The organism is Vreelandella azerica (genome assembly GCF_013112225.1).
Classification (GTDB): Bacteria; Pseudomonadota; Gammaproteobacteria; order Pseudomonadales; family Halomonadaceae; genus Vreelandella; species Vreelandella azerica.
In genome coordinates this window covers 576,716-634,386 of the sequence record NZ_JABFHI010000001.1, presented here as the reverse complement: position 1 = coordinate 634,386, position 57,671 = coordinate 576,716, and the positions used below count along the sequence as shown (strand labels likewise).

Here is a 57,671-nt window from a genome sequence, read left to right as displayed (position 1 = left end):
TTGGTGGTAGCGGCCTGGGGTTGAATATTTGCCGCCAGCTGATTCAGCGCATGGGCGGCGATATCGAGGTGGAAAGCGCCCAGGGGCAAGGCGCCACTTTCTCGTTCACGCTGTCCATGCTGGCAAACAATGCCGAACCCCGCCCCCATGAACTCACTCTGGCAAGCCCTGCCATATACCTGCATGAAAGCCATACACCGACGCGCTTCATGCTGGAACACCTGATTCAGCGCTGGGGCGGTCAGGTCATGCCGATTACCGCTCTGGATCAATGCCGGCTACTGGTGGTGGGCGTCACCCTTGAAGACTGCCGCTCGCCCTATCACGCTAAGCTGCAGACCATTATTCAATCAGCCCCTTGCCCCACATTAATACTGGCCAACAGCCAGGATATTGATGCCAGTACCTTTCATATGCCCCAGGGCGGCCAGCTGTTATGCAAACCGGTTGGCCGCGATGCACTGGCAGATGCCATTCAACAACAGCTGTTCAACCAGGCCCCGATGACACCGCCGCCCGTTATCGAAAATAACGCTGCCCCTCAACAGCGCAGCGTGCTGGTCGTCGACGACAACACCTCCAATCGGGAATTGCTCCAGGCCATGCTTCAGCATGAAGCGATACAAGTGAGCACTGCTGATAGCGGGTCACATGCTCTGACGCTGGCCAGAGAGGCCGAACCAGCTTTTGATCTGATTCTGATGGATATTCGTATGCCGCATATGAACGGCGTTCAGACCCTGCAGGCCATTCGCCGTCTGGGCGGGCCCTGGATTTCCTGTCCGATCGTTGCGGTCACCGCTCATGCGCTGCATCAGGAGCGCCAACAGTGGCTGGATGCAGGTATGGAGGACGTATTAATCAAGCCAGTAAATGAGCGCCAGCTCGGCCAGCTGATTCAGCGTTTTCTGGGTATTAACCTTTACCCTGCTGCCGCTGCATTGCCAGAGACCTTACCTCGCCAGCGCAACACCCTGCCGATTGTAGATCTGGAACTGGGCGCTCAATTGATCAAAGGTAACGAAGAAGCGGCACGCCAACAGCTGCTGGCACTGATTGATACTCTGAACGATGCCCAGAGCAGCATTACTCAGGCATTGAAGGAGCAGGATGAGCAGGCGCTACTCGATGCCGTTCACTACCTGAATGGCAGCAGCCGCTATTGCGGTGCCCCTGAGCTGGCACTACTGGTTGAAACCCTGGAAACGCGAATTCGCACCGGCGGAATGCAGGATGCCAAGCCGTTGCTGAACGACCTTTACGCGTCGATTAAACGCCTGATTGACGAGCGTAAGCGTCTGGAAAACGTTCAAGAATAACAAACGCCAGCGCGTAGTCGGCTTCATCACTCAAGCTGACATGCATGGCGCTTACCTCGAGTTTTTGGGCATATGCCTTGGCATGGCCATCGAGCTGCAGGTAGGGTTTGCCGAGGTGATCGTTAAGCACCTGGATATCCCCCATTGAATGCCGTGACGCAGCCCGGAACCAAGCGCTTTGACAAACGCCTCCTTGGCGGCAAAGCGCTTGGCAAGATAACCGGCTGCTAGAGCTTGGCTGGCCAGCACCTGCTGCTCCTCCGGGCCGAGTATACGCTGGGCAAAGCGCTCGCCGTGGCGTGCCATGGCCTGCTCAAAGCGCCCCACCCGGGCGATATCAGAACCTATGCCAACAATCATTAATGCCCACAGCAGCTCTGGTGATCGTCATGGTCATGATCGTGCGCGTCCAGCGCCGCCATCAGGCCTGCTTCCTGGCCAGCAATAATCAATCGCTTCATCTCGACCACGGCCTCCTTGAGGCCCACAAACATTGCTCGGGCAATAATAGCATGGCCGATATTGAGCTCATTGATACCCGGAATGGCGGCAATGATTTCACAATTATGATAGTTGAGCCCGTGTCCGGCATTGACGACCAGTCCGGCCTCGTTAGCCATATGAGCTGCCTGGGTCAGGCGGTGGTACTCGGCTTCGGCGGCCTGGCTGCCAATCGGTGCCTCGGCAAAGGCGCCGGTATGCAGCTCAATGGTCGGCGCGCCCGCACGAACCGCCGCATCGATCTGGGCCTGCTCAAGGTCAATGAACAAGGATACGTCACAGCCTATCGCCGCCAGACGCTGGCAGGCAGCTTCAATAGCCGTAAACCCACCCACCACATCAAGGCCGCCTTCGGTGGTCAACTCCTCGCGCTTTTCGGGCACCAGACAGACGTGGGCGGGACGAACCTCTTCCGCCAGCGCCAGCATTTCTTCGGTCACCGCCATTTCCAGGTTCATACGGGTGTTAAGCACTTCGGCCAGCAGGCGTACGTCGCGCGGCTGGATATGGCGCCGGTCTTCGCGCAGATGAACGGTGATGCCGTCCGCTCCGGCCTCTTCAGCCAGCAAGGCTGCCTGAACCGGGTCTGGATAACGGGTGCCACGGGCTTGGCGCAGGGTGGCAATATGGTCGATGTTCACGCCGAGTAAAATACGGGGGGATGCATAACGCCTCCAGCTGGGAAAACTTGATAGCTTGGTAATAAAACGTGATGACAGGATCTTGATAATAAGCGATCAGTGAGTCGACCCCACGCCATCATGGTTGGGTCGGCGCCGCTGGGCAAGGTCCAGCATCAGACGGCGGGAACGCAGCTCCTGCGTGCCCAACAAGGGCGCCAGCGCTGCGCGCATGACCATTTTCAACGCCTGCGCCAGCGCTGGCTGATGCCAGTCACCCTGCTCAATGTGTCGCAGGGTGCGCCCTTCCAGGCCGCGCTCAGCAGGCGAAAACCCACGGCTTGCCGCATCAAACCGATAACGCTGGTGAGTATCCAGCACTTCTCCCTGAGGGGTAGTAAAGCGCGGCGTGGCATCCAGTGCTTCCAGCAGCGCCCATTCATAGCGGCGCAGTGCCAGGCCGCGCTCAGCGGGTAACGGCAGAGCCTCAAGCAGAGCCGTATAAAACGCAAAAACATCACTGCTGGGCAGTTCAAGCGGCAACAGTCGGGTGGCGATTTCATTGGCGTACAGCCCACACAGCAAGCCTTCTCCCACCAGCAATGCAGTATGCCCACGGGATTCCATCACCACCAGGGTTTTCAGCTCGCGCTCGCCCCGCCAGTTAACAAACAGCGGCGTAAACGGCTGTAAGCGCTGACGGGCTTTGGCACTGGGGCGCTGTACGCCCCGTGCAACGGCCCGTATCCGGCCATGATTGAGGGTGAGCAGATCCACCAGCGCACTGGTCTCGCGATAAGGGCGCCGGTGCAGCAAAAACGCCGGTTCGGGAGTCATGGGGCTATTAATCGAGATCGTAACCGAGGCTTTTCAGGGCGCGTTCATCGTCAGACCAACCGCGTTTTACCTTGACCCATAAATTCAGCATGACCTTGGTATCCAGCACCCGCTCAATATCCAGACGCGCCTCACGGCCAATATTCTTGATCCGGTCGCCGTTGTCGCCAATCAGAATCACCTTCTGGCCCTGGCGTTCCACCAGAATCAGGGCACTGATATGCGTCACCCGCTCGGTTTCGCGGAACTCTTCAATCTCGACCGTTACCTGATAGGGCAACTCAGCACCTAACTGACGCATGATTTTTTCGCGTACCAGCTCGGCGGCCATAAAGCGCATGCTTTTATCCGTGATCTGGTCTTCCGGGAAGAAGTGCACGCTTTCCGGCAGATGCTTGGCCACCTCTGCTTCCAGGGTATCTACCTGAGTGCCATGCTTGGCCGAAATCGGAATGATGGCCGCAAACTCACGCCGTGCGCCAACCTCTGAAAGCCAGGGCAGCAGTGACGCCTTATCCTGCAAGCGGTCGACCTTGTTGACCGCCAGGATAATAGGCGCTTCAACGTGTTCCAGGCGCTTGAGCACGGCCTGATCTTCATCACTCCAGCGGGTCCGGTCGATAATGAACACCACGCAATCCACATCGCGCAGGGCCTGGGTCGCCGCCTGGTTCATGAAATGGTTGATTGCCTTATTGCGATCCTTGGACATGATATGCATGCCCGGCGTATCCACGTAGACAAACTGGGTGTCACCGTCGGTCTTGATCCCCATGACCTGATGCCGCGTTGTCTGCGGGCGCCGTGAGGTAATCGACACCTTCTGGCCAAGGATACGATTCATCAACGTTGATTTACCCACGTTGGGGCGCCCAACGATGGCCACAAATCCACAGGTCTGGCTCATTGGGTATCTTCTCCGGACGGTTCCAGGAAACTTAGGGCTTTGGCAGCGGCTTGCTGTTCCGCGTGTCGGCGGCTGGGCCCTTTACCGACGGTATGTTGTTCAAGAAGGTCGATGTGGCACTCCACGGTAAATGTCTGGGCATGAGCTTCGCCCTTAACAGAAACTACCTCGTAACGCGGCAGCGCCGCCTGACGAGATTGCAGGAACTCCTGCAAACGGGTTTTCGGGTCTTTCTGGGTGTCTTGCAGGGAAATGTTATCCATTCGCTGGCTGTACCAGGCCATTACGCGTTCACGCACGGCATCCATGCCAGCATCCAGATAAATGGCACCAATTACGGCTTCCACGGCATCAGCGAGAATGGATTCACGGCGATGCCCGCCGCTTTTCATCTCACCCGACCCCAGTCGCAAGCACTCTCCAAACGCCATCTCGCGCGCCAGTTCGGCCAGCGTCTGGCCTTTGACCAGACGTGCCCTCAAGCGTGAAAGTTGACCTTCACGCGCCTGGGGAAAGCGTTCAAACAGCGCTTCGGCGATCACAAAATTGACAATCGAGTCACCCAGAAACTCCAGGCGCTCATTGTTGCGACCACCATAGCTGCGGTGTGTCATTGCCAGCTCCAACAGGCTACTGTCGTTAAACTCATGGCCTATTCGCCGACAAAAAGCGGTCAAGGAATTACTCACGGGACTCCTACGTCATTGACGGTTACCAAAGGGGGCACATCCAACATCCGTTTATTCAATGCGGCGTACCTCGCTGAAACTGGGAAGACCACCATCCCATTGCATCCATACGGCAAAGGCACGGCCAACAATATTCTCTTCCGGCACAAAGCCCCAGTAGCGGCTGTCGTTGGAATGGTCACGATTATCACCCATAGTGAAATAATGGCCTTCCGGAACTTCAACTTCACGCAGCTGCGGGCCAGGGTCACGAGGATTGTTGTATATCCGGTAACGCGCCTGGTCAAGCTCCTCTTCCAGCAGCAACTGCTGAGGCGAGGCATCCGGCCCTTCTTCCAGCAATTGCTTGGCTATTCTTTCACCATTGACATATAGCTGCTTGCCTTCATAGCGAATGGTATCCCCAGGGAGGCCTACCACCCGCTTGATGAAATTGACCGAGGGCTCATTAGGGAAGCGAAACACCATGACATCGCCACGTTCCGGGCTGTCCACTTCCAGAATCTGGGTATGGCTAACCGGTAAGCGCAACCCGTAGGCATACTTGTTCACCAGGATAAAGTCACCCACTTCCAGCGTCGGGCGCATGGAGCCTGATGGAATCTGAAACGGCTCGACGATAAAGCTGCGCACCACCAACACCACAAACAGCACAGGAAAGAAGGAACGTGCATAATCGACCAGCCAGGGCTCTTTGAGCAAGGCCTCACGGCTGGCGGCATCGAGTCCTTCTTCACTGGCAGCTTGTGCTGCCTCGGCGCGTTTACGGCGCTGGGGTCGAAAAACCAGGATGTCCAGCAGATAGATAGCGCCAGACAGCAGCACCGCGATAACCAGCAATAATGAAAAATCCATGGGGCTTTGTGATCCCTAATCGTTGACCTTGAGCACGGCCAGGAAAGCGTCTTGAGGGATTTCCACACGCCCTACCTGCTTCATGCGTTTTTTACCGGCTTTCTGCTTTTCCAGTAGTTTTTTCTTGCGCGACACATCCCCACCGTAGCATTTGGCTGTAACATTCTTGCGCAATGCCTTGACCGTTGAGCGTGCCACGACCTGCCCGCCAATCGCGGACTGAATCGCCACATCAAACATCTGACGGGGAATCAGTTCTTTCATCTTCTCGACCAGAATGCGGCCGCGAGACTGGGCGTGATCACGGTGAATGATTACCGCCAGTGCATCTACCTTATCGCCGTTGATCAAGACATCCAGGCGTACCAGCTTGGCCGCTTCAAAACGCTCAAAATTGTATTCAAGCGACGCATAGCCTTTGGAAATGGACTTGAGTCGATCAAAGAAATCCATGACCACTTCCGACATTGGCAACTCGTAGGTCAGCTGGATCTGATTACCCAGAAACTGCATGTCCAGCTGAGTGCCACGGCGCTGCTCGCACTCGGCGATCACATTGCCTACATAATCCTGCGGCACCAGAATGCTGGCGCGCACAATCGGTTCACGCATTTCCTCAACGTCAGCCAGGTCAGGCAGCTTGGACGGGTTGGAAACATACTGGATATCGCCATTCTTTAACGCCAGCTCATAGACCACCGTCGGCGCCGTGGTGAGCAAATCCAGGTCATACTCACGCTCCACCCGCTCCTGAACGATTTCCATATGCAGGGTGCCGAGAAAGCCTACGCGGAAACCAAACCCCAGCGCATCCGAGTTTTCCGGTTCATATTCCAGCGATGCATCGTTGAGTGACAGCTTTTCCAGCGCATCGCGGAAGTCTTCGTAATCATCAGCGCTGACCGGGAACATACCCGCGTAAACCTGCGGTTTGACTTTCAGAAACCCTGGCAGACGTTCAACATCCGGCGTCTTGGCGTGAGTGATGGTATCGCCCACTGGCGCACCGTGGATGTCCTTGATACCCGCGACCAGAAAACCGACTTCGCCTGCACGCAGAATATCCGTCTGTTTACGCAGCGGAGTAAAGATCCCCACTTCTGTCGCGCCCCAGTCGCGCCCGGTTGACTTGATACGGATCTTGTCGCCTTTACGCAAGGTGCCATCAAAAACCCGAACCAGCGATACGACGCCCAGATAATTATCAAACCAGGAATCAATAATCAGCGCTTGCAGGGGTGCCTCGCGGTTGCCCTTGGGTGGCGGAATGTCGCGCACCAGGCGCTCAAGGAGCTCATCAATACCAATACCGCTTTTGGCAGAAACCTGACAGGCATCAGTAGCGTCAATACCAATGATTTCCTCGATTTCCTGGGCAACGCGGTCCGGGTCTGCCTGGGGCAGGTCAATCTTGTTCAGCACCGGCAATACCTCAAGCCCCTGCTCAACGGCGGTGTAGCAGTTGGCCACGGACTGGGCTTCAACGCCCTGGGCCGCATCCCACCAGCAAGGCCCCTTCGCAGGCATACAGGGAGCGGGATACTTCATAGGAAAAGTCGACATGCCCAGGGGTGTCAATGAAGTTGAGCTGGTAGATCTCGCCGTCGGCTGCGTGGTAATCAAGGGTGACTGACTGCGCCTTGATGGTAATCCCCCGCTCACGCTCGATATCCATTGAATCAAGCACTTGCTCTTTCAGCTCGCGTTCACTCAGGCCACCACAGGTCTGTATCAAGCGGTCTGACAGGGTAGATTTGCCGTGATCAATATGAGCGATAATGGAGAAGTTGCGTATCTTACTGAGATCTTTAGAATTTTCTGTCATCATTTGCCGATAAATTCCGGTCTGTGTACGCAGCCATGCACAACGCTATGAGCATGCCATTGGGCGCTAGAAAATAAAATTGGGGTGCATTGTACACCGGCGAGGCGGGGCTGTCGTCATATCGCCGCTTCTATTGATACACAACAGCCCGGCATAAGCCGGGCTGTTGCATCGATTCAATGAAAGGTTGGCTGTGGCGTTATTCCATACGCAGCGCTACGAACAGTGAACGGCCATCGCGGAAAAGACGCAACGGAATCGCCCGGTCGTTAGGCAACTCTTCGACGATATCCCTAAGCTCTGAGGCCGAGGTCACATTGCGATAGTCGATACTGACCAGAATATCCCCGGCACGAATACCTGACTGAGCTGCAATGCTTTGCGGTTCAACCGCAGTGACTTCAACGCCCCCTGGGATATTCAGACGCTCGCGGGTTTCCGCATCCACTTCACTAACGCTGACACCCAGGCGCGCTTGGTTATCACGCTCGGCCAAACCGCTTTCATTCTCACTGTTAGGCCAGCTTCCCAAAGCAACTTCCTGAGTAATCTCACGGCCATCACGCAACAGCAAGAGCGTGACATCATCCCCGGAGACACCCGGCCGATCAAACGTGGCAGCACGCTGGAACGCTCGACCTCTTCACCGTTCACCTCAAGAATCACATCACCTGCCCGCAGACCACCTTCAGCGGCCGGACCTTCAGGATCGAGATCCGCTATCAGCGCACCGATGGCGTCATCCATGCCGAAAGATTCCGCCAGATCACGAGAGACCGGCTGGATCATCACCCCCAACCAACCACGATTTACGCGACCATCTTCACGCAGCTGATCGGCCACATCCATAGCAACATTGATCGGGATGGCAAACGAAACGCCCATGAAACCGCCACTACGGGTAAATATCTGGGAGTTGATACCGACGACTTCACCTTCCAAATTAAACAGTGGCCCGCCTGAGTTACCCGGATTAATAGCAACATCCGTCTGGATAAAGGGCACGTATACATCACGCGGCAGGGTGCGGTTGATAGCGCTGACAATACCGGCCGTCACAGAATAGTCAAAACCGAACGGCGAACCGATGGCAGCGACCCATTCACCCACCTTGAGATCATCGGAATCCCCTAGCTCAAGCGTAGGCAACTCATCGGCATCCACTTTCAGTAACGCCACATCAGTTTGGGGGTCGCTGCCAATCAGCTCGGCCGGCAGCTCCCGGCGATCGTTCAGGCGAACAAGAATCTCATCCGCTTCCTCAACCACATGGGCATTGGTAAGAACGTAGCCGTCGTCACTGATGACAAAGCCTGACCCTAGCGACTGACGCTCCTGACGCCGCCCAGGCGCACCATCGCTCGGCGGCATAGGAATACGGTCGCCGAAAAAGTGACGAAAAATTTCTGGAATGTCTTCATTGCTAAAACCATGAAACGAGGGAGAGCGACGACTTGGCAATATTCGGGTCGTGGAAATATTGACGACGCCTGGGGCGGCATCTTCAACAAGTTCGGTAAAATCGGGTAAGGAGTTGGCCTGAGCGGCAACGCTAAAGGTCATCATTACTGTCAAGCTCCACCCGAGCACAGCAGGGACAATCAAACGCTTCATGAATAGCTCCTGTATTTTTGTTAACAAGGCTTTTGCTAACAAGCCATATTGCAACATCAACGAATAGCGGAATTCTAGCAAGTAATAAAATGTGCTTTGGATAGCTGCACGCTATTTAAAACTCAACGCTCACCCTTCATTGACCAAACGTGGAGGCAAGCGTTCAGTAACATTAGGCAATAAATAGTTGGGGGCAAGCAAAATAATTATCAAGGAAGAGCTTTCGGCACACTGCTTAGTGTTAGCAACTAACTGCCCAGCCACTGCAACATGCAGCCCTTTGGGTTCATATTGCAGTGGCTAAGCGGTGGGACTCAGGCGACATTAGGCGAGTTATCAACAGGGCAGAGGGCGAATTACTCGGTGTTCTGCATGGAGCAGCTATTCAGATGCGGCTGAAGACGCAGACGCAGACGTTGACCAGGCATTAGCATCATATTGCCCATGTTCTTCAAAATAGGATTTCAACAGGCGCAACTGTTCGCTATCCATTGCGAAAGACTGAATATTCATATTTGACGACGTCTGAGCGCTGGGCATTGCTAAGTTGCCTTCGCTCACCGTCATTAACCCAGTGCCTGCTGTACCATCGCCGGATAACCGGAACGGCATCTGCTCAAACATAGGCACATCCGTGGATGAATCACTAACTATAGAGTTAGATGCCGAGAATGACGACAGATTAACCGGCTGTACCTGCTGGACAGGTTGCGATGGATTATTAGCAATATTGTTGCTGGGCTGCTCAATCAGGTCAGTGCCGCTATTGAAATACTGAACACCAGTAATCACCATGAGCGATACTGCCGCGGCAATACCAGCGCCACGTGCAAAGGACATTGAGGATACTTTCTGGCGAGATGTCGTTTCAGCAGGCGCCGCCACCTGTTCAGGCGATTCTTCTTGAATACGCGCCATGATGCCAGCGGAGAGATCCATGCTGACATCAATCTCTTTATCACGCTGCATCAGGCTGCGAGCCAGATGATAGCGCCGCCAGGTATCTGCTGAATCGCTGTCATTATCCAGGCCTTTAAGTACGCGGCGCAATTCCAGTTCATCACTTTCGCCGTCCATTAAAGCTGACAGTGACTCGCGTGTGTTCTGACTCATACTTCACATCCTCACAATAATCCGGGGCACTTAATGATGCTTCCCCGCGCCAAGACCCTATCGTCTTTCCCGCCTTACACATTGAAGCTCATCTTCTACGGATGACCTTGTTCACTGATTCACCCCTTTGAGACGCCAGATTTTCTTAACAGTTCAATACACGCTGGCTGAACTGTCAAAAAAGACCTGTCAAAAAAGACGGATCAAAAAACCGCCGTGATACGGTTACGCTTCATCGCGGCTGTTGCGTGCGGTACTCACCAGGGGGCGAATATGCTCATCCACCGCTTCACGAGCTCGAAAAATGCGCGAGCGCACGGTTCCCACCGGGCATTGCATCACCTGGGCAATATCTTCATAGGCCAGGCCATCCAGCTCGCGCAGGGTAATAGCGGTACGTAAATCATCCGGCAGGTTTTCAATCGCCTCATAGACAGCGGCTTCCAGCTGATCCCGGGCAATGGATGCCTCGGGTGTCTCGCTATCTGAAAGGCGCCCGCTTTGATCAACGATTTCCGCATCGCTGATATCCACATCGTTACCTGGTGGCCGACGACTGCGAGAAACCAGGTGATTCTTTGCGGTGTTGATGGCGATACGATACATCCAAGTATAAAAAGCACTCTCTGAGCGAAAGTTCCCCAATGCCCGATAAGCCTTGATAAACGCTTCCTGGGCCACATCTTGAACTTCGGAATGGTCGTGTACGTAGCGGCTAATCAGGCCGATGATCTTGTGCTGATATTTTCTGACCAGTAGATCAAACGCCCGGTTATCACCTTTTTGAGCTCGCTCGACCAATTGCTGGTCTGTTTCACGAGTGCCCATGCAAACACTCCTTCAACCTGCATGGAGTGGCGGTACTGTCCAGATACGGTCCCTGATCAAAATGGGCATTTTCGGCAAACGGCATAGCGTCCCTTGAGCATATGGTTAAACTGTTCATTTCCAGAGCGTCATCAAGCAAAGGCTTGATAACAACCCGGAACAACGACCAGCGGATAGAGATCGTCAGTTTTTCGCTTGCTATGACAATCATCTGACCACTTTCGTTTGGCAATTTATAAAGTGAATAGTGTTACGCGTTCTGGCCTTGGCATCAAGCAGTTGATCCGGTGATCTGTCACAGTATCGTGGGCGATTGCAAAGCAATTGCTGGTTGATCACTGGCCAAGCGATGCTAGGCACTATAAAGTTGCAGCTACTCCAAGGTTTTAAGCCTTTGCATGTTACAACCTCTTAAAAGCTCAACTACGTTAGCTTATCAAACATATTTCCAGACCCTTTTATCAACCCTCGTTCAAACACAGGTAGCAAGATGTCAGAACAGCAGGTGAATAACCTTAACGTGCTCGCTCAGGATGTCCTGATCACACCGGAAGCACTCAAACAGGCCGTCCCGCTTACCGAAAAGGCCGAGCGCTGCGTTATTGAAGGTCGCCAGACCATTCAGAACATTCTTGATGGCAAGGACCCGCGTCTGCTGGTGGTCGTCGGCCCCTGCTCCATCCACGATGTAGAAGCCGCCAAGGATTACGCCAAGCGTTTACGCGAACTCGCCGACAAGGTCAGCGAAAGCCTGTATATCGTCATGCGCGTCTATTTTGAGAAGCCTCGCACCACAGTGGGATGGAAAGGCCTGATCAACGACCCGCACCTTAACGATTCTTTCGAGATTGAGGAAGGCTTGCACATTGCCCGCCGCTTGCTGGTTGATCTGGCTGAAATAGGCCTGCCACTGGCTACCGAAGCCCTCGACCCGATTTCCCCCAGTACCTGCAGGATTGCATCAGCTGGTCTGCGGTTGGCGCGCGCACCACGGAATCCCAGACTCACCGTGAAATGGCCTCCGGGCTGTCCGGCCCGGTCGGCTTCAAGAACGGCACCGACGGCAGCCTGGATGTGGCCATCAACGCCCTTCAATCGGTTGCCAGCCCACATAACTTCCGGCATCAACCATGCAGGTCAGGTGTCGATCATTCGCACCCGCGGCAATGCCTACGGCCATGTGGTACTGCGCGGCGGTAATGGCAAGCCGAACTACGATAGCGTCAGCGTGGCACTGGCCGAGCAGGAGCTCAAAAAAGCCGGCCTCTCGCCCAACATCATGATCGACTGTTCACACGCCAACTCCAACAAGGACGCCGCCCTTCAGCCGCTGGTGCTGGAAAACGTCACCAACCAGATTCTCGACGGCAATACGTCGATTATCGGCCTGATGGTTGAGTCCAACATTGGTTGGGGCAATCAGAAAGTGCCTGCCGATCTGAGCCAACTGAAGTACGGTGTTTCCATCACCGATGCCTGCATTGACTGGGATACAACCGTCGAGGCCTTTACCCAAATGAATGAAAAGCTGGCAGCTGTGCTGGCCAAGCGCATCGCTGCTTAACCGGCCCTCGCCAGACGCTTCATCAGACGCTGTAACATCCGCCCAGCTTGGCTAAGCTGGGCGGACTCATTTCATACACCCGCGATTTCTCGCCGAAACGGTGGCAAGGCATCCAGCAGCGCCTTGCCATAGCGGCGCGTTAGCACCCGTCTGTCCAAGAGAGTAATTCTGCCTCGGTCGCTTTCCTTGCGGATCAGGCGCCCACAGGCCTGCACCAGCTTGATCGATGCATCCGGCACGCTGATGCGCATGAAGGCGTTACCGCCCTGGCTTTCAATCCACTCGGCCAGGGTGGCGCCCACAGGGTCATCCGGCACCGCAAACGGCAGCCGGGTAATGATCACATGGGTCAGGTAGTCACCGGGCAGGTCAATCCCTTCGGCAAAACTGGCCAGCCCGAAGATAATACTGCCCTTGCCCGCATCCACGGCATCACGATGACGCTCCAGCAGCTCGCGCTTGGGCAGGGCATCCTGCGCCAGTACGCGCTGCTTCACCCTAGCCGGCAATGCTTTCTCGACAGCCCTAAGCTGAGCGCGGGAAGAAAACAGCACCAGGGTGGCTTCGTCCTTGTCCAGCGCCGCCACAAAATCAACGATTGCCTGCTCGTGAACGTCACGGTTCCCCGGGTCGGCGGCGGCCTGGGGCACGCTCAGTACTGCATTGGCGTAATCAAACGGGCTGGGCAGCGCCTGATAGCGGTAACGGCTGGCCAGACCCGCGCGCTCCTGCAGGCGCTCAAAACGCCCCAGCGCTGTCAGGGTCGCGGAGGTTACTACGGCCCCGTGGCAACGCCCCCAGAGATTTTTCGCCAGAGTTTCCGCTGCGGAAACCGGGCTGGCCGAAAACTCAATATCAGGCTCGCCGTTGACCCGGTTCAGGCTGATCCAGCGTGCACTGGGCGGCGCCTTGGGCGGGTCTTCTGTGCTAAAGGCAGTCCATAGCGCATGGGCGTCATCAGCCCGGCCATGCACCAGGGCCACCAGCGGCAACCAGGCTTCCGCCTGCTCACGGGCCAGGCCCGTCTGCTTGTCAGGGTCCAGGCTTTCGCGCAGGATATCGCTGATACTTTCCAGGGTGCGTGCCAGGGTGGCAAATATCGTCACCAGCTGAGTGGCCTGCTCGCGCAGCCCATCGGGTGCCTTGCCGCCTTCAAACCGCACCTGCTTGAAGGTCTCATCGTCATGCAGGCCGTTAGGGCGCTCAGCCAACTGATAGCCGGTCTGAAACACATCGCCAAGCAGCGGCTCAAGCGCTTGCAGGGTATCCGGCAACGTCGCCAGCAAGCGTGCTACCGTGGTCTGCGCGGCCAGCGCCTGATTGAGTTCTGTCAGGCTGTTCTTGAGGGTTTTCAGCCAGCCCAGGCAACCATGTACGGCAAAGCGGTGAGCAAAGTGCGATAGCGCTTTATCAGGCAGATGATGGCCTTCATCAAAGATGAAGATGGCATCTTCCGGCTCCGGCAGAATCGCGCCGCCACCCAGTGAAAGATCCGCCAGCACCAGATCATGGTTAGCGACAATCACATCGGCTTCTTCCAGGTCACGGCGGGCACGAAAAAAGCACAGGCCGCAAAGTGACCGCAGCGGCGGTTGGTACATTGGCGGTGATCCACCGTCAACCGCCGCCAGCTCTGGGCACCAATGCTTTCCGGCCAGCTATCCCGGTCGCCCTGCCATTCGCCTTTGCCATAGGCGTCCACCATGTTTTTCGCCAGCGCTTCAAACTCACTGTTACCGGCGGCAAGATCCTGCTCGAACAACGACATGGCCGGGTTGGGTTCAGCGCCGCCGGTGGCCTGGTCAAGGCGCGCCACGCATACGTAGCGGCCACGCCCCTTAGCCAGGGCATAGCGAAAAGCCAAACCACTGTGCTTGGCCAGCATGGGCAGGTCCTGATTAAGCACCTGCTCCTGCAGAGCAATGGTTGCCGTCGAAAGAATCAAGCGCTTGCCCTGGGCCTTGGCAATCGGCAGTGCGGAAAGCAGGTACGCCAGAGTCTTACCCGTGCCAGTGCCCGCTTCCAGCACGCAGACGTGGGTATCATTCTGGCGCTTACCATCGCTGTCCATGCTGATACCGCCCAGAGTACGGGCGATTTCGGCCATCATCAGGCGCTGGCCATAGCGCGGTGTCAGCGACAGCTGCTCCACCACCCGACGATAGGCCGCCTGTATTTCGCTTTTCAGCGCATCATCCAGCATGACCGTTACAGCAGACCTTCCGGCGGATGTTCGCAGGGCAGTTTCTCATCGATGTAGCGTTCAATTTCTGGCAGGGAGAAGGCATCTTCTTCGCCAACAAAACTGATCGACACACCCTTGGCGCCGGCACGGCCGGTACGCCCGATACGGTGGACGTAATCTTCCGGGTCTTCCGGCAGGGTATAGTTGATGACGTGGCTGACATCATCAATGTGAATCCCGCGCCCGGCTACATCAGTGGCAACCAGCACCTGGATCTCGCCTTCGCGGAAACGCTCCAGCGTCTTGATCCGCTGCGCCTGAGGCACATCACCCGACAGCATGGCGGCATTGATACCGGCTTTGCTGAGCACATCATTGAGCTTGCGCACCAGGTCACGGCGGTTGCCGAAGACCATCACGCGCTCAAAGCTTTCCTGCTCCAGCAGGCTGACCAGCAGGCGCTGCTTGTCATCATCGGACACCATGTACACGCGCTGGTCGATATCCGCCTGATTTTCCAGGGTGACTTCGATCTCGACATGCGCCGGGTCAAGCGTCCACTGGCTGGCCAGATTAAGAATATCCTCGGTAAAGGTTGCCGAGAACAGGAAGGTCTGGCGCTCTTCCTTCTGAGGTGTATAGCGGATGATGCGCTTGACGTCAGGAATAAAGCCCATCGACAGCATACGGTCGGCTTCATCCAGTACCAGCACTTCTACTTCACCCAGGTCGATATCCTTTTTCTGATGAAAATCGAGCAGACGGCCCGGCGTGGCCACCAGGATGTCAATTTTCTTGCCCAGGCTATCGCGCTGCTTCTGGTAATCCATACCGCCGACAACGCTAGCGACATTCAGCTTGGTGAAACGCGCCAGCGCACGGGCATCTTTCTCGATCTGCAGGGCCAGTTCTCGGGTAGGCGCAATCACCAGCGCTCGGGGCGCGCCTTGTTTCTGGCCTTCCGGCGCTGGCTCTTCAAGGAAATAGGCCAACATCGAAATCAGAAAGGCGGCTGTCTTGCCGGTGCCCGTCTGTGCCTTGCCGACGATGTCACCACCGAGCAGCGTCTGGCGCAGGGCTTCAGCCTGAATCGGCGTGCAGTATTCAAATCCTTGGGCGTGAATGGCACGCATCAGGGGAAGCGGCAAATCAAAATCATGAAAGCGCCATTTACCCGCCACAGCGGGCACCTGAAACTGGCGCAGATCCCAGTTCGACTGGCGACGACGCGGTTTGCGACGACGACGTTTAGGCTTACGGTTCTGGGCCGATGCGGGGGTCTGTTCCGGCTCGCTCATAGGCTCTCTATTCGTCAGTTACGGTGAATGTTGCGTGATGATCTTAAGTTCTAGAGGCGGTATTGTAACAGGCTTTGCCTGCCAGGCACCCTTATCAATTGTGTTCTCCATGTGCGATGGCGCCTGGACTGTTAGAATACAGTTCAACACCAACGTTTTGACATCAGCGGAGCGTGATATGACGCGCAAGAAAAAAACCCGTTCGCTCGCCGACAAGGTGACGATTCGCACCGGTCGGCGCAAGGATTTTAAGAAGTGGCGCCACGATAACCCGGATCAGGTCGCGCCTTCACGGCGTTTCGTCGCCAAAAAGCAGCAGCAGCGCAAGTTGCAGGCTGCCCGTAAGATGGCACGCCAGGAAAGCGGCCAGTCCATCCAGATTCACCCCAGCGACAAGGATAACAAAGAGGACTCATGATGCGGCTGGTCTCTTTCAATATCAACGGCATTCGCGCTCGACTGCATCAGTTGCAGGCCCTGATTGATCAGCTCAAGCCTGATGTGATCGGTCTGCAGGAAACCAAAGTTCACGATGATGCTTTTCCCCGTGACGCCGTTGAAGCCATGGGCTACCACGTCTTCTATTTTGGCCAGAAGGGCCATTATGGGGTTGCCCTGCTTTGCCGTCAGCAGCCAGAGGCTGTGTTTTACGGCTTTCCCGATGATGAGGAAGACGCCCAGAAACGTATGATTGGCGTGCGCCTGACCGCCGAGGATGGCGAAGCCGTAACGGTCTGGAATGGCTACTTTCCCCAGGGGGAAAATATCGCTCACCCGACCAAGTTTCCTTATAAGGAACGCTTTTATCAGCAGCTGGCCCGCCTGCTTGATCAGCAGCACCGCCCGGATGAGCGCCTTGCGGTGATGGGCGATTTCAATATCTCGCCACAGGATCAGGACATCGGCATTGGTGAGCCGAACCGCAAGCGCTGGCTGCGCGAGGGCAAGACCAGCTTTCAGCCGATTGAGCGCGAGTGGCTGGAAGGCATCAAGGCCTGGGGGCTAAGCGACAGCTATCGTCTGATTCACCCTGAGCGCAATAACCATTTCAGCTGGTTCGACTACCGCTCCAAGGGCTTTAACGATGACCCCAAACGCGGCCTGCGGATTGACTATATTCTGGTCACCCAGCCGCTGGCAGACTGCGTATCCGGCGCGGATATCGACTACCCGCTGCGCGCCATGGAAAAACCTTCTGACCATGCACCTACCTGGAGTGATTTTTCCATCACTCTGAAAGACGCCACCTGATTCCCTCTGGCGCTGTTTACCTTAGCTGAAACTCAATGCGTTGAGTGGCGCGCCTGAGCTGCTCGCTGGCCTCAAACTGCCAGCGAGCAATGGCGTCCAGCGCCGCTTCTTCAAACACCCGTTTCGGCTGGGCCCTGGTCACGCGAATCGTGCTGCTATCCACACTCCCATCACGGCGGATAACAAACGTCACTTCGACAAACCCTTCCAGCCCACGCCGTTGGGCGCGCCGTGGGTAGGTAGGGTTTACTCGGCTGGCCGGGGCCAGCTGGCCAACGCTCACCGGCTCATCTGAAGGCGCAGCCTGCGCCTGGGCAGGCGCGTCTTGCTGAGGTGAAGCAAACGCATGCTCGGCCGTAGACTTGGAAGCGGCATCCGCCTGGGGCGTGGGCTCAGGTTCTGGTTCGGGCCCGGGCTCAGGTTCTGGTTTGGGTTTGGGTTTGGGTTTAGGCCCTGGTTCGGGCTCTGGCTTAGGTTCTGGCGCTTCACTATCATTGACCACCACCTGGCTGTCAGCGTCTGGCAATGCGTCAGGCGCTTGCTCCACCTGGGGTGGCGGCGTTTCTGTGTCAGGCAGGCTTTCGCTGGCCGCAGGCGTTTGTGCGGCCTGTTCAGGTGGCGTTTCGGTTGACTCGGTGGCTTCCAGCAGGGTCATCGACAGTGTCATTTCGGGGGCTTCCACTGGCCGCTCCGGCGGGGTGACCAGCAGGGCTAACAGCCAGAACAATCCCACTGCCAGCGTCATCCCTCCCAGCATGGAAAGCAGATGGCGTATCATCGCGTACTCCGGCTTGCCGCTACCGCGACCTGTTCAACGCCAGCCTGTTTGAGGCGGTCCATCACTTCAATCAGCAGACCAGTGGTGGACGCCCGGTCCGCCTGAATCACCACAGCGCCATCATCACTCAACATTCCGGCCACCTGCTGGCCAATGCGATGCACATCCACCGCTTTGCCATCCACCCAGACGGTGCCTTCAGGCGTAATGGCCACCAGCACCTGAGCATCCGGGCGCGGCGTTGCCGCTGAGGCTTCTGGGCGCTCGATCTCGACGCCGCTTTCCTTGATAAAGCTGGTGGTGACAATAAAAAAGATCAGCATGATAAACACCACATCAAGCATCGGTGTCAGGTTCACCTCGTTGCTGTCTGTCGTGGATTCCATTAAACGGCGTCTACGCATTGTTTTCCTCCAGCGCGCGGGCCAGACGGTCATTCAGGCGCTGGTCTTCCCGGCGGATCACATGCTCAAGACGGCTGATCAACAAGAGCCCTACCAGCGCAATGGCCATACCGGCCAGGGTGGGCAGCGTGGCCCGCGCCACACCGTCGGCCATGGCCCGAGCCTGATGGGTATCGCTAAGAGCCAGGCTATCAAAGACGCTGATCATGCCGGTCACCGTGCCCAATAAGCCGAGCAGCGGGCACAGAGCCACCAACAGCTTGATCCAGGGTAAGGGGCGACGCAGTCTGGCCACCAGTGCTTGCGTCCACACTTGGCGCAGCGTGCGAGCACTCCAGCTGCGATGATCGCTGCGCGCCGTCCAGCGACGGATCAGCTGACGGCGGGCAAGGCGCCAGCTGACGCGGTAATACCACCAGCGTTCAAGCGCCATACCAAAAACCAGCATGGCCACCAGTGCCAATATCCCAAGCACGGGGCCGCCTGCGTCTAACAGGCGCTCAACCGGAGCCAGCCAGAGAGGCAAGTGGGGCATATCACAGCCCTCCGTGCTTATTTGAAGGCAGGGCTTCAGACGGCGAGGATGAACCTGATTCGAGATGATCCGCCAGAGCAGCACTCGCTTCGCCTTCCAGGGTCTGAATGATCAGGCGGCTGCGGGTCGCCAGGGCCGTCTGGGCAAACAGCAGCGGCACGGCCGTCACCAGCCCCAGCACCGTGGTGACCAGCGCCTGGCTGATACCGCCAGCCATCAACTGGGGGTCGCCGGTGCCGAATACAGTAATCGCCTGAAAGGTCACTATCATGCCGGTCACCGTGCCTAACAGGCCAAGCAGCGGGGCAATGGCGGCCAGCAGCTTAACGATCGGCTGCCCACGCTCAATACGCGGCAGCTCCGCCAGCACAGCCTCATCCAGGCGGGCCTCCAGCGCCTCCGGAGCCTGATGCTTGTCCAACTCTTTGAAGCGCGCCAGCACCCGGCCCAGAGGATTGTTCGCCGATGGCTGACCCAAGGCCTTGCACTGGCGGCGCATCCGCAGGCTGACCACGCTCAGGTAGCCATACTGTAGCAGGGCGACCAGCAACCCAAGCCCCCAGAGTGACAACGACATAGCCCACATAGCCCCCTGATGGAAGCGCTCCAACAGGCTGGGCTGTTGAGCCAGGGCGTTCAACACGCTTCCCTGGGTCGGGTCGATGACAAACAGGCGCTTTGCCCCCTGGAAATAGGCAGGAATCACCTCGCTGATGTTTTTGGGCGTATGCGGCACTTCAGCCAGATGGTCTGAGTCCTGACGCTTACTGAGCAGGGCAGAATCGGTAAAGGCCACAAAATCTCCCAGGCGCACAATATCACGCACGGCAATCTCGCCGCTGGTATCCGCCACGGGCCGCTCAAGGCGCACAGCTTGCCCGGTGCGCTGAGTCAGCCGCGCCAGGCTATCCACCAAGGTTTCAATCTGTTCAGGCTTTAATACGCCAATATCATCCAGGCGCGGTGGCAACGCATTGGCCTCTAAAGTTAACCAGCTGTTGCCCCCTAGTTCGTTGCGCACTTCTTCACTATGCCGGGTGAGATCCGCCAGCAGCGCCGTCAGCGTTTCGCCCTGTTCACTCTGACGCTCTGCCAGGGTTTGTGCTCGCCGCATTTGCTGTTGTTGCTGTTCCACCAAGGCTGCCTGCTGCTGTTCAGCGGCCTGGTGCTTGGCTCGGGCATCATCCAGCGCCGCTTCCAGTGCCTGCGGGTCATTCAGCAGCGCTTCAAGCCTGGCTTGATCCAAAGCGCTTGCCGCTTCCCGGGCGTCCTGTAGCGATACCAGGCCCTCGGTCTGGCTCAACGCCTTGCCGCTGGTGATCAGGCTGGCCAGCAAGATTAGACAGATCAGCACTTTCATCGCTGACCTCCTGCGGCGTCTTCCACCATCACCGAAAGCGGTAAACGCAGTAGCTCGGGAGTTCGCTGGTCATCGGCAATTCGCAGGCCGTTTCGCACCTCGCGCCGGGCAGTTTCATCCAGCGTGAGCCATTGGCGGCTTGCAGCATCCCATACCCCACCCTGGCGACCGTCTGGCGTGAGGTAGTACAGGCCAATACGGCCAAGGCGCAGGAACTCAACCTCACGGGGATTACTTTCGGCCAGTTGCAGGCGCCCGCGCCAGCTATCCACTGCGCGGCCGTAGGCCAGTTCGGCGCGCCAGGTTTCCAGCAAGCCCGCAATCCGGGTGGCGCTATCAGCCTGGGCAGGTTCGGCGGGCGCTAAACGCGCCAGACGCTCGTCTTTCAGAAACGGCAGATCAGCATTGATCCAAGCGGTTAATTGCTCCCTCATCAGCTGCTCGATCTCTGGCAAGGCAGCGCGGGTGTCATCCAGGTTATTCAGCGCCCTTTCAAGGCGCTGCTGGTGTTGGGCCTCGCTGACCAGGCGAGTACTCAAGGCAGCGTTGGCGGCTTGCAGCTGGCGGGTATCGCGTTCAAGGCGGCGCAATTCTTCAATAGCTGAGCGGGTCGAGTCATCGGCTGCTTCAATCTGCTGCTGGAGCGCAGACGGCGCCCCACTCTGCTCTTCCTGCGCCATGATGTTGCTAGTTGCCATCAGCGTGCCGCTGGCCAGAACACCGGCAAGCCAGCATCCCTGCAGGGCTAGTAAAGGCCTTTTCAGCACGTCATGCCTCCGTTACTGGCAGGTGCGCTGAAAAGACCGCGCACCGCTTCAATTAGTTATGAGAACCATTTGCGTTTGATTACAAGGCGCATAGCCTACCACCTATTGAGTAAATAACAATATTTATCATTAACATTTAGTGGAATCGAAACGAAAAGCCAACGCCATGCTGGCAATCTGCCTCAATTGAGGCGAGGCGTACAATTAAGAAAAGGCACAGGAGGGAAAGAAAATAGAAAAAAATTACAAGATAACGGTATATTTTTGGTTTCAAGCCCATCTGGGTAGAGCGGCGGAAATCGATGACCGGCAACCGCTGATTTGTAAACAGAATTGCAGCACGAATAAACGGCCTGACTCAATAATGATAGCGACACGAAATGATAGTGATTGCATGATCATCAGTTGCATAGACCAACCGATTCGTATCATCAATCCGCCTTGACCAAAAACCCGCCAGATATTCTTTTAGCGGTTCAGGTTTGCCGATACCGTCAAAAGGTGAGCGTTTTACGTCACTTATCAGCTTTTTTACCCGTTTAAGCGTTTTTTTATCTTGCGTTTGCCAATACAGATAATCTCTCCATGCTTCGTCAGTCCACGATAGTAAAAGGCTACTCATCAATCAAAGCTCTTTGCTTTACCTTACCCGCTTTGAATTGCGCAATTGAACGGTTCAAATGCTCAGCATTTGCAGGTGAGCGCATCAAATGCACCGTCTCCATCAGGCTGTTGTAATAGTCCAGGGACATAACAACGGCATCTTCTGAATCACGACGCGTAATCACGGCGGTATCGGCATCGTTTACCACAGCGTCCAGCAGGGCTCTCAAGCCATTCCTTGCCTCTGTAAAAGATACAATTCTCATAAACCCTCTACTTGCACAGTTTAGAGTACAAGTACAGCCTCGCCCTCAGACATGTGCAATAAATTGTACATATCATTCTGTCAGCTAGCGCTTGGCACGGTTTTCACGATTGCCACATTCAGCCTGATCTTGCTATAGAAACAACATCGACACACGACAACTTGCAGCAAGCCTTGGTTCTCACAGCAGGCTTTTCTCGCTGCTGCATATCTCAAATAACGCGAAGCAAAGCGGCGGCCTGTCAGGGACGTCTGCCTTACGCAGCCCATTATTACTGTTTCAGTCATACTCTGCATGCTGTGGCAGATCATCGGTAATCTCGAACCAAGGAGCCTTATTGCCCACGAATACATGGCGCCCTGCTTTTACCTCGGGGTCAGTATCAAGTGTGCCGAGTGGGAAACCATAGATCTCAGGGGCTGCATCAAACTTGGTATAGAGGCTGGAACCGCAGTTTGAGCAGAACCCTTTGTGCTCACCTGGAGACGATTCGTAAAATTTCAGTAGCTCTTGGCCTTTGACGGTATGCCAATCTGAAGACCGTACTTTAGCGCGGGTTCTAAAAGCCGAGGCATGAAGCTTGCGGCACATTGAACAGTGACAGTTCAGAACATCGGTAAGCGGACCGTTGATTTCATATTGAACCCCTCCACAGAGACAACTACCTGTTTGCTTCATTAATGCGCCTCCTTGTGTAATAACGGTGGTTTACCTCGTTTGCATAAACTTAATAAACCCAACAGCACGCGTCTAGTGGAGGCCGCAGGCCAGTAACCCTGTAAGGTCTCACGCCGGGCATCAGCTTTGGAGACGAGGCGCATCTACTGTTAACCCCACAAATTTTCTCTGTTTCTGAAAAGCTCCTCAAAACCCAGTGGGTTCTCTATCGCACTTCAGAGGGCAGATTGTTCGAGCCCTGGATAGGGCTATCACCGGCACACACGCAGAAGGCAGCGGCGCCCGTTAGCGCGTCCGCTGACCTGACTTGTTAGCAGAGACATCCTTCAGACCACCGGACACGTACTTGTGCAGGACACTGGAAACTAGAGACTGGTAAGGAAGCCCCTCTTCCAACGCTCGACGTTGAAGTGCTTCAAGGTCGCGACTGGAGATGCGTATATTGATCCGTTTGTCTTTCTTGAACGTCTCTTCCGCTGCCTTCGTCAAGTACTCCCGACGATCGGCATCCAGATCTGACTCGAACTCTACGGATTCGTAAGACTCCAGCAGCTCTTGCTCTTCGAGATCCAATTTGGTCTTGGCCATGCTACCCCCTAGAAATGTCTTGGTGGCCTTGCGACTGGGGATGACCGTTTTGAGAAAGATCTCGCTATCATTCTCGACGTACGGCACCAGCCAGGCATAATTATCAATCCGAACTACAAACAGGCGTTGATTCGGATACTTGTCCCTGTTGGGGTGAGGTCCATCATCAAGTAAACCACCAGACTGAAGAGCAAACAGGACATCTTCGAAGGAGACTCCGCGCTCGCTCATCAACTGCTGGTTCTTTTCAGCATTCCAGTTAATTTGCTTCATGGTACGAGTCTAGCAGAGTGTGTGCCTATTGGCATCTTGCTGACAGTGATTGGACTGCACGTCCTGATATTGGATGAACAATCTTGCTTAGGAAGGGAATGGCGAGCGCCCTACTCGCCACTTTTGGGAAGGAAGAAGCTAGCAATCAGAACGCCCAGTCGTCTTCGGTGGCGACGGCTTTGCTGATGAAGTAGGAGGAGCCGGAGTCGGAGAAGAAGTCGTGGTTTTCATCCGCACTCGGGGAAAGTGCTGCCATGATGGTGGGATCGACATCCGTGACGCTGCTGGGGAAGAGTGGCTCGAAGCCCAGGTTCATCAGCGCCTTGTTGGCGTTGTAGTGAAGGAATTTCTTCACGTTTTCCGTCAGGCCGTGTTCACAGGAGTCTCTCGGCGTGCTGCCAACTGCCGCGCCAATCGGTATCGCCACAATATGACCACTTGGCGTCGAATGCATCGAGATCCGCTGATGTAAACTCGATCCGCAGGTTACCCCAGTGCTTGCTGCCACCTTTTTGCGTGTCGCAGGTTCGGCCGGAGCTGTCTTTTATCCAAAACCCTTCGAGAACAGTGCCACTGGTGAATTCCCCCTGAATTTGCCCGCCACCCTTCTCGGTATAATCGCCGCTGATACCGCCATCGTCTCTGCGCAGCGTCGTCTGGCGATTATCGTCCGAGCGCCAGATTCCCAGGATCTCGATGCGCGCGGTATCTGTTTCCGGCTCGTCGGGTGTGGCACGGACGCGAAGCTCAACCCTGCGATTTTTTCACGGCCTTCCGCGGTCTCATTGCTGGCAACCGGGTCGCTCTCCCCATGCGCTTCAATACGTATCCTGTCTTCGGGGATGCCCGCGTTTTCTATCAGGTAGCCTGCCACCGACCGCGCGCGATTTTCCGATAGCACCTGATTGGATTCGGCGCTGCCCACAGCATCCGTATGGCCTGCCACCACGACCGACTGCAGTTGTGCAGAATCGATGTTGGCCATGGCTTCATTGATCGCTTCCGATGCCTGGGGCTTGAGCTGGTATTTGCCCGTGTTGAACAGCACGGCACTGTCGAGTGCAATATGCTGCAGCGAACCGATAGCACCCACCGCATCAATATCCGCACCCGGTGTTTCACCGCCGCACTGCTCTCTCAGATCCAGCAGTTTGACGTAGCGAAAACTCTCATCGCCGTCGATATAAGGCGCGATATCGATCTCGGCCTTGCCGCCGCCAATGCCACCAATACGCACCCAATCTTCGTTATTGTTGGAAATGGCCAGCGCCGTGGGTTCAATTGCCGGGCCAACCTCGAACACATACAAATCCGGGCCGGGGATGTCGATCAAGCGGTTATCGGTGAGCTTCAGCACCAGTTCACCGCTACACCCCAGCGACAGGTATCCTCGTGTGTCTTCCTTGCCATAGTCCGGTATTCCCAACGCCTGCTCTCGGTCGCGGGCTGCCTCAATGGGCTGTTCGGTACCGGTATCGTAATGTACGACCTCGTCGGCGAAGGACACGTCACCCTGGGGAAAGGTAACGCTGCCACCGTGGCCATCAGGATATGTCTTCGGCTGAGCCGTGCTGGCCTGGGCGGCAAAAAACGTCAACAGGCCAAGCATTGCGACCCGATAAATAGGTATGCGCATGAGCTTGTTTTCCGTTTGTTGATTCTGGCGGTGTCCACTGTTGCTGGGTAAGATCAGATGTTTTACGGAACTCAACAGAGACCTCCATGAATATAACGCCAGAATAAGCCGCCGTTTGGAGCGCCAGCGTAAAACGGTCGGCTTGATTCACTGGTTAAGGATTCGTAAGCTCATCAACCTTATGCGTGAGGCGATTAACTGCCTTTTCACCCAACCCCTTGAGGTCTTTCTCTATAATTCGTTTTGCGGATGAGGGGTCACCATCTAGCGCGAGTAAATAAGCTTTAAACCGTAAGAAAGATCGATATGATTGGGCTTTGCGCGACATCCTCTCCTCTAGTAAAGAGATAGCCTGTCGTAACTTTTCGGTATTTCTCGAATGGACAGCTAGATCAGCCATTGTAAGCAAAGGGTAGTCATTAGCAGGGAACCGGTTAACCGCTTCCTCAATTTCGTTGAATGCCCCCTCATAATCATAATCATAAAAAGCCAGCAACCTAGCTTTGGCTGAATGGGCCATTTCCTGTGACCGATCTGAACCATCTATGGATAGCTTATAGTGCGCCTTTTCAAGTTCTTCCTTATTATCCGGGCTTTTTTCCCTATGGATAAGGCAAGTAAAGTAATTATTTATATTTATAGGGTTTCCGGGCCTATCCAAGTAAGTGCCTATGCAATAATTATAGGGTATAAAGATGTAACTCAACGAGGAGATACATCATGTCCAAGCCGTTACGCTTCATCTCTTTGACACCAGACCAACAGCGCATTGTAAATAACGCTTATCAGTACGGTGAAAAGCGAGCCTTACGCCGTCGCGCTCATGCCATCTTATTGAGCCATAAAGGGCACACGATCAATCAAATTCGTGACATTCTCGGGGTCAAGCGCGATACGGTATCGACATGGCTATCCCAGTGGGAAGCAGACGGTATTGACGGTCTGCAAGACAAACCCCGCGACGGGCGGCCAAACCTTCTCAATGATGGCGAGATAGCGTTATTGCAGCAGCTTGTTGAAGATCATCCTCATCAGTTGCCGGTGCTGCATGCCAAGTTTCAAGAAAAACCGGGAAAGTGGTCAGTCGAGATACCCTACGTCGTGCTCTAAAAAAAAACGGTAACAGTTGTAAACGTGTTCGCTACTCGCTGAAGGCACGGCGTGACGAGACAGATTTCCGCAATACGCAAGGCCTGATCAACGCATTGAAAGAATGGGAAGACAGCGGCACCTGTGATCTTTACTTCTTTGATGAAACTGGATTTTCGCAGTCTTCATCACTGCCTTATGCATGGAGCCCAATAGGGCAACCCTGGGAAGTCACTGCTTACTCTCATAGCAAGAGATTGAATGTATTAGGTTTTTATCCAGAAAAGGGATGTTCTTTCATCATATGACAATGGACACGGTGAATAGTGAAACGGTTATAGAGGCGTTTGACCAATTTGCAGCACAGAAAGATCCTGATGCCTTCGCTGTTGTTGTGCTAGACAATGCCAAAATGCATCACTCCAAGGCATTTCGACGGAAAATCATTGATTGGATGACCCACCGTATTCACCTGATTTATCTGTCGCCATACTCGCCTGAGTTGAATCTGATCGAAATTCTTTGGCGTGAAATCAAATATCGCTGGTTACCACTGACGGCCTATAGCTCTTTCGATAGGCTCTGTCAGGCGGTGAAAGGCGTCTGTAACGGTTATGGCGTAGATAACACGATAACTTTTGCATAACTACTTAGTTGGATTTAGCCATAGCAAATGCTTGATCATATTCTTCTGTTTGAAGAAAGACTTGTGTGAGCTCACCTTTTGCTCTCAGATCATTAGGCTTTTTAGACAAAACGCGTTCAAAGCTATTCTTTGCCTGATCGTATTGCCCGGAAATTCTATAATAAAACCCAATCAAGAAGGATTTGTCAGGCTCTTTGATACTTTGAACCTCGTCAAAAAATCGCCTACTATCACCAACTCTAGCCAAACATTGACATTTGATAAATCTTACATGATCGATCGAGTTCTCATGAATGGCTTTCTCATTTTGAAGAACTCGATCACAAAGTTTCATGGCATCTTTATAGTTTCGATCCTCGTCATACAGTTTTTTAATTGATTTAATAAGCACAGAAGGGATGAGAATGTTGTCAGGCACCGCTTTACCAGTCAAAATTGCTCTTTGCACAGAAAACATATAATCCGATAGATCTTCATTCTCATCATCATAATTATTAAGGTACTCCTTTACGTGGGCATTAAGGAACCGCTGATCAATTCGTCTCTGAGCGGCTGAAGCGCTCAGGGCGGCATATTCACCGCGTCAGCAGTCACTTTCTGGCCACTGAAGGTGGCTTTTTTACCCTGGCAGCCGAGTTATCCTGCTGCCAGGCCAGATTCAAGACACACTGGCCCCGTCAGCATGGCTCTGGCATCGTCCAGCCAGCACCAAATTGCCGAGGGCGAACAGGGTGAACAGCTGCGCCTGGTTCTTGGCCAGCCCCTTGTAGCGAACCTTTCGGTAGCTGAAGAGGTTCTTGATGACATGAAACGGGTGCTCGACCTTGGCGCGGATGCTGGCCTTGGCCTTCTCGAATTCCAGCAGCAGCACTTTCATGGGACTGTCTTCCATCTTCTTGATGGTGCCGCGTTTGGCGGCGACACAGCACCGGGAATCCGGGTCATCCTTCTCTTCGTCCAGATGCTTCCACATACCGGTGTAACCCGCGTCGCCGTATATCCGCTTGTCATCCTCCCGGACCAGGTGGCCGGCCATGGTGACATCGGCGACGTTGGCCGAGGTGGCGGCGACACTGTGGGTCAGCCCGGTGACCGCATCGACACCGATATGGGCCTTCATGCCAAAGTAGTACTGCTTGCCCTTCCGGGTCTGCTTCATCTCCGGATCGCGTTGCTTGGCCTTGTTCTTGGTGGAAGGGGCGGCGGCCACAATGGTGGCGTCGACGATGGTGCCCTCGCGCATGAACAGGCCCTGCTCGGCCAAGTGGGCGTTGATTTCCTCAAAGATTCGCTGGGTCAGGGCATGCTTCTCCAGCAAATGGCGGAAGCGCAGCAGCGTGGTCGCATCCGGCACGCTCTCGACGGCCAGATCGATGCCGATGAAGTCGCGCATGGCTTGGCTGTCGTAGATGGCATCTTCCAATGCCTCATCGGAGAGCGCATACCACTGCTGAAGGAAGTAGATCCGCAGCATGCGCTCCAGGCCAATCGGCGGCCGGCCTCGTTTGCCTACCGAGTTCGGAAAGTAGGACGGCGCCAGTGCCTCGATCAGCCGCTGCCATGGCACCAAGGTATCCATCTGTGCCAGGAATCGCTCTCGGCGGGTGACCTTCTTCTTGTTCTGGTGCTCAGCCTGGGCGAAAGAGATCTGCTTCATCGGATGGCTCTGTCAGACGGTGGCGGAATGGTTAGATTCTACCCTATCGGTGGCGATCAGGCAGTTACAGTGGGATTTGTGCAGCGTTTCCTTAAGATAAAATCTTCAATTGAATCAGAAGGTGCCAATGTTATTAGAGGAAACTCGTAAGAATCTCTAACAATATTTGCCTTTCTGGCAGCGTACTTTAGCAAAGCCTTCCGTCCAATTGACGGCAAGCCAGAGGCAAGAATAACGGAGGGTGTTAGCTTTCGAAAATCATCCAAACGTTCTTCAATTTCATCAACTAGTGCATTTCGACCAACAAATATTTTTTCTTTTCTTTTAACTGAGGGTGAATATCCCATGATAACTCTACCAATCTAGCATTAATCTTCTTTGCTGCCACCCTGGGGCGCAAAATATGCTGTATATTGGTTGATTCTTTTAGCCAGTTCGGGATTCTAGAATCAGAATACGTTAACTCGTCATCTATTATTATGGGATATATACGCTTCAACTTCCCTTCATCAAGATAACGTTTTGCTACGGAAAGCTCTTCCTTAACCCATTCAGATTCAAGTGCTGCATTGGAGAGGAATATGACAAAGAGGGTTGATTGGTCTAACCCATGCATAATTTCTTCAGCCGTAACCATTCCCTTTTCGAATGTTTCTTCATCAAAAATCTTTGCTTCTTTTTTTTTTTAATGGCTTGCAACGATACGAACATAACGCGATTTGTCACTTGAGCTAAGTAGTTATGCAAAAGTTATCGTGTTATCTACGCCATAACCGTTACAGACGCCTTTCACCGCCTGACAGAGCCTATCGAAAGAGCTATAGGCCGTCAGTGGTAACCAGCGATATTTGATTTCACGCCAAAGAATTTCGATCAGATTCAACTCAGGCGAGTATGGCGACAGATAAATCAGGTGAATACGGTGGGTCATCCAATCAATGATTTTCCGTCGAAATGCCTTGGAGTGATGCATTTTGGCATTGTCTAGCACAACAACAGCGAAGGCATCAGGATCTTTCTGTGCTGCAAATTGGTCAAACGCCTCTATAACCGTTTCACTATTCACCGTGTCCATTGTCATATGATGAAAGAACATCCCTTTTCTGGATAAAAACCTAATACATTCAATCTCTTGCTATGAGAGTAAGCAGTGACTTCCCAGGGTTGCCCTATTGGGCTCCATGCATAAGGCAGTGATGAAGACTGCGAAAATCCAGTTTCATCAAAGAAGTAAAGATCACAGGTGCCGCTGTCTTCCCATTCTTTCAATGCGTTGATCAGGCCTTGCGTATTGCGGAAATCTGTCTCGTCACGCCGTGCCTTCAGCGAGTAGCGAACACGTTTACAACTGTTACCGTTTTTTTTAGAGCACGACGTAGGGTATCTCGACTGACCACTTTCCCGGTTTTTTTCTTGAAACTTGGCATGCAGCACCGGCAACTGATGAGGATGATCTTCAACAAGCTGCTGCAATAACGCTATCTCGCCATCATTGAGAAGGTTTGGCCGCCCGTCGCGGGGTTTGTCTTGCAGACCGTCAATACCGTCTGCTTCCCACTGGGATAGCCATGTCGATACCGTATCGCGCTTGACCCCGAGAATGTCACGAATTTGATTGATCGTGTGCCCTTTATGGCTCAATAAGATGGCATGAGCGCGACGGCGTAAGGCTCGCTTTTCACCGTACTGATAAGCGTTATTTACAATGCGCTGTTGGTCTGGTGTCAAAGAGATGAAGCGTAACGGCTTGGACATGATGTATCTCCTCGTTGAGTTACATCTTTATACCCTATAATTATTGCATAGGCACTTATGAGATAAGAAACACTTTATCACTTTCCAACTCCTATATTATTTATCTTGTATCTTTAAAAGAGATTGGACTGCACGTCCTGATATTGGATGAACAATCTTTCGCGTTCAATAATATTATCCGACGCGCTTCATTTCTTCCAACCCATTGATTTTTAAGCATCTAAATATAGCTAAGCCACCTATCCAGAATTCGCGCACTGCACATTTCCCCATTCCAACCACCCTTCTGAGCCTGAGCGTAGCAGATTTTACTTAGGAAGGGTGTGGCAAGCTGCTCGCTCGCCACATTTGGGCAGGAAGAAGCTGGCAATCAGAACGCCCAGTCGTCGTCTTCGGTGGCGACGGCCTTGCCGATGACGTAGGAGGAACCGGAGCCGGAGAAGAAGTCGTGGTTTTCGTCTGCACTCGGGGAAAGTGCTGCCATGATGGTCGGGTCGACATCCGTCACGCTGCTCGGGAAGAGTGGTTCGAAGCCAAGGTTCATCAGCGCCTTGTTGGCGTTGTAGTGAAGGAACTTCTTCACGTCTTCCGTCAGGCCCACTTCATCATAGAGCGATTCGGTGTAGCGCACCTCGTTATCGTAAAGCTCCAGCAGCAGTTCATAGGCGTAGTCCTTGACCTCCTGCTGGCGTTCCGGCGTCGCTTCTGCCAGGGCCTGCTGGAATTTATAGCCGACATAATAGCCGTGTACCGCTTCATCGCGAATGATCAGACGAATCAGGTCAGCGGTATTGGTCAGCTTGGCATGGCTTGACCAGTACATCGGCAGGTAAAAGCCCGAGTAGAAAAGAAACGACTCCAGGAAGACGCTGGCAACCTTGCGCATCAAGGGGTCATCCGAGCGGTAACGGCTGAGAATCAGCTCGGATTTCATCTGCAGCGTCGGGTTTTCCTCACTCCAGCGGAAGGCGTCATCTACGTCACGGGTATTGCACAGGGTGGAGAAGATCGAGCTGTAGGAACGCGCATGCACGGATTCCATAAAGGCGATATTGGTATAGACCGCCTCTTCATGTGGCGTGCGGGCGTCGTCCATCAGCACCGGGGCGCCCACGCTGCTCTGGATGGTATCCAGCAATGTCAGGCCGGTGAATACCCGTATGGTTAGCTGTTTCTCCTGAGGGGTCAGGGTATTCCACGACTGGATATCGTTGGACAGCGGCACTTTTTCCGGCAGCCAGAAGTTGCTGGTCAGGCGGTTCCACACCTCCAGGTCCTTATCATCCTCAAGGCGGTTCCAGTTGATGGCATCAACCCGCGATAAACGTTGCATCATATTCATGTGAATTACCCTTGTCAGTCTCGTGATCAGGTTAGAGGGTGCAGGAAACGCAGCCTTCCACTTCCGTGCCTTCCAGCGCACTCTGGCGCAGGCGGATGTAGTAAAGCGTCTTGATGCCTTTGCGCCAGGCATGAATCTGCGCCTTGTTGATATCCCGGGTGGTTGCAGTGTCCGGGAAGAACAGCGTCAGCGAAAGCCCCTGATCCACGTGCTGGGAAGCCTCGGCGTAGGTATCGATAATCTTTTCCGGGCCGATTTCGTAGGCATCCTGGAAATAGTCGAAGTTCGCCTCGTTAAGGAAAGGCGCCGGGTAGTAGACCCGCCCCAGCTTGCCTTCCTTACGGATCTCGATCTTCGCCGCCACCGGGTGAATACTAGAGGTGGAGTGATTGATATAGGAGATCGACCCCGTCGGCGGCACCGCCTGCAGGTTGCGGTTATACAGGCCGTGGGCCATCACGGATGCCTTCAGCGCCTGCCAGTCCTGCTGGGTCGGCAAGGCAATACCGCTGCGCTCAAACAGCTGGCGTACTTTTTCGGTACGCGGCAGCCAGGCCTGATCGGTGTACTTGTCAAAGAAAGTGCCCAAGGCATAGGTGGAATCTTCAAACCCGGCAAAGGCTTCTCCGTGCTCAATGGCCAGCCGGTTGGAAGCGCGAATGGCATGGAAGGCCACGCAGTAGAAATACAGATTGGTGAAATCCAGACCTTCATCCGAGCCGTAATAGATATGCTCACGGGCCAGGAAGCCGTGCAGGTTCATCTGCCCCAGGCCAATGGCACGGGATTTGGCGTTACCTTCGGCAATGGAGGGCACGCTCTGCAGGTTGCTCATTTCAGAAACGGCGGTCAGCCCGCGAATAGCAATCTCGACGCTGGTGCTGATATCCCCCGCATCCATCACCTTGGCGATATTCATCGAACCCAGGTTGCAGGAGATATCCTGCCCCACTTCACGGTAGCCAAGGTCATCATCGTATTGGGTGGGCGTGTTGACCTGTAGGATCTCGGAGCACAGGTTGCTCATGTTGATGCGCCCGGCAATCGGGTTGGCGCGATTAACGGTGTCCTCGAACATGATGTAGGGATAGCCGGACTCGAACTGCAGCTCTGCCAGGGTCTGGAAGAAGGCGCGAGCATTGATCTTGTGCTTGCGGATACGCGCATCAGCGACCATTTCATGATACTTCTCGGTCACGCTGATATCGCCAAAGGGCACGCCGTAGACCCGTTCAACGTCATAGGGCGAGAACAGGTACATGTCGTCGTTGCGCTTGGCCAGTTCAAAGGTAATGTCCGGAATCGTCACGCCCAGCGACAGCGTCTTGATGCGAATTTTCTCGTCGGCATTTTCCCGCTTGGTATCCAGAAAACGCAGGATATCTGGGTGGTGAGCATTGAGATATACCGCCCCTGCGCCCTGCCGCGCACCCAACTGGTTAGCATAGGAGAAAGCATCTTCAAGCAGCTTCATGATCGGGATAATGCCCGACGACTGGTTTTCGATGCGCTTGATCGGCGCCCCAGACTCGCGAATATTGCTGAGCAGGAAGGCCACACCGCCGCCGCGCTTGGAAAGCTGCAGCGCCGAGTTGATCGAGCGGCCAATCGATTCCATGTTGTCTTCGATGCGCAGCAGAAAGCACGACACAAGCTCGCCGCGCTGCTGCTTGCCGCAGTTCAGGAAGGTCGGGGTCGCCGGCTGGAAACGCCCGCTGATAATCTCATCCACCAGCGACCTGGCCAAAGCCTGATCACCGCGAGCAAGCGCCAGGGCGACCATGCAGACGCGGTCTTCATAGCGTTCCAGATAACGTTTGCCATCGAACGTCTTCAGGGTGTAGCTGGTGTAATACTTGAAAGCGCCCAGAAAGCTCGGAAAGCGGAATTTATAGGCGTAGGCCTGCTCAAACAGCCCCTTGATAAATTCGGCCGGGTACTGGGCCAGTACATGGCCTCGTAGTAGCCCTCTTCCACCAGATAATCGAGCTTTTCTTCCAGAGAGTGGAAGAATACCGTGTTCTGGTTCACATGCTGAAGAAAGTACTGACGGGCCGCCTCGCGATCCTTATCCAGCTGCAACTCACCGTTGGCACCGTAAAGGTTCAGCATGGCATTCAGGGCGTGGTAATCCAGCGCGCGCCGATCAGGGGCGGCAGCGTCAGGTGCTTGCTGTTTCTCTAGGGTTGACGTTTCCAAAATGCATTCACTCCTTCACGGACTCTGATGACATCTTCATCAGTGCCAAACAGTTCAAATCGATACAGAAACGGTACCTGGCACTTTTCGGCAATAATCTGCCCGGCCATTCCATACGCTTCACCAAAATTGGTATTCCCGGCGGCAATCACGCCGCGGATCAGGCCCCGGTTATGCTTATCGTTCAAGAAGCGGATCACCTGCTTGGGAACGGCCCCCTGGGCATAGCCGCCACCATAGGTGGGGGTGACCAGAATGTACGGCTGCTCTACCTGTAAGGTGGGCTCCTGACGATTCAGCGGCAAGCGCTGGGCACTGAAACCCAGCTTCTGGATAAAGCGATGGGTATTGCCTGACTTGGTGGAAAAATACACCAGGGTGCCTGCCGGCTCGGCAGCTCTATCGGCTATCTGCATGGTGAGTTTCAGGCCAGCGCCTGAATACGGTCCGGACGGAAACCCGACCAGTGATCTTCACCTGCCACCACCACCGGCAGCTGACGATAGCCCAGGGCTTCAATCTGTGCTTTGGCGTCATCTTCAGCGGTGATATCAATCACGGTGTACGCCAGGCCCTGCTTATCCAGCGCGCGGTAGGTCGCGGTGCATTGGACGCAGGCAGGCTTGCTATAAATCTGGATATCCATGGCTATTTTTCCTTTTCATCGCAGTGTTTTTCAGGTAGGGCATATCTAGTGCCTACCCTCTTTGAAAGACACAACACATACTATATATAGCACATGTAAAAATCAATTCAGGCATATGTGGTATTTTTAATCCACAGGTTATTGACAGCTATTACCCAATATTCTGCCCAGCCGGTGCTTAGAGGCTGCCTCAACCACCCACTTGGATATCCTTTCAGCACCTGTGTTTTTTGTTTTTCCACAAAAAAACCGCCCCCTTTTCAGGAAGCGGTTTTTGTGGCGACCTCAGTATGAGGTGCCTTTATCGTCTGCGTTGGATCAGGCGATAGAAGCCTGATAACGGCGCTCAACGTCTTCCCAGTTGATGACGTTGAAGAAGGTTTCAACGTAATCAGGACGCTTGTTCTGGAATTTCAGGTAGTAGGCATGTTCCCAAACATCCAGACCCAGCACAGGCGTGTTGCCATGCATAATCGGGCTGTCTTGGTTCAAGGTGTTCTCTACAACCAGTTTTTTTTTCAGGTGTGACGGAGAGCCAAGCCCAACCGCTACCAAAACGACCAAGCGCCGCTTTCTTGAAAGCATCCTTGAACGCATCAAAGCCGCCAAGCTCAGCATCAATTGCCTTGGCCACATCGCCCTGCGGCTGACCGCCGCCATTGGGCGACATCATTTGCCAGAACATGGAATGGTTGGCATGTCCGCCACCATTGTTGATGACCGCCTGGCGCTTTTCTTCAGGAACGCGATCAAGGTCAGCAATCAGCTCTTCAACCGGCACGTCTTCAAGGCCAGTGCCTTCAAGCGCAGCATTCAGGTTGGTGACATAGGTATTATGGTGACGCGAATGGTGAATTTCCATGGTCATCGCGTCAATATGCGGCTCAAGTGCATCATAAGCGTACGGCAGTTCAGGCAGTGTATGTGCCATTGTTATCATCTCCTTGCGTGGCTTTTACGAATATCACGACGTTCACTAACATGTGTTGTTGCCAATGTATGAACGCCTTGTCATCAATTCAATGCTAAAAATCTGTGTATTACAAAACTATATGCGGACTGTGTGACAGTTTTTCAACCACTAAAGTCACAATTTTAATTTCGCAACTTGACGTTGCCTTGACGCATTGACCGAGTAATTTAGTCAACTATTTGAAGTTTACCTAACTTTTCAGCCAGAAAAAAGCCGGCCCTCTTTGAGAACCGGCTAATCAGGCATTAACCTTTAGTCATGCCATACAGTGACCTGCAGGCCAAAAGCAGACAGGCCCACTGACCCCAAAGGCTTACAGTTTGCTCTCAAGTTCCGGCAGCACCTCGAACAGGTCACCGACCAGGCCGTAATCCGCCACCTGGAAAATCGGCGCTTCTTCATCCTTGTTGATCGCCACGATCACCTTAGAATCTTTCATGCCCGCCAGGTGCTGAATAGCACCGGAAATACCCACGGCAATGTACAGATCCGGTGCGACGATTTTGCCGGTCTGCCCTACCTGCATGTCGTTGGGCACAAACCCTGCGTCCACTGCCGCACGGGAAGCCCCCATGGCAGCGCCCAGCTTGTCAGCAATGCCTTCAAGCAGTTTGAAGTTTTCACCGTTGCCCATACCACGGCCGCCGGAAACCACCACCTTGGCACCGCCCAACTCAGGCCGGTCAGATTTGGCCAGCTCTTCACCAATAAAGGTGGACTGAGTGTTTTCCACCAGGGTATCAACTGCTTCAATACTAGCAGCACCACCATCACCCACACCATCAAAGGCGCTGGGACGAACGGTAATTACCTTGAGGGCATCCTCACTCTTGACGGTGGCAATCGCATTACCCGCATAGATGGGGCGCTTGAAGGTATCAGTGCTTTCCACTGCTATGATATCGGAAAGCTGATTGACATCTTTCAGTGCGGCCAGACGCGGCAAGACGTTCTTGCCCGTGGTGGATGCAGAGGCCAGCACATGGGTGTAGTCATCCGCCAACGCCAGCAGCAGCTTGCCCATGGGTTCAGCCAGCTGGTGGGCATAGACAGCATTATCGGCGACCCGCACCTTGCTCACCCCATCAAGTTTGGCCGCTGAGTCAGCCGCTGCCTGAACGTTTTCACCCGCCACCAGAACATCAATATCACCGCCAATTGCCTGGGCGGCGGCAATAACACTTGCCGTAGCGCCCGCCAGTTGGCCTTCATGTAAATCAGCCAGTACCAGAATGCTCATGAATTCGGCTCCTATTTAAAGCACTTATTTGATTTAAAGTACTTTGGCTTCGTTTTTGAGTTTATCGACCAGCTCATCTACCGAGGCGACCTTGACGCCTCCCTGACGCTCTGCCGGCGGCTCAACGCTCACCAGGCTCACCTTGCTGGCAAGCTCAACACCCAGATCTGCCGGTGATTTGACATCCAACGGTTTTTCTTGGCCTTCATGATATCGGGCAGTTTGGCATAGCGCGGCTCATTCAGGCGCAGGTCAGTGGTAACAATGGCTGGCAGGGAAAGCTCTACGGTCTGCAGACCCCCATCAATCTCACGGGTCACCTTGACCTTTTCACCGTCTACATTTACCTCGGATGCAAAAGTACCCTGAGGCAAGTCAGTCAGCGCTGCCAGCATCTGGCCCGTCTGGTTGTTGTCACTATCAATGGCCTGCTTGCCGAGCACGACAAGGCCGGGCTGCTCTTCTTCCACCAGCTTGGAGAGCGCCTTGGCAGCTCCCAGAGAGTCAACCCGCTCATCGGTTTCAACATGAATCGCCCGGTCAGCACCCAGCGCCAGCGCAGTGCGTAACTGCTCTTGAGCAGCCTTGGGGCCAATCGTCACAGCCACCACCTCTGTCGCCACGCCTTTTTCTTTAAGACGTACAGCTTCTTCAACGGCAATTTCACAAAACGGGTTCATGGCCATTTTGACATTGGTGAGATCAACATCGGATTTATCCGCTTTTACGCGAATCTTGACGTTGTAATCAATGACGCGTTTCACCGCGACGAGTACTTTCATGGATTCCTCGCTTGGCTTTCTGGTAAGCCCTTACTGAAAAAGGGTGTTAGCAAACACTTGACCATTCTTTAACAAGCACAACGGCCACTATTTAATATTCATGCAAGCGTTTGATAGGTTCAACGCTAAAAACATTTTCAACATGCCACAACTGAACATAGTGCCACAAGGCTCTGGTAGCACTCCATGCCTACGTCCTTGGTATTAATCAAGCATGACTTCAGCTGCATCTCGACTCGCCCCGCGCTATGCTGCCTGAATAATTCAGAGGTGACGTCGTGTGCTTATTATGCATATCATGACACAGAAGCTGAAGCAAACGACCGTTTTAAATTCAAGCTCATATTCATCTAACGTTATAATTTGACGGTTGTGACGATTACCTCTCTCACAGCCAGACCGCCAGCACAGCCATACGTTGGGACTTGTTAAAGGAGATGCCACCGTGGAACATACTGAAGACACTCTCGAACGCGATGTGATGGAATTTGACGTCGTGATTGTCGGCGCTGGGCCGTCCGGGCTTTCCGCCGCCTGCCGCCTGATGCAGCAGGCCAATGCCGCCGAGCAGGAGCTGACCGTCTGCGTGGTCGAAAAAGGCTCCGAAGTCGGCGCGCATATTCTCTCCGGCGCGGTGTTCGAGCCACGCGCCCTGACTGAACTGTTCCCTGACTGGGAAGAGCGCGGCGCGCCCTTGACCACCCCCGCTATCCGCGATGAGGTCTACCTGCTCAAGGATGCTGAGAAAAGCCAGCAGATCCCCAACGCCCTGGTGCCCAAGAGCATGCATAACACTGGCGGGGACATGAACCGCTATGTGATCAGCGCCGGTAACCTGTGCCGCTGGCTGGGCGAGCAAGCTGAGCAGCTGGGCGTGGAAATCTTCCCCGGCTTTGCCGCCCAGGATGTGATCATCGAAGATGGCAGCGTGCGCGGCATCCTGATTGGCGATATGGGTGTGGGCGCCGATGGCCAGCCCAAGGACGGCCATATGCAGGGCATGGAACTGCGCGCCAAATATACGCTTTTTGCCGAAGGTGCCCGCGGCCATCTGGGCAAGCGCCTGATCAACGAGTTTTCCCTTGATGCCGGCCGCGACCCCCAGCATTACGGCATCGGCCTGAAAGAGCTGTGGGACGTGCCTGCCGAGCAGCACGAGCCGGGGCTGGTGCTGCACGGCTCCGGCTGGCCGCTGGATAAAAACACCCACGGCGGCTGGTTCCTCTACCACGCGGAAAACCAGCAGGTGGTGGTCGGGCTGATCATGGATCTGTCCTACCAGAACCCCTGGCTCTCGCCGTTTGACGAGTTCCAGCGCATGAAGCACCACCCGGTACTCAGCCAGCATCTGCAAGGCGGCAAGCGGGTGGCCTACGGCGCCCGGGCGCTGACCAAGGGTGGCTTGAACTGCCTGCCAAAAATGACCTTTGCCGGTGGCCTGCTGATTGGCTGCGATGCGGGCACCCTGAACTTTGCCAAGATCAAGGGCCTGCACACGGCGATGAAATCCGGCCTGGTGGCGGCGGAAAGCGTCTTTGAAGCCCTTCAGGCGGGTGATGAAGGCGGCCAGGAGCTGACCACCTTCACCGAAAAATGGGAAGCTAGCTGGGCCTATGAAGAACTCAAGGCCAGCGCCAGCTTTGGCCCAGCCATTCACAAATACGGCACAGTGGCCGGTGGCGCCTACAACTTCGCCAACCAGCTGCTGGGCAACAAGCTGCCCAACCTGCACGACACCACCACCGACCACGGTGCGCTGAAGCCAGCGGCGGAGTTCGAGAAGATTGACTACCCCAAGCCGGACGGCAAGCTGTCGTTTGACAAATCGACCTCGGTGTTTCTGTCCAACACCAACCACGAGGAAGACCAGCCCTGCCACTTGCAGTTAAGCGACCCGGAACTGCCGATTCGCGATAACCTGCCCACCTACGCCGAACCCGCCCAGCGCTACTGCCCGGCAGGGGTCTACGAAGTGGTGGAAGATGACGCTGGCAACCCGCGTTTCCAGATCAACTTCCAGAACTGCGTGCACTGCAAAACCTGTGATATCAAGGACCCGGCCCAGAACATCACCTGGGTGGCCCCGGAAGGCGGCGGCGGGCCTAACTATCCTAATATGTAGGAACGGGAACAGGCAGCAAAAAGCCCCTCAATGAGGGTGAGGGGCTTTTGGAGTCTTGCCAACCGGAAATATCAAGCCTGCTTGATATCCAGCACTTCAATCGGCGCTTGTCTGGCCACCAGGCGGCGCCTGCCTGCTTCGGCAAAACGCACGTCTATCACCGGATTGTCGGCACTGCCTTCCACACTGGCAATTTCCCCTTCACCAAAGAAATGGTGGCGCAATCGCTGACCCGGGTAATAGTCCGTGGCGGACGAATAGGCCGTGCTGCTTTCGGCGATATGCGGCGCCTGGGGGTTGGCCACAACCCGGATATCGTCGTGCCCGGCCATCGCCAGATAGCGGCTGACGATAGTAGGCGATGTCACGCTTAATGGGGTTTGCGGGTCTTCTTGCGGCACATCTTGCAGCTGTTTTGCTACGCGCATACAGTCCTGCCAGGCGCTTTCGGCAATAAAACGGCTTGGACGATGCTCGCCGCCATCATGCAGTAACAACAAGGTCTGCTGCGCGCGGGTAATTGCCACATAGAACAGCCGACGCTCTTCTTCCAGGCGGTCATCGTTCAGAGGGTTATCGCGGCTGTAATGGGGAAAATCCTCTTCATTTACACCGGCTACGGCCACCAGCGGCCACTCTAACCCCTTGGCGCCATGCACGGTGCTGATCAGAACACCACTGGCCTGATTTTCAACCGGCCGTTCCAGCAGTTCAATAAAGGCATCCGGGTTTTGGACGCTATCGGCCTGCTCAATCAGCACATCCAGCAGGCGTACATCCTCTTCACCTTTATCACGCCGCGCAGCGGCCCTCTTGAGGGTTTTCTCGGCGTCAATGCTATCCACGACGTGCTGCAAGAGCCTCGAGGTTGGCCACTGGCTGAGCCTAGGTAGCTCAAGCAGCAGCATCCAGCGCTTTTTGAGGGTACGCCTCTGGCCAAGCTTGATATCCGCCAGAACAGCGGCATCACGCTGGGGCCACTGTTGGCTGCGGGCCAGCTCGAAAGCCAGCCGCTGCAGACGCTCACGGGCAACAAAAGGCGTGGGTTGCGCCAGCAACAGCGTGACCAGTTCAGGGTCGTTAAGCAGGGCCGGTTGGCGCGCCAATTTCAGGTAACCGGCTAGCGCTTGAACCAGCGGCAAGCGAAATACAAAGCGGTCTTCTCGCTGCATACGAAACGGGATGCCAGCCTGTAGCAGTGCCAGCTGAACGGGTACCGACAGCGCCCAGCTGCGCACCAGCAGGCAGGCATCACTCAAAGGCCGCCCCTGAGATTTCCAGTCAAACAAGGTATCCAGCAACAGGCGGCTGCCCTGCGCTACGCGAATCTCGGTGGTTGGATTATCTTCAGCCGCCAGGCATAGCTGATCCGGGCGGCGCTGGTTGGCATGGATGGCGTGGTTGGCCGCCAGCGCCAGGGCATGGCCATGGCGAAAGGTGGTTGAGAGCGGGTAATCCGTTGCACTGCCAAAGGTCGCAGTGAAATTTTCCAGCATGGTATCCGGTCGGGCGCCCCGCCACTCATAGATGCACTGATTGGCATCCCCTACCGCCATGACATCTGCCCGGCTGCCCGCCAGCACCGCCAGCAGGCGCTGTTGGGCAGTATTGATATCCTGATACTCATCAATGATGACGTAATCCAGAAACCCTTCCACCCGCTGGCGTAAACCCGCGTCTGCTTCCAGGGCGCGCAGGGGGCGGTAAAGCAGATCCGCATAGGTCATCATCCCTGCCTCGCGCAGCAGTATTTCTGACGCCTGAAAGGCAGCGGGAAAGTAGTCGGTATCCGGTTCGTAACCCAGCCGCTGGTACAGTTCACTCGGCTCGGCCATCTCGGCTTTGACCAGCCCGCAGAAATGCGCCAATGCCTCAAGCCGCTCACCTTCCAGGGCAGCTTCCCGGCGCTCCGGCTGATGAGAAAGCACGTCTAGACTGGCCTGCTTGAGCAGACGCTCCAATTGCCAGTCAGCGGAGAGCAGGCGGCGTGGCTCAAGCGCTCGCCAACGGCTCAGGCTGTTGGTCAGACGATAACCCAGGGAATGAAAGGTGCGAATGTCCGGCAGCGGCTGGCCCGGCTGCGCCATCTTTTGCAGACGGCGCTGAAAATCATCGCGTGCTGAGCGGTTGAACATCAGCACCAGCATGCGTTTGGGTGCGACACCTTGAGCCAACAGATACAGCACACGCGCTGCCATGGTGGTGGTCTTACCAGCGCCCGCCACCGCCGCCACCCGGGCATGCCCACCCTGATGTTCTACTACCGCCTGCTGCTGTAGCGTCAACGGCGTGTCCGTCATGCCATTCACGGCGCCTCGCCAGCGGCAATCACGCCCAGCACCTGCCAATGGCCGCCGCTCCACAGGCCAACGTCACAGTGCCCGTCGGCGCTCTCGCGGGTTTCAGCGGCATCAACCAGCTGATAATAGACATTGCGGCTCAAACGCCCTGCGAGGCCAAAACGCACATTGACCTGAGGCACGTCCTCCCCTTCGGGCGTCGTGGTTACTTGCAGGACGTGGCTTTGATCCAGGCGCAATTGATCGCCGTAGTGGGTGGTTAGCCACCAGTCGCCATCGCGCTGGTCAGCATCAACAATCACAAAGGGGCAATCAGCAACCTCTATGCGCCAGCGTTCAGCTGGCGTCACCAGGCAGGTACCTTCCGGGTCCTGACGCAACAGGCTTGCCAATAGGCGTACCAGCTGTGGGCGAGTAAAGGGTCGGCCTTCATGCTGCCACTGGCCATCTGCCTGGATAAACAACGGCATATCGCCCAGCAACGGAGGATGCCACTGATCAAGCGGCGGGATTTCCGCTGCCCCATCACAATGATGAAGGAGACGATCAATCTGCATGGCGTTGCACCTCGCTAACAAAAAGTGGCCTGGGATCAGTTGACCAGACCTGCCATATTCAGCGCTTCACGCACCTTGGCCGGCGCTTCAGGCACAGCGGAGCGAAATAGATGGTAAAAATTGGCAGTGGTTTGCATGGCCAGCTCGTCCACGCTGATACCACGTACTTCAGCGATACATTCGGCCACCTGCACGACCCAGGCAGGCTGATTGGGCTTGCCACGATGCGGCACCGGCGCCAGATAGGGGCTATCGGTCTCGATCAATAACCGGTCCAGCGGGATCTGCCGGGCAACCTCACGCAGAGAGGCCGCGTTAGCAAAGGTCACCATCCCTGAAAACGAAATATAGAAACCTAACCTGACTGCTTCCCTGGCCATTTCCAGGTCTTCGCTAAAACAATGCAGGACACCGCCGACTTTGGGGTCACTATACTCACGCAGCAGCGCTAAAGTATCTTCCTTGGCTTCCCGGGTGTGCACCACTATGGGCAGCTCCAGCTCGCGAGCGGCCAGCAGATGACGCTTGAAACGCGCATGCTGAATATCCACGGGCACGCTGTCACGGTAGTGATAATCCAGACCGGATTCACCAATCGCTACCGCCCCATACTGGTCGGCGGCGGCGACAATATCATCGACATCGGGTTCTTTGGCTGCGCTATGCAGCGGATGAAGCCCCGCTGAAATCACCACGTCCTGATGCTCCCGGGCAATCGCAGCCAGCCCCGGCACATCTTCCAGCGTCACTGCAATGGCCAGAAACTGGCTGACATCAGCGGCCCGGGCAGCGTTCAGGGTGGCGGCCAGGTCGCCAGCGTGGGTGTTATCCGACAAACGGTCCAGGTGACAGTGAGAATCAACAAACATGGGGGCACTCAACAGAATAAATGAAAAAACGTTATAAGACCGTCGTTCACAGGGCGCTTATATTTACAGCGTATAAGAAGGCGCCGCCTTATCCAGCTGCCCTGCCAACAAGGCTTCTATGCGATCGCGAGCATGGTGATCCTGCTGGTTGAAGTGGACGCCAATACCCGGAATACGCCGGCCGCTTACACCTTCAGGTGAAATCCAGGCCACCCTGCCATTGATCACCAGGCGTTCGTCGTCGCCCGGCAGGGTCAACAGCAACACAATCGGCTGACCCAGGGTATAAAGTCGGGGCGTGGGGACAAAAATACCGCCACGTTCAAGAAACGGCATATAGGCAGACAGCAATGTCGGTATATCCGGAATCTGCAATGATAATGCTTTGTGCGAGGTCATTTCAGCAACTCCTTCATGGCGGTTCATGAGCGCAAAAGTGCTGCCCAACGCACCAGCCATGCCTCCAGAACCAGCTGCGGATTGGGATTTGCGCCTACCGCCAGCAGGCGACGCTGTTCCTGCGCATAATCAAGCAGGCGAAACCAGTCCTGAGAGCGGCCATTTTTGAGCGCCTGACGATAAAGCGGGATTAAATCGGTATTATGCAGCCCCGCCGGGTTACCGGAAAGCCCGAAGCGAATCAGATCTTCCAGCCAGGTAATACCGTACCACAGGATGGCATCCAGCGCCTGACGGTCAAGCCGGGCTGCCTCACTGACAGGCTCGGCGCCACGCATCAGCTGCTCAAAGGTGTCGTGCAGCTGATGGCGCAGGGTACGCTGATCAGGCGCTGCCAGCTCCACCGCCAGCAGCGGCAAGCCCGCAGAGACCTGCCACCAGAAATGCGCTTCTTCTTCATCTTTTAGCTGCTCGATCAACCAGTCTCTACATTGCGCAAAGTCAACCGTCGGCAATGACCACTGCTGGCAACGCGAACGAATGGTCGGCAGCACCCGTGAAGGCACATCCGAGAGCAGGATGAACAGGGTCTTGTCTCCCGGTTCCTCAAGGCTTTTCAGCAAGGCATTGGCCGCGGCTGTATTCATGGCCTCCGCCGGGGAAATCATAATCACCCGGTAGCCACTTTGCTGAGCCGTCTGTGAAACAAAACGGTTCACCTCACGAATCGGATCAATACGGATCTGGCGCTTGCCTTCCTCTGGTGAGATACGCAACAGATCAGGATGGTACCCGGAGGCTAGCATCTGGCAGCTGTGGCAGTGCCCGCAGGGCATCTTGCCTGGCTGAGCGCATAGCATATGTGCCGCCAGGGCATCCGCGAGCTGCTGTTTGCCGACGCCATGCGGCCCGTTAAACAAAAGCGCATGGGGAAAACGCTGGCTGTCCTGCAGGCGCATCAGCTGCGCCCAGACCGCCTGATGCCAGGGCAATACCGAGCTTACATCCATACGGACACCCGTTCGGCCAGCACGCGTTGGAGAGAAGCCTGCACGGCTTCCAGCGGCTGGGCAGCGTCAATGACGGCAAACCGCTGTGGGGCTTGCTCAGCGCGTTGCAGATAGGCGTGGCGCACAGCGTTGAAAAACGTCTGCTGCTCACGCTCGAAACGGTCGCGCTCGCCGCCGGATTGCGAGAGGCGTGAGGCCACCCGCTGAGCGCCTGCCTCGGCGGGCATATCCAATAGCAGCGTCAGGTCGGGTTGCAGGCCGTGCTGCACGAAACGTTCCAGGATAGCGATCCGCTCAGCCTCAATGCCTCGGCCGCCACCCTGATAGGCATAAGTAGCGTCGGTAAAGCGGTCACATACTACCCAGGTGCCCTGCTCCAGAGCCGGTAGGATTTTTCATTAAGATGTTGGGCACGGGCGGCAAACATCAGCAATAGCTCGGCATCGCTGCTCAGCGGTTCAGTCGGAGCCGGGTCAAGCAGCAGCTCACGAATGGCTTCTGCCCGAGGCGTACCGCCAGGCTCACGGGTACTGATCACCGTCAGCCCTTGCTGCTGCAGCCATTCAACCACCCAGTGCAGGTTGGTGGATTTCCCGACGCCTTCGCCGCCTTCCAGGGTAATAAAACGCCCGCGCTGCTTCATGATGGCCTCATATCCATTGACTTACGGTGACAATAACCAGGGCTTCAATTATCACGGTTACGGATGTAGCGATTGACCGCATTATTGTGTTCCCGCAAAGTGCGCGAGAATTGATGGGTACCGTCGCCCTTGGCAACAAAGTAAAGAGTGTCACCCGGCAGTGGGTCGACAGCCGCTTCCAGCGAAGCCAGGCCCGGCATCGCAATCGGGGTGGGCGGCAAGGCATCAATCACGTAGGTGTTATACGGGGTTGCCTCACGCAGATCCGCATAGGTAATCCGCCCATCGTAACGTTCACCCATGCCATAGATCACCGTCGGGTCAGTCTGCAGGCGCATGCCGCGCTCCAGACGACGCTTGAACACTCCAGCGATCTGGCGACGTTCTTCAGGCGCACCGGTTTCACGCTCGATCAGTGACGCCATGATCAAGGCCTCATAAGGCGATTCAAGCGGGAGTTCGTCCTGACGCTCGGCCCATACCTGTTCAAGCACGCGGTCCATCTTTGCCAGCGACTGACGCAGAATATCCATATCGCTCATGCCCAGGTGATAGCGATAGGTATCCGGGAAAAAGCGCCCTTCAGGGTGCTCGCCTTCACGCCCTAGCAGCGTCATTACCTCGGCGTCACTTAGCCCGCGGGTGCGCTGTTCAAGCTTGGCGGAAGCCGCCAGTTGGGCGCGCATCTGGCGGAATGTCCAGCCTTCCGGCGTCAGGTTGTAGGTGACCACCTCGTTGTTTTCAAACACTGCCAACAGGTCACGACCGTGCATGTCAGGCAGCAACTGGTATTCACCTACACGGATGGAAGGCACTTCATCCGGCGCCAGACGGGTTAGCAGTCGAAACGCCCAGGCATCGCTGATCACTCCTTGCGTGGCAAGGTCGTTCACCACACGATTAAAGCCTGCACCAGACGGCACTTTATACAGGGTCGGCGTTTCTATGCTCAACGGCGCATCAAGGCGACTTTGCCAGTAATAATAGCCCCCTGCTCCACCCGCCGCCGCCAACAGGGCAACTGCCAACAACACAGCCAATAAACGTTTCACGACGGCAGTTCTCCTGATCCTGATAGACTTGCTTGAAAATACACTTTAAGGGACGTTGGAACTTATTGATCCGGCGGATAACCCATCAGTGGATGAGCCAGCGCTTGTAGTGAGTCATCCGCTGCCAATGGCCAGCGCTGAAGGGTTTCTCCTGCCGTTGACACCAGTTTCGTCACCGGCCAGACGCCCTGTACCGAATTGGCCACCCAGAGCCGCTCAACGTCATAAAGGCTTGATAGCGGCAGACTTCCCTCTTTCACCCACCCCAGATCAAGCAGTGCTGCTCTCAAGGTACCGGCAACGCCGCACTCCTTCAGCCTCGGCGTCCACAGTTGGCCGCCCTGTTGCCAGAACACATTCATGCTGGTGGCTTCAATCAGGTTGCCTTGCTGGTCGGCCAGCAGCCCTTCGGCAATGGCTGGGTGCTGCCATTCGCGCCGCGCCATGACGTTTTCCAGCCGGTTAAGATGCTTGATACCTGCTAACAGCGGCTGATGCCCCAGACGCAACTGGCACACACACACTGAAACGCCTTCTTTCCAGCGCTGGGGTATCGGTGTAAAGGGTACGCGATGGTTTAACAGGCGCGGCGTTGGGTCTGGCGGACACGCATAGCCCCGTCCACCGCTGCCTCGGGTGACGATTATCTTGAGCACCTCAAGCCCAGGGTCAGACGCCTGACTTTCAGATGCCTGCCAGCAGGCCTCAAGCGCCTGTTCGCTGGGCGGCGGGATAGCCAGCACGGCACAGCCACGCAACAACCTGGCACGATGGTATTGCCAGAGTACGGGCAAACCATCGCGCAACAGCACGGTTTCAAATACCCCATCGCCGTAAGCCAAACCGCGGTCATCAAAAGGCACCGTGGCCAAGGTCGACATCTGTGCTCCGATCAGACTTTCTTGAATAGCAGAGAACCATTGGTGCCGCCAAAACCGAAGGAGTTGGAGAGCGCCACATCGATTTTCATGTTGCGGGCCGTGTGTGGCACGTAATCAAGATGACAGCCTTCCTGAGGGTTATCCAGGTTGATCGTTGGCGGTGCCACCTGATCACGAATGGCCAAAACGCTGAACACCGCCTCAACGGCACCCGCTGCTCCCAACAGATGGCCAATCATCGACTTGGTGGAACTAACCGCCACCTGTTTGGCAGCACTGCCCATTACGTGTTCAATCGCACGGCTTTCTGCCAGGTCACCGGCTTGGGTCGAGGTGCCGTGGGCATTGACGTAATCCACGTCCTCCGGGTTGAGCTGGGCATCACGGATGGCATTGCGCATCGACAAAGCCGCACCGCGGCCATCTTCCGGCGGCGCTGTCATGTGGTAGGCATCATCGCTCATACCAAAACCGGAAAGCTCAGCGTAGATAGGCGCGCCACGCGCAACGGCATGCTCATATTCTTCCAGCACCATGACACCCGCACCGTCAGACAGCACAAAGCCATCGCGGTCAGCATCCCAGGGGCGGCTGGCCCCCTGAGGGTCATCATTACGGGTTGACAGCGCGCGCTGCGGAGAACCCGCCCAGCCCCAGTGGTGTGGTGGCCATTTCAGCGCCGCCGCAAATCATCACATCCGCATCACCATAGGCGATGGTGCGAGCACTGTAGCCAATATTGTGCGTACCGGTGGTGCAGGCAGTGGTAATCGCGATGTTGGGCCCTTTAAAGCCATGCTGAATCGCAATATTGCCGGAAATCATGTTGATGATTGAGCCCGGCACAAAAAAGGGCGAAATACGCCGTGGGCCACTTTTCAATAGCGCCGAGTGGTTGTGCTCGATCATCGGCAGGCCGCCAATCCCGGAACCAATCGCCACACCAATGCGCTCAGCGTTGGCCTCGGTGCACTCAATACCTGAATCATTGATTGCCTGAGCGCCGGCGGCCATTCCATATTGAATAAAAAGATCCATCTTGCGCGCGTCTTTGGGGTTCAGATAGGGGCTGATATCAAACGCCTTGACTGAACCACCAAAACGCGTGTTAAAACCACTGGTGTCAAAGTCATCAATCAGGGCAATACCACTGTTGCCTGCTGTGATATTTGCCCATGATTCATCGACAGTGTTTCCTACAGGGGTCACCAGGCCTAGCCCAGTTACCACTACCCTTTTACGTGCCATTCGCTTTCCTCCAGGCATCCATGGTGACTTAACCCGTTCAGGTTATTGCGGCACCTGCCATCACTGTGACGAGTGCGCCCATTCCATTAGTGAACTGGGCGATGTGAGCTGTAACGCCTCAAGCCATCTGAAGATGACCGCTGACAGAGTGCTACGTTGCCACAGCTTCACAGTATAACGAAATTTAACCGCTGCGTTGATGCCCTGCTTGTACGCGGATGCAGGCTTTTCAGGCCTGATACAAGAAAGCCGCCCCATACAAGGGCGGCTTTTCATCAGGCGGTCTCGCCGCCTCGGCTCGTAACATCAATGCCGCCCTTACTGGTGGGCGTTGACGTAATCGATAGCTTCCTGAACCGTGGTGATCTTTTCAGCTTCTTCGTCAGGAATTTCGGTATCGAATTCCTCTTCAAGCGCCATCACCAGTTCAACGGTGTCGAGAGAGTCAGCACCCAGGTCTTCGGTAAAGGAAGATCCATTCTGGATATCTTCTTCTTTAACGTTCAGGCGCTCAGCCACTACTTTTTTACGCGCTCTTCGATTGTACTCATTAACGTACTCCAGTCATTCACGTTAGCCGTTAGGAAAACAGCCAGTTGGAAACCGCAAGCCAAAAGCTGCGGAGTAGTTTATAGACGCCCCTTGATAGACGCAACCGCGAAAATCAAAGGCATCATCGCATATTCATACCACCGTTGACCTGTAGCGTCTCTCCGGTGATGTATCCCGCTGCATCGCTGGTCAAAAAACCGACAGCGGCAGCGATTTCTTCTGGCGCGCCCAGGCGCGCCAGCGGAATCTGTTTCAGCAGCATTTCATGCTGGGCTTCCGGCAATGACTGTGTCATATCGGTGGCGATAAACCCAGGGGCAACATTATTGACGGTAATGTTACGCGATGCCACTTCTCTGGCCAACGATCGGCTGAAACCTTCCATGCCCGCTTTGGCGGCTGCATAGTTGGCCTGCCCCAGATTGCCCATGGTGGCTACTACTGAACTGATCGACACGATGCGCCCGAAGCGGGCCTTTGTCATGCCGCGCAGACATGCCTTGCTAACACGATAGACAGATTTGAGATTGGTATCCATAACATCATCCCATTCGTCTTCTTTCATGCGCATCAGCAGGTTGTCGCGGGTGATACCGGCATTGTTAACCAGAATGGTCGGCGCGCCGAACAGCTCAGCAATCTGCTTGAGCACGCCATCAATGCTGGCCTGGTCAGTAACGTTCAGGCACATGCCCGCACCGTCGAAACCTTGCGCCTTGAGATCGGCATCAATCTTTTCAGCGCCCGCTTCGCTGGTCGCCGTGCCCACCACTATTCGCCCCTGGCGTGCAAGCTCGTGGGCAATTGCCCGCCCGATACCACGGCTAGCCCCTGTGACCAGCGCCACTTTGCGTTCTTCAGTCATCAGTTCAGTCCTTAACTCTGTATTCAGCTCGGCTATCAGCGAGCTGCATCAATCGCGCCGCACACCCGCCTAGCGTTGTATATCACTGCTGCCAGCGACTGTTTCACGTGCCAATTCCAGCCCCGCACTCAGGCTATCCGGATCGTTAACCGCCAACCCCTTGCTGCCACGCACAATACGCTTGTTCAAGCCGTTCAGCACTTTACCGGGCCCACATTCGATAAAGGCTTCCGCTCCCAGTGCACTCATGGCTTCCACACACTCGGTCCAGCGTACCGGACGATATAATTGCTCGACCAGCCGGGTACGTAGGGTATCAACGTCAGCATGCGCTTTGGCATCAACATTCTGAATCACGCTGTAGCGCGGTGGCCGAAGGTCAATGGCCTGTATCGCTGCAGACAGACGTTCTGCCGCTGGTTTCATCAGCGCACAGTGGGATGGAACCGACACAGGCAGCGGCATGGCACGTTTGGCGCCCGCTTCCTGACAGGCAGCAATGGCCCTTTCTACGGCGGCTTTCGAACCAGCAATCACCACTTGGCCTGGGGCATTATAGTTGACTGCCGATACAACATCCCCCTGAGCTGCTTTAGCACAGGCAGCTTCAACCGCTTCATTGTCAAGCCCAAGGATAGCAGCCATACCGCCCTGACCGGCGGGTACTGCTTCCTGCATGGCGTCACCGCGCAGACGCACCAGCTTGATACCTTCGGCAAAGCTCATGACACCTGCGCACACCATGGCGCTGTACTCACCCAGGCTATGGCCTGCCATGACACCTGGACGGGGGCCTTCAAGCTCCTGCCAGACACGCCAGATGGCAACGCTCGACGCCAACAGTGCAGGCTGGGTGCAGGCAGTTGCATTCAATGACGCTTCAGGGCCTTCCTGCACGACCTTCCATAGGTCATAACTCAAAGCATCCGCTGCTTCTTCAAACGTAGTACCGACTACACTGTAGCGCTCGGCCAGCTCTCTAAGCATTCCCAGCTGTTGAGAGCCTTGCCCGGGAAATATGAGGGCAAGGGGTTGAGACATGTCGTTCACCTTTGCTCTTGTTGGCGTTTGCTCTTATGAGCGATAGACAACTGGCGACCAATTTGTGCATTGGACACATATAGTAGAGAAACCTTCAATGCTCTCCACGTTAAGATAACTGTTTTTCAGACTTGCTTTCAGACAATCAGCACAAACGGCTTAGTCATTCACAACGCCTTGGCAACTGCACCAGACGTTGGGCAAGCCGTTCTGGCAACGTTTGAGTCACTTCGTCTATAGCACGCACGACTGCATAGCAAAAACCATCCGCGTGACTGGCACCATGGCTTTTTACCACTGTCCGGGAAAGCCCCAGGAGACTGGCACCATTATAGCGCACCGGATCAAGTTCCTGCTTGAGTCGTTTCAGGGCTGGGCGTGCCAGAAAACCCACCAGACGCCCGGTCAAACGGGACTCAAACGTTGCCTGAACTCTTTCAACCAGCATGCGCGCCAAGCCTTCACTGGATTTAAGTACTGCATTACCCACAAAGCCATCGCAGACGAGCACATCCAGATAACCCTGAAAAAGATCGCCACCCTCAGCGTAGCCCTGATAATCAAATAGCGACGCCTCGCCCATAGAGCGGATAAGTGCGTCCGCCTCGCGCACGACCCGTCCCCCTTTGGTCGCTTCGACACCCACATTGAGCAGTGCAACCCGCGGCCTGGCAATACCATCAACACACTGGGCCACGACCGCTCCCATCAGGGCAAACTCCACCAGACGCTGGGCGGGAGAGTCAACGTTGGCACCCAGATCCAGCAAATAGCAGTGTCTGCCATTGCGGGTCGGAATGGATGTGCTGATCGCCGGTCGGGTAACAGTGGGTAAAGTGCCTATCTCGCGGCGCGCCAGGGCGACCAGGGCTGCCGTATTACCCGCGCTGACGCCCGCATCAGCGCCTGGAACCCCGTCAGGATGCACAAGCGAGCGCAGCATTCGCGCCATGCTTGTCTGCTGGCCATGACGCAATGCCCAGGCAGCTGAGGCATCTGGCGATACAAACTGAGTGGCATCACATACCACCATACGCGATGCTGCCGCAGCCAAAGGCTGCGGCAGGCGCGAAAGCTCGGCAGTAATCTGCCGGCTCGGGCCAAATAGCAGGAATTGTGCATTGGGATGAAGGCACGCTGCCTTGGCAACACCTCCGATAATCGCGGGCGGCCCTAGATCGCCGCCCATGACATCAATCGCAATGCGCACACTAATGAACCATTTCTAGTGGATCACCGCTGCCTGGCTGAGCCAGCGAACGTTGCAAGCGTTATACTTCAACCACTTTACGGCCACGATAGAAGCCGTCTGCTGCCACGTGATGACGAAGATGGGTAGTGCCCGTTTCCTTGTCCTGAGACAGAGTCGGTGCGCTCAGCGCATCGTGGCTACGACGCATACCGCGCTTGGAACGGGTTTTACGGTTCTTTTGAACTGCCATGGGTAGTTACTCCAAATGTAGAGAAAAGACTATTTATTGCCTTTTGAAGTGCTGCTGTTTTTCAACGTATTCAGCACAGCAAAGGGATTTCTGGCTGATGAAGCCCCTGTATCGACATCATCAGCCTTGCTGACCAGCTGTTGTGCTGAAACACCACATTCCTGCTCGTCGTGATAGACAACCTGAGGAAGACTGAGAATCAACTCATCTTCCACGACGGTCAGCAAGTCAAGCTGTTCATTTTCCACCAGCACAGGCTCATGGCTTGACGGCAATTCACCGGCAAGCGCTTCATCGCTGACCATACCTAGCAGGAAATGGCTTTCAACTACCTGCGCCATAGGTTCCAGACAACGGCGACATGCAAGCGAAAGCTCCGCCTGCAAATGGCCACGAATTTCACGACGCCCTTGGGCATTGACAGCAAACTCAAGCACCACCTGGCACTGACCGGTTTGCGGGCCAGCCTCTTCGGCAAGTCGCGCTAATGAATCAAGCGCAACAGTGCCTTCGAGACGTTCGTGGCGGGCCGCAAGCTTATAGGGCTCGACCCGGCTGGGAATTTGTGAGGTCAACATAGGCGCGCAATGATAGGCACTCCCCCCCCCGTCGCTGTCAAAGCCAGCGCGATATTTATTGCAGGTAGGCGTACAAGTTTCGCTTGGTTACACTGCAGCCCAGTACTTGCCACCAGCGTCGATTACCTCTGAGGAACCCAAGATGCCAGCTGACACCCCTTTGATTCTCGCCTCAAGCTCTGCCTCACGCCGCGCCTTGCTTGACCGCCTGCGCATCCCCTATCTGGCGCATTCACCGGATATTGATGAGACTCCACGCTCTGATGAGACTCCCAAGGCCCTGGTGCACCGCCTGGCATTGAGTAAGGCTCAGGCGGTCGCCGATGAATATCCGCACCATTGCATTATCGGCTCGGATCAGGTGGCCATCTTCGAAAATGATATTCTTGGCAAGCCGCTCAGCGAAGAAAAAGCCTGCGCCAACTTACGCCGATTCTCAGGCCAGCGCGTTACTTTCCTGACCGGCCTGGCGCTGATCGACACCCGACGCCAGCAGCATCAGGTGCATGTCGAGCCGTTTGAAGTCGTCTTTCGCCGCTTGTCAGAGGACGAAATCCGCTATTACGTTACCCAGGAACAACCGCTTAACAGCGCTGGCAGCTTTCGCATGGAAGGCTTAGGGATTGCCCTTTTTGAGTCCCTTGAGGGGCAGGATCCTAACGCCCTGATTGGCCTGCCGCTGATTGCCTTGTGCCGGATGCTGCGCCAGGCGGGCATTAACCCGCTTGACGCCAGCACCTTTGCACCCTGATCAGACAGTTTCAGTAAGAGGCATTCACTGGCATCTGCAAGGAAACCGGCGACGGCGAGTCTTTCAGGCCCAACAGTTGGGCCGCCGTCTGCGCAAAGCGACGTGACAGGCGCTCAAACGGATCCTGCGCTGGGGTATAGTCCTCCCAGCGCGCCTCATCGAAATACGACCGGGAAAGCGATTCAAGCGAATCCAGACGATCAATCAGGCCCAGCTCAATCGCCTGCTCGCCACTCCAGATCAGGCCTGAAAATATCTCGTCGTTATCGCTTAACCGATCGCCACGCCCGGCGACCACATCATCAATAAACTGCTGGTGGGTGTTATCCAAGACCTGCTGCCAGAACTCGGTAGTGTCTTCATCCAGCGGCTTGAAAGGATCGAGAAAAGCCTTGTTTTCACCCGCCGTCAGCACACGACGCTCGATCCCAAGGGAGTCAATTGCGCGCTCAAAGCCAAAACCGGAATAAATCACCCCGATGCTGCCTACCAGGCTGGCAGGTGAAGCGGCAATCTCATCTGCCGCGGCGGCAATGTAATAGGCGCCACTGGCACCGATATCCTCAATCAGCGCAATAATCGGCTTATCGCCCGCTTCGCGCAGACGCATGATTTCCGCATAAATGCGCTGCGATTGGACAGGACTGCCGCCCGGACTGTTGATATGCAGCACCACCGCCTCAGTCTGCTCGGCCTCCCAGGCACGATTCAGGCCTCTGATAATGCGCTCGGCATTAGCAGGTGAATCACTGGCAATCACGCCATCCACCGCGACAATGCCCAAGTGGGGCTCAGCGGGCATGGCGCGCCCCGCCCCGGCCAGTATAACGCTGGAAAAGATTCCCCACAGGGATGCCAGAATAATCGCCACAAATACAAAGCGGAAAAACAGTTTCCAGCGGCGGCTGCGGCGCTGCTCGGTAAGTACACCGCCAATCCAGCGATCCATCATCTCCATCTGCATCAAACGCTGACGCTCTACCAGGGTCTCAGCATCCTCGCTGGCTGCGGCCTCAGCTGTCACCCCCTCGGCCTGGTGTTTTTGCCGATCAGGCTCAACCTCCTGAGTCCACGGATCAGGCTCGGATTTCGCGTCTTCGTCAGGTGTATTCTCATTGCGCATACCAGCTCCTCGTTCAGGTTTTAAGCTCACGGTCCAGCCAGCCAAACAGGCTATCAACACTATGGGCGATAAATTCCGGCTCACAGGCGGTCAAACGTTCCACGCTGTGCACGCCATAACTCACCCCGACACTAGGCATACCCAGGGCGCGCGCCATCGCCAGGTCGTATTCGGTATCCCCGACCATGACAGCCCGCTCGGCGGGCAGGGACAGCTCTTCCAATAACTCACTGAGCATTTGCGGATGGGGTTTGGAGCGGGTTTCATCCGCCGTCCGGCTGGCGTGAAACCAGTCACCGCTTCGGGTCTGCTCAAAGATACGCGCCAGCCCTTTGCGGGTCTTGCCGGTCGCCACCGCCATCTTCAGTCCGGAACGTTCTCTAAGCCCATGAATATGCTGCTCAACGCCCTCGAAAAACGTCATTGGTGTGGTATCAGCATGCACAAAGTGATGGGCATAACATTCACGTAAACGCGTGGACTGCGCCTCGTTTATGCCGGGAAACAGCGTCGCCACTGCCTCGGGCAACCCCAGGCCAATAATATTTTCGACCGCTTTATCCGTCGGCGAAGGCAGCTGTGCATCCCGGGTAGCGGCCTGCATGCAAGCGACAATTTTTGGCACCGAATTCATCAGAGTGCCGTCCCAATCAAAAATCACAAGATCAAAACGCATAAATAGACATATCCGCTATTGTCGGGCCTGACGTAACACATCTTCCAGCGCGTCAGGCAAGGGAGCCTTGACGGTTACCGGACGCCCATTGGTTGGCTCAGGAAAGGTTAATGCGTGGGCATGCAGAAATAATCGACCTACCTTCATGCGACGTGATAACTGCTCGCTTTCACGGCTGGGATATTTATCATCACCCAGCAAGGGGTGCCCAGCGTGGGCGGCGTGGACACGAATCTGGTGGGTTCGCCCGGTCACTGGTTCCGCTTCAATCAGGGTTGCCCGCTCGAAGGTTTCCATCACCGCAAAGCGTGTCCGTGAAACCTTGCCATTCGGATCTACCCGCACGCGCCGTTCGCCGTTACCAGCATCGTAGCGATCCAGCCGGGCGCTGACGTAGCTTTTCTTGGCGGGCCAGCGGCCACTGACCAGCGCTAGGTAACGCTTTTCCATGGCATGCTGTTTAAGCGCCGTATTCAAGGTTACCAGTGCATCACGGGACTTTGCCAGCAACAGACACCCCGAGGTATCACGATCCAGCCGGTGCACCAGTTCCAGAAACGTCAGGTCATCCCGCACCTGGCGCAGCGCCTCAATCAAGCCTATCTTGACCCCGCTGCCACCGTGCACCGCCAAGCCCGAAGGCTTGTTGAGCACCAGCCAGTCTGGCCCTTCCATGATCACGCTACCCAGCAATACATCGCGCAGGTTGTCGCTGACCTCCTTGACCGCCTCGCGGGGTGCCAGGCGCAGTGGCGGCACGCGCACCAGGTCGCCTCCCTGCAGACGATAGTCCACCTTGACCCGCTTCTTGTTCACTCGCACCTCACCTTTACGCACGATGCGATAGATCAAGGCCCTTGGCGCCCCTTTCAGGCGCGTCATCAGGAAATTATCGATGCGTTGCCCGGCCTGTTCGGGGGTAATCTCAACCCATTGCACTTCACGCCCTTCGGCCATGCGTCTGCGCTCCTGCTGAATAAACCAAAAGCGGCATTCTAGCCCAGACGCCAACTTATTGCGTCAATTGCTGGTCAGCCGCTTTACTGTTATATTCCAAGTTGCTCACCACGAAAGCGCCTGCTCGACCAACACGCAGGCCTGAGCAAAGCGGAAATGGCCGTGTACGCACGCCCATAAGCGCCGATAAAAAATTGCAAGACTCTGCCGCTAACGTTGGTTTGCTGGCAGTTGCAGTCAGTAATAGGTAGTCACTGGTAAGCAGCAAAAACCAGTAGCAGACAAACAGTTAGTTGCAGCTATTCAGTCGTCGATTATCAACTTTGGATAATCAACGGCCAGATACACACAGTCAGTCATGAAACTCAGGTTACCCGCCAGGCGACAGAACAGCGACAGCCCAGGGTGGCCCGACTGACAGTGAAGATAAAGATGAAAGTTACGCCACGTCAGGTAGCCAGGCGTTGTAATGTCATGAAATGCCTGCCTAACTGATAACTATGTTCAACGTTGTGCCGGTAGCCGACGTTGGCAAATCGATGAATGCCAGGTGTTGGCGGAGTCAGCAGGGCCGGGGGATATAACATCCACCGAAATATGTCCAGCCTTCGCCACGTACTCAACGACCTCGTCAGCCGAGCGATAATGCTTGCCCGGCCTGATGCGATTGCATACCCATGCGCCGAGCACAAGCACGCAGCAGCGCGATTTGCCACTCGTCTTCCCAACGGGTGGGGCACCGGCACGCATCGCTATGTGAGACAACATGAAACGGATGCTCATCAATGCGACCCAGCCAGAAGAGCTGCGCGTCGCCCTTGTCGATGGTCAACGCCTGTATGATCTGGATATCGAATCCGGCGCACGGGAACAGAAAAAGCCAATATCTATCGCGGCAAGATCACCCGCGTAGAGCCTTCCCTTGAAGCCGCCTTTGTCGACTTTGGTGCAGAGCGCCACGGCTTTCTGCCGCTTAAGGAAA

Annotated in this window: 48 protein-coding genes and 14 pseudogenes (2 of these 62 running past the window's edge); 9 read left to right on the top strand and 53 right to left on the bottom strand. The window is 55.4% G+C overall.

The window, feature by feature from the left end; translation table 11 throughout:
* Positions 1-1,319, top strand: partial view of an ATP-binding protein gene (locus HLB35_RS03075; protein ID WP_171701436.1) — the final stretch only. 1,384 nt of this gene lie to the left of the window's left edge; 1,319 of the gene's 2,703 nt are visible here — the last part of the coding sequence; its start codon lies off the left edge, out of view; its stop codon occupies positions 1,317-1,319.
* Positions 1,320-1,370: 51 nt separating this feature from the next.
* On the opposite strand, the gene acpS is transcribed toward HLB35_RS03075, so the two are convergent.
* The 10 genes and pseudogenes from acpS to rpoE form a co-directional block, all read right to left on the bottom strand.
* Complete coding sequence (gene acpS / locus HLB35_RS03070) at positions 1,371-1,679, bottom strand: holo-ACP synthase (protein ID WP_328730888.1); 309 nt, start codon at positions 1,677-1,679, stop codon at positions 1,371-1,373.
* On the bottom strand, positions 1,679-2,524 hold the full coding sequence (pdxJ, locus tag HLB35_RS03065) for a pyridoxine 5'-phosphate synthase (RefSeq protein WP_171701598.1): 846 nt from the start codon (positions 2,522-2,524) through the stop codon (positions 1,679-1,681). The genes acpS and pdxJ overlap by 1 nt, the downstream gene beginning before the upstream one ends.
* Before the next feature lie 33 nt (positions 2,525-2,557).
* Positions 2,558-3,277: a DNA repair protein RecO gene (recO, locus tag HLB35_RS03060; protein WP_171701435.1), complete on the bottom strand. Its 720-nt coding sequence runs from the start codon at positions 3,275-3,277 to the stop codon at positions 2,558-2,560.
* Positions 3,278-3,284: 7 nt separating this feature from the next.
* Complete coding sequence (era, locus tag HLB35_RS03055; RefSeq protein ID WP_171701434.1) at positions 3,285-4,184, bottom strand: GTPase Era; 900 nt, start codon at positions 4,182-4,184, stop codon at positions 3,285-3,287.
* Entirely contained in the window at positions 4,181-4,873 is a 693-nt protein-coding gene (gene rnc / locus HLB35_RS03050) for a ribonuclease III (RefSeq protein WP_171701433.1), read from the bottom strand. The genes era and rnc overlap by 4 nt, the downstream gene beginning before the upstream one ends.
* Positions 4,874-4,924: 51 nt before the next feature.
* Positions 4,925-5,728: a signal peptidase I gene (gene lepB / locus HLB35_RS03045; protein ID WP_171701432.1), complete on the bottom strand. Its 804-nt coding sequence runs from the start codon at positions 5,726-5,728 to the stop codon at positions 4,925-4,927.
* Between the two features lie 15 nt (positions 5,729-5,743).
* Positions 5,744-7,556: pseudogene (gene lepA, locus HLB35_RS03040) on the bottom strand (translation elongation factor 4).
* 196 nt (positions 7,557-7,752) lie between these two features.
* A pseudogene (locus HLB35_RS03035) lies at positions 7,753-9,167 on the bottom strand (DegQ family serine endoprotease).
* 381 nt (positions 9,168-9,548) lie between these two features.
* Positions 9,549-10,280 carry a sigma-E factor negative regulatory protein gene (locus HLB35_RS03030; RefSeq protein ID WP_171701431.1) on the bottom strand — a complete coding sequence of 244 codons (732 nt, stop codon included), beginning with the start codon at positions 10,278-10,280 and terminating at the stop codon, positions 9,549-9,551.
* Positions 10,281-10,505: 225 nt separating this feature from the next.
* The gene (gene rpoE, locus HLB35_RS03025) at positions 10,506-11,108 is read right to left on the bottom strand and encodes an RNA polymerase sigma factor RpoE (protein WP_171701430.1); all 603 of its coding nucleotides are present in this window, start codon (positions 11,106-11,108) and stop codon (positions 10,506-10,508) included.
* A gap of 490 nt (positions 11,109-11,598) precedes the next feature.
* On the opposite strand from rpoE, the pseudogene HLB35_RS03020 reads away from it, so the two are divergent.
* Positions 11,599-12,672: pseudogene (locus HLB35_RS03020) on the top strand (3-deoxy-7-phosphoheptulonate synthase).
* Between the two features lie 71 nt (positions 12,673-12,743).
* Here the strand turns inward: HLB35_RS03020 and dinG are convergent.
* Positions 12,744-14,875, bottom strand: a pseudogene (dinG, locus tag HLB35_RS03015) (ATP-dependent DNA helicase DinG).
* Positions 14,876-14,880: 5 nt separating this feature from the next.
* Complete coding sequence (rhlB, locus tag HLB35_RS03010; RefSeq protein WP_171701429.1) at positions 14,881-16,155, bottom strand: ATP-dependent RNA helicase RhlB; 1,275 nt, start codon at positions 16,153-16,155, stop codon at positions 14,881-14,883.
* A 178-nt stretch (positions 16,156-16,333) separates the two neighbouring features.
* Between rhlB and HLB35_RS03005 the strand changes: the two genes are divergently transcribed.
* A complete protein-coding gene (locus HLB35_RS03005) occupies positions 16,334-16,573 on the top strand; it encodes a hypothetical protein (protein WP_171701428.1) in 240 nt (79 codons plus the stop codon).
* A complete protein-coding gene (gene xthA / locus HLB35_RS03000; RefSeq protein ID WP_171701597.1) occupies positions 16,573-17,406 on the top strand; it encodes an exodeoxyribonuclease III in 834 nt (277 codons plus the stop codon). The genes HLB35_RS03005 and xthA overlap by 1 nt, the downstream gene beginning before the upstream one ends.
* A 16-nt stretch (positions 17,407-17,422) precedes the next feature.
* Here xthA and HLB35_RS02995 read toward each other — a convergent pair whose 3' ends face one another.
* From HLB35_RS02995 to HLB35_RS02935, 12 genes and pseudogenes are all read right to left on the bottom strand, one after another.
* Positions 17,423-18,184 carry an energy transducer TonB gene (locus HLB35_RS02995; RefSeq protein ID WP_171701427.1) on the bottom strand — a complete coding sequence of 254 codons (762 nt, stop codon included), beginning with the start codon at positions 18,182-18,184 and terminating at the stop codon, positions 17,423-17,425.
* Positions 18,181-18,588: an ExbD/TolR family protein gene (locus HLB35_RS02990; protein ID WP_171701426.1), complete on the bottom strand. Its 408-nt coding sequence runs from the start codon at positions 18,586-18,588 to the stop codon at positions 18,181-18,183. Before HLB35_RS02990 ends, HLB35_RS02995 begins: the two co-directional genes overlap by 4 nt.
* Positions 18,581-19,123 (bottom strand): MotA/TolQ/ExbB proton channel family protein, encoded by a 543-nt coding sequence (locus HLB35_RS02985; RefSeq protein WP_171701425.1) that lies wholly within the window; start codon positions 19,121-19,123, stop codon positions 18,581-18,583. Before HLB35_RS02985 ends, HLB35_RS02990 begins: the two co-directional genes overlap by 8 nt.
* A 1-nt stretch (position 19,124) precedes the next feature.
* Positions 19,125-20,483, bottom strand: coding sequence for a MotA/TolQ/ExbB proton channel family protein (locus HLB35_RS02980; protein ID WP_171701424.1), 1,359 nt, complete (start codon positions 20,481-20,483; stop codon positions 19,125-19,127).
* Positions 20,480-21,250, bottom strand: a complete 771-nt coding sequence (locus HLB35_RS02975) for a DUF3450 family protein (protein ID WP_171701423.1) — start codon at positions 21,248-21,250, stop codon at positions 20,480-20,482. The genes HLB35_RS02980 and HLB35_RS02975 overlap by 4 nt, the downstream gene beginning before the upstream one ends.
* A gap of 358 nt (positions 21,251-21,608) precedes the next feature.
* Positions 21,609-21,872 carry a Txe/YoeB family addiction module toxin gene (locus tag HLB35_RS02970; RefSeq protein WP_171701422.1) on the bottom strand — a complete coding sequence of 88 codons (264 nt, stop codon included), beginning with the start codon at positions 21,870-21,872 and terminating at the stop codon, positions 21,609-21,611.
* Positions 21,865-22,119 carry a type II toxin-antitoxin system Phd/YefM family antitoxin gene (locus tag HLB35_RS02965; protein WP_171701421.1) on the bottom strand — a complete coding sequence of 85 codons (255 nt, stop codon included), beginning with the start codon at positions 22,117-22,119 and terminating at the stop codon, positions 21,865-21,867. Before HLB35_RS02965 ends, HLB35_RS02970 begins: the two co-directional genes overlap by 8 nt.
* A 279-nt stretch (positions 22,120-22,398) precedes the next feature.
* Positions 22,399-22,797: a GFA family protein gene (locus tag HLB35_RS02960; RefSeq protein ID WP_171701420.1), complete on the bottom strand. Its 399-nt coding sequence runs from the start codon at positions 22,795-22,797 to the stop codon at positions 22,399-22,401.
* 285 nt (positions 22,798-23,082) lie between these two features.
* Entirely contained in the window at positions 23,083-23,658 is a 576-nt protein-coding gene (locus HLB35_RS16875; RefSeq protein WP_235936951.1) for a CopG family antitoxin, read from the bottom strand.
* Between the two features lie 145 nt (positions 23,659-23,803).
* Positions 23,804-24,034: pseudogene (locus HLB35_RS02945) on the bottom strand (class 1b ribonucleoside-diphosphate reductase subunit beta); the annotation flags it as partial.
* Between the two features lie 168 nt (positions 24,035-24,202).
* Entirely contained in the window at positions 24,203-25,294 is a 1,092-nt protein-coding gene (locus HLB35_RS02940) for an OmpA family protein (protein WP_171701419.1), read from the bottom strand.
* A gap of 154 nt (positions 25,295-25,448) precedes the next feature.
* A complete protein-coding gene (locus HLB35_RS02935; RefSeq protein ID WP_171701418.1) occupies positions 25,449-25,814 on the bottom strand; it encodes a hypothetical protein in 366 nt (121 codons plus the stop codon).
* Positions 25,815-26,014: 200 nt separating this feature from the next.
* Between HLB35_RS02935 and HLB35_RS18730 the strand changes: the two genes are divergently transcribed.
* Positions 26,015-26,404, top strand: coding sequence for a helix-turn-helix domain-containing protein (locus HLB35_RS18730; protein ID WP_268895885.1), 390 nt, complete (start codon positions 26,015-26,017; stop codon positions 26,402-26,404).
* Positions 26,371-27,029 (top strand): annotated as a pseudogene (locus HLB35_RS18725) (IS630 family transposase). The gene HLB35_RS18730 and the pseudogene HLB35_RS18725 overlap by 34 nt, the downstream one beginning before the upstream one ends.
* A gap of 4 nt (positions 27,030-27,033) precedes the next feature.
* Here HLB35_RS18725 and HLB35_RS02925 read toward each other — a convergent pair.
* The 11 genes and pseudogenes from HLB35_RS02925 to HLB35_RS02875 all read right to left on the bottom strand — a co-directional run bounded on the left by HLB35_RS02925 (position 27,034) and on the right by HLB35_RS02875 (position 37,623).
* Positions 27,034-27,462, bottom strand: coding sequence for a tetratricopeptide repeat protein (locus tag HLB35_RS02925; RefSeq protein WP_171701417.1), 429 nt, complete (start codon positions 27,460-27,462; stop codon positions 27,034-27,036).
* Between the two features lie 225 nt (positions 27,463-27,687).
* Positions 27,688-28,686 carry an IS5 family transposase gene (locus HLB35_RS02920; protein ID WP_171701416.1) on the bottom strand — a complete coding sequence of 333 codons (999 nt, stop codon included), beginning with the start codon at positions 28,684-28,686 and terminating at the stop codon, positions 27,688-27,690.
* Positions 28,687-28,972: 286 nt separating this feature from the next.
* Positions 28,973-29,353 carry a toll/interleukin-1 receptor domain-containing protein gene (locus tag HLB35_RS02915; RefSeq protein ID WP_328730984.1) on the bottom strand — a complete coding sequence of 127 codons (381 nt, stop codon included), beginning with the start codon at positions 29,351-29,353 and terminating at the stop codon, positions 28,973-28,975.
* Positions 29,354-29,425: 72 nt separating this feature from the next.
* Positions 29,426-30,327 (bottom strand): annotated as a pseudogene (locus HLB35_RS02910) (IS630 family transposase).
* Between the two features lie 484 nt (positions 30,328-30,811).
* Positions 30,812-31,915, bottom strand: coding sequence for a class 1b ribonucleoside-diphosphate reductase subunit beta (nrdF, locus tag HLB35_RS02905; RefSeq protein ID WP_268895875.1), 1,104 nt, complete (start codon positions 31,913-31,915; stop codon positions 30,812-30,814).
* Positions 31,815-33,982, bottom strand: a pseudogene (nrdE, locus tag HLB35_RS02900) (class 1b ribonucleoside-diphosphate reductase subunit alpha). The gene nrdF and the pseudogene nrdE overlap by 101 nt, the downstream one beginning before the upstream one ends.
* Positions 33,964-34,398, bottom strand: a complete 435-nt coding sequence (gene nrdI, locus HLB35_RS02895) for a class Ib ribonucleoside-diphosphate reductase assembly flavoprotein NrdI (RefSeq protein WP_171701412.1) — start codon at positions 34,396-34,398, stop codon at positions 33,964-33,966. The pseudogene nrdE and the gene nrdI overlap by 19 nt, the downstream one beginning before the upstream one ends.
* 8 nt (positions 34,399-34,406) lie before the next feature.
* Positions 34,407-34,628 (bottom strand): glutaredoxin-like protein NrdH, encoded by a 222-nt coding sequence (gene nrdH, locus HLB35_RS02890; RefSeq protein ID WP_171701411.1) that lies wholly within the window; start codon positions 34,626-34,628, stop codon positions 34,407-34,409.
* 318 nt (positions 34,629-34,946) lie between these two features.
* Positions 34,947-35,559: pseudogene (locus HLB35_RS02885) on the bottom strand (superoxide dismutase).
* Positions 35,560-35,914: 355 nt separating this feature from the next.
* On the bottom strand, positions 35,915-36,841 hold the full coding sequence (locus HLB35_RS02880) for an electron transfer flavoprotein subunit alpha/FixB family protein (RefSeq protein ID WP_171701410.1): 927 nt from the start codon (positions 36,839-36,841) through the stop codon (positions 35,915-35,917).
* A gap of 33 nt (positions 36,842-36,874) precedes the next feature.
* Positions 36,875-37,623 (bottom strand): annotated as a pseudogene (locus tag HLB35_RS02875) (electron transfer flavoprotein subunit beta/FixA family protein).
* 481 nt (positions 37,624-38,104) lie between these two features.
* Between HLB35_RS02875 and HLB35_RS02870 the strand changes: the two are divergent.
* A complete protein-coding gene (locus HLB35_RS02870; RefSeq protein WP_171701595.1) occupies positions 38,105-39,745 on the top strand; it encodes an electron transfer flavoprotein-ubiquinone oxidoreductase in 1,641 nt (546 codons plus the stop codon).
* Positions 39,746-39,816: 71 nt separating this feature from the next.
* On the opposite strand, the gene HLB35_RS02865 is transcribed toward HLB35_RS02870, so the two are convergent.
* The 15 genes and pseudogenes from HLB35_RS02865 to HLB35_RS02795 all read right to left on the bottom strand — a co-directional run bounded on the left by HLB35_RS02865 (position 39,817) and on the right by HLB35_RS02795 (position 53,182).
* Positions 39,817-42,045 carry an ATP-dependent helicase gene (locus HLB35_RS02865; RefSeq protein ID WP_171701409.1) on the bottom strand — a complete coding sequence of 743 codons (2,229 nt, stop codon included), beginning with the start codon at positions 42,043-42,045 and terminating at the stop codon, positions 39,817-39,819.
* 5 nt (positions 42,046-42,050) lie between these two features.
* On the bottom strand, positions 42,051-42,602 hold the full coding sequence (locus HLB35_RS02860) for a DUF1285 domain-containing protein (protein WP_171701408.1): 552 nt from the start codon (positions 42,600-42,602) through the stop codon (positions 42,051-42,053).
* 35 nt (positions 42,603-42,637) lie between these two features.
* Positions 42,638-43,471 carry a TatD family hydrolase gene (locus HLB35_RS02855; RefSeq protein WP_171701407.1) on the bottom strand — a complete coding sequence of 278 codons (834 nt, stop codon included), beginning with the start codon at positions 43,469-43,471 and terminating at the stop codon, positions 42,638-42,640.
* Between the two features lie 63 nt (positions 43,472-43,534).
* Positions 43,535-43,870, bottom strand: coding sequence for a PilZ domain-containing protein (locus HLB35_RS02850; RefSeq protein ID WP_171701406.1), 336 nt, complete (start codon positions 43,868-43,870; stop codon positions 43,535-43,537).
* 23 nt (positions 43,871-43,893) lie between these two features.
* Positions 43,894-44,880: a DNA polymerase III subunit delta' gene (locus tag HLB35_RS02845; RefSeq protein WP_171701405.1), complete on the bottom strand. Its 987-nt coding sequence runs from the start codon at positions 44,878-44,880 to the stop codon at positions 43,894-43,896.
* Positions 44,871-45,523: pseudogene (tmk, locus tag HLB35_RS02840) on the bottom strand (dTMP kinase). The gene HLB35_RS02845 and the pseudogene tmk overlap by 10 nt, the downstream one beginning before the upstream one ends.
* Positions 45,524-45,567: 44 nt before the next feature.
* Positions 45,568-46,575 (bottom strand): endolytic transglycosylase MltG, encoded by a 1,008-nt coding sequence (mltG, locus tag HLB35_RS02835; protein WP_171701404.1) that lies wholly within the window; start codon positions 46,573-46,575, stop codon positions 45,568-45,570.
* Between the two features lie 62 nt (positions 46,576-46,637).
* Positions 46,638-47,456: an aminodeoxychorismate lyase gene (gene pabC / locus HLB35_RS02830; protein ID WP_171701403.1), complete on the bottom strand. Its 819-nt coding sequence runs from the start codon at positions 47,454-47,456 to the stop codon at positions 46,638-46,640.
* An 11-nt stretch (positions 47,457-47,467) separates the two neighbouring features.
* Positions 47,468-48,704, bottom strand: a pseudogene (gene fabF, locus HLB35_RS02825) (beta-ketoacyl-ACP synthase II).
* Positions 48,705-49,022: 318 nt separating this feature from the next.
* Positions 49,023-49,255: pseudogene (gene acpP, locus HLB35_RS02820) on the bottom strand (acyl carrier protein).
* Between the two features lie 122 nt (positions 49,256-49,377).
* Positions 49,378-50,121 (bottom strand): 3-oxoacyl-ACP reductase FabG, encoded by a 744-nt coding sequence (fabG, locus tag HLB35_RS02815; RefSeq protein WP_171701402.1) that lies wholly within the window; start codon positions 50,119-50,121, stop codon positions 49,378-49,380.
* A gap of 69 nt (positions 50,122-50,190) precedes the next feature.
* Positions 50,191-51,162, bottom strand: coding sequence for an ACP S-malonyltransferase (gene fabD, locus HLB35_RS02810; protein WP_171701401.1), 972 nt, complete (start codon positions 51,160-51,162; stop codon positions 50,191-50,193).
* 163 nt (positions 51,163-51,325) lie between these two features.
* Positions 51,326-52,372 carry a phosphate acyltransferase PlsX gene (gene plsX, locus HLB35_RS02805; protein ID WP_171701400.1) on the bottom strand — a complete coding sequence of 349 codons (1,047 nt, stop codon included), beginning with the start codon at positions 52,370-52,372 and terminating at the stop codon, positions 51,326-51,328.
* A gap of 61 nt (positions 52,373-52,433) precedes the next feature.
* Positions 52,434-52,604 carry a 50S ribosomal protein L32 gene (rpmF, locus tag HLB35_RS02800; RefSeq protein ID WP_087109291.1) on the bottom strand — a complete coding sequence of 57 codons (171 nt, stop codon included), beginning with the start codon at positions 52,602-52,604 and terminating at the stop codon, positions 52,434-52,436.
* A gap of 29 nt (positions 52,605-52,633) precedes the next feature.
* Positions 52,634-53,182 (bottom strand): YceD family protein, encoded by a 549-nt coding sequence (locus HLB35_RS02795; protein WP_171701399.1) that lies wholly within the window; start codon positions 53,180-53,182, stop codon positions 52,634-52,636.
* 142 nt (positions 53,183-53,324) lie between these two features.
* Between HLB35_RS02795 and HLB35_RS02790 the strand changes: the two genes are divergently transcribed.
* Positions 53,325-53,933, top strand: coding sequence for a Maf family protein (locus HLB35_RS02790; RefSeq protein ID WP_171701398.1), 609 nt, complete (start codon positions 53,325-53,327; stop codon positions 53,931-53,933).
* 10 nt (positions 53,934-53,943) lie between these two features.
* Here HLB35_RS02790 and sppA read toward each other — a convergent pair whose 3' ends face one another.
* From sppA to HLB35_RS02775, 3 genes are read right to left on the bottom strand one after another with little or no spacing between them, the layout of a single operon-like run.
* Complete coding sequence (sppA, locus tag HLB35_RS02785) at positions 53,944-55,056, bottom strand: signal peptide peptidase SppA (protein WP_171701397.1); 1,113 nt, start codon at positions 55,054-55,056, stop codon at positions 53,944-53,946.
* A gap of 13 nt (positions 55,057-55,069) precedes the next feature.
* Positions 55,070-55,732, bottom strand: coding sequence for an HAD family hydrolase (locus HLB35_RS02780; RefSeq protein ID WP_171701396.1), 663 nt, complete (start codon positions 55,730-55,732; stop codon positions 55,070-55,072).
* 15 nt (positions 55,733-55,747) lie between these two features.
* Positions 55,748-56,689, bottom strand: coding sequence for an RluA family pseudouridine synthase (locus tag HLB35_RS02775; RefSeq protein ID WP_171701395.1), 942 nt, complete (start codon positions 56,687-56,689; stop codon positions 55,748-55,750).
* Between the two features lie 766 nt (positions 56,690-57,455).
* Here HLB35_RS02775 and rne point away from each other — a divergent pair.
* A pseudogene (rne, locus tag HLB35_RS02770) lies at positions 57,456-57,671 on the top strand (ribonuclease E); it runs 3,101 nt beyond the window's last position.

What these genes read in the sequence shown, in the direction of transcription:
- acpS (WP_328730888.1), bottom strand. Translation starts at nt 1,679, where the DNA reads ATGATTGTTGGCATAGGTTCTGATATCGCCCGGGTGGGGCGCTTTGAG.
- recO (WP_171701435.1), bottom strand. Translation starts at nt 3,277, where the DNA reads ATGACTCCCGAACCGGCGTTTTTGCTGCACCGGCGCCCTTATCGCGAG.
- era (WP_171701434.1), bottom strand. Translation starts at nt 4,184, where the DNA reads ATGAGCCAGACCTGTGGATTTGTGGCCATCGTTGGGCGCCCCAACGTG.
- lepB (WP_171701432.1), bottom strand. Translation starts at nt 5,728, where the DNA reads ATGGATTTTTCATTATTGCTGGTTATCGCGGTGCTGCTGTCTGGCGCT.
- HLB35_RS03030 (WP_171701431.1), bottom strand. Translation starts at nt 10,280, where the DNA reads ATGAGTCAGAACACACGCGAGTCACTGTCAGCTTTAATGGACGGCGAA.
- rpoE (WP_171701430.1), bottom strand. Translation starts at nt 11,108, where the DNA reads ATGGGCACTCGTGAAACAGACCAGCAATTGGTCGAGCGAGCTCAAAAA.
- rhlB (WP_171701429.1), bottom strand. Translation starts at nt 16,155, where the DNA reads ATGAGCGAGCCGGAACAGACCCCCGCATCGGCCCAGAACCGTAAGCCT.
- HLB35_RS03005 (WP_171701428.1), top strand. Translation starts at nt 16,334, where the DNA reads ATGACGCGCAAGAAAAAAACCCGTTCGCTCGCCGACAAGGTGACGATT.
- xthA (WP_171701597.1), top strand. Translation starts at nt 16,573, where the DNA reads ATGCGGCTGGTCTCTTTCAATATCAACGGCATTCGCGCTCGACTGCAT.
- HLB35_RS02995 (WP_171701427.1), bottom strand. Translation starts at nt 18,184, where the DNA reads ATGATACGCCATCTGCTTTCCATGCTGGGAGGGATGACGCTGGCAGTG.
- HLB35_RS02990 (WP_171701426.1), bottom strand. Translation starts at nt 18,588, where the DNA reads ATGCGTAGACGCCGTTTAATGGAATCCACGACAGACAGCAACGAGGTG.
- HLB35_RS02985 (WP_171701425.1), bottom strand. Translation starts at nt 19,123, where the DNA reads ATGCCCCACTTGCCTCTCTGGCTGGCTCCGGTTGAGCGCCTGTTAGAC.
- HLB35_RS02980 (WP_171701424.1), bottom strand. Translation starts at nt 20,483, where the DNA reads ATGAAAGTGCTGATCTGTCTAATCTTGCTGGCCAGCCTGATCACCAGC.
- HLB35_RS02970 (WP_171701422.1), bottom strand. Translation starts at nt 21,872, where the DNA reads ATGAGTAGCCTTTTACTATCGTGGACTGACGAAGCATGGAGAGATTAT.
- HLB35_RS02965 (WP_171701421.1), bottom strand. Translation starts at nt 22,119, where the DNA reads ATGAGAATTGTATCTTTTACAGAGGCAAGGAATGGCTTGAGAGCCCTG.
- HLB35_RS02960 (WP_171701420.1), bottom strand. Translation starts at nt 22,797, where the DNA reads ATGAAGCAAACAGGTAGTTGTCTCTGTGGAGGGGTTCAATATGAAATC.
- HLB35_RS16875 (WP_235936951.1), bottom strand. Translation starts at nt 23,658, where the DNA reads ATGAAGCAAATTAACTGGAATGCTGAAAAGAACCAGCAGTTGATGAGC.
- HLB35_RS02940 (WP_171701419.1), bottom strand. Translation starts at nt 25,294, where the DNA reads ATGCGCATACCTATTTATCGGGTCGCAATGCTTGGCCTGTTGACGTTT.
- HLB35_RS02935 (WP_171701418.1), bottom strand. Translation starts at nt 25,814, where the DNA reads ATGGCCCATTCAGCCAAAGCTAGGTTGCTGGCTTTTTATGATTATGAT.
- HLB35_RS18730 (WP_268895885.1), top strand. Translation starts at nt 26,015, where the DNA reads ATGTCCAAGCCGTTACGCTTCATCTCTTTGACACCAGACCAACAGCGC.
- HLB35_RS02920 (WP_171701416.1), bottom strand. Translation starts at nt 28,686, where the DNA reads ATGAAGCAGATCTCTTTCGCCCAGGCTGAGCACCAGAACAAGAAGAAG.
- nrdF (WP_268895875.1), bottom strand. Translation starts at nt 31,915, where the DNA reads ATGCCTGGCGCAAAGGCATCAAGACGCTTTACTACATCCGCCTGCGCC.
- nrdI (WP_171701412.1), bottom strand. Translation starts at nt 34,398, where the DNA reads ATGCAGATAGCCGATAGAGCTGCCGAGCCGGCAGGCACCCTGGTGTAT.
- nrdH (WP_171701411.1), bottom strand. Translation starts at nt 34,628, where the DNA reads ATGGATATCCAGATTTATAGCAAGCCTGCCTGCGTCCAATGCACCGCG.
- HLB35_RS02880 (WP_171701410.1), bottom strand. Translation starts at nt 36,841, where the DNA reads ATGAGCATTCTGGTACTGGCTGATTTACATGAAGGCCAACTGGCGGGC.
- HLB35_RS02870 (WP_171701595.1), top strand. Translation starts at nt 38,105, where the DNA reads ATGGAATTTGACGTCGTGATTGTCGGCGCTGGGCCGTCCGGGCTTTCC.
- HLB35_RS02865 (WP_171701409.1), bottom strand. Translation starts at nt 42,045, where the DNA reads ATGACGGACACGCCGTTGACGCTACAGCAGCAGGCGGTAGTAGAACAT.
- HLB35_RS02860 (WP_171701408.1), bottom strand. Translation starts at nt 42,602, where the DNA reads ATGCAGATTGATCGTCTCCTTCATCATTGTGATGGGGCAGCGGAAATC.
- HLB35_RS02855 (WP_171701407.1), bottom strand. Translation starts at nt 43,471, where the DNA reads ATGTTTGTTGATTCTCACTGTCACCTGGACCGTTTGTCGGATAACACC.
- HLB35_RS02850 (WP_171701406.1), bottom strand. Translation starts at nt 43,870, where the DNA reads ATGACCTCGCACAAAGCATTATCATTGCAGATTCCGGATATACCGACA.
- HLB35_RS02845 (WP_171701405.1), bottom strand. Translation starts at nt 44,880, where the DNA reads ATGGATGTAAGCTCGGTATTGCCCTGGCATCAGGCGGTCTGGGCGCAG.
- pabC (WP_171701403.1), bottom strand. Translation starts at nt 47,456, where the DNA reads ATGTCGACCTTGGCCACGGTGCCTTTTGATGACCGCGGTTTGGCTTAC.
- fabG (WP_171701402.1), bottom strand. Translation starts at nt 50,121, where the DNA reads ATGACTGAAGAACGCAAAGTGGCGCTGGTCACAGGGGCTAGCCGTGGT.
- fabD (WP_171701401.1), bottom strand. Translation starts at nt 51,162, where the DNA reads ATGTCTCAACCCCTTGCCCTCATATTTCCCGGGCAAGGCTCTCAACAG.
- rpmF (WP_087109291.1), bottom strand. Translation starts at nt 52,604, where the DNA reads ATGGCAGTTCAAAAGAACCGTAAAACCCGTTCCAAGCGCGGTATGCGT.
- HLB35_RS02795 (WP_171701399.1), bottom strand. Translation starts at nt 53,182, where the DNA reads ATGTTGACCTCACAAATTCCCAGCCGGGTCGAGCCCTATAAGCTTGCG.
- HLB35_RS02790 (WP_171701398.1), top strand. Translation starts at nt 53,325, where the DNA reads ATGCCAGCTGACACCCCTTTGATTCTCGCCTCAAGCTCTGCCTCACGC.
- sppA (WP_171701397.1), bottom strand. Translation starts at nt 55,056, where the DNA reads ATGCGCAATGAGAATACACCTGACGAAGACGCGAAATCCGAGCCTGAT.
- HLB35_RS02780 (WP_171701396.1), bottom strand. Translation starts at nt 55,732, where the DNA reads ATGCGTTTTGATCTTGTGATTTTTGATTGGGACGGCACTCTGATGAAT.
- HLB35_RS02775 (WP_171701395.1), bottom strand. Translation starts at nt 56,689, where the DNA reads ATGGCCGAAGGGCGTGAAGTGCAATGGGTTGAGATTACCCCCGAACAG.